We start from the raw sequence: 57,671 nt of genomic DNA on the forward strand, positions 1-57,671 counted from the left end.
ACGAACAGCTTGGATTCGAAATCGAGCCCCGGCGACAGGCCGAGAAAGGCGTGGGTCGGCCGCGCGAAACAATAGACGCAGCCATGCTCGCAGCCACGATACGGATTGATCGAGCGATCGAAGCCGATGTCGGGCGAATCGTTGCGGGTGATCACCTTGCGCGAGGTGTCGGTCGCGACCGTCGTCTTGAACGGCGGCAGGTCTTCGAGGCTCTGCCAGCCGTCATCGAAGACAACACGGGCCTCCGCCTCGTAGCGGCCGCTCGCATTGGATTGTGCACCCCGGCCGCGGCGCCGGCCCCGTTCAATGGCGACCGCGAGTTCGGGAAAGTCCTCAGGACCTGAGGAAGGCGCGCCCACCGGCTCGGAGGGCACCGGGACCGGTGGGCGCTTGAGGGCATGTGAAGATGCTCGGCTCATGACCAAGACATAGCACAAAATAAGAACATAACAAGAATAAAATAGAACGAAGATACAGGCGCGGGTCTGAGCCTGCGCAAGGCCAGCCATCACATTCCCGTTCTATGCTCGGGCCGCGCTGGAACGGGATGGTGCTGCGTTACTCTGATGTACGCTCCCGCAGGCGCGAAGCGGAAGGCAAGCGAGGTCCTATGCAGATCAGTTCTCACCAGCCCACCTACCCGGCCGACGATCTCGATCTGCTCGACCGCTACTGGCGCGCCGCCAATTACCTGTCGGTCGGGCAGATCTATCTGCTGGACAACCCTCTGCTGCGCGAGCCGCTGAAGCCGGAGCACATCAAGCCCCGCCTGCTCGGCCATTGGGGCACGACGCCGGGGCTGAACTTCATCTACGCCCACGTCAACCGCGCCATCGCCGCGCAGGATCTCGACGTCATTTATGTCTGCGGCCCCGGCCATGGCGGCCCGGGCATGGTCGCCAACACCTATCTCGAGGGCTCCTACAGCGAGATCTATCCGGACATCACCCGCGACGTGGATGGACTGCGAAAGTTGTTCCGGCAGTTCTCCTTCCCCGGCGGCATTCCGAGCCACGCGGCGCCGGAGACGCCGGGCTCGATCCATGAGGGCGGCGAGCTCGGCTACGCACTGGTGCACGCCTATGGCGCGGCATTCGACAATCCCGACCTGATCGTCGCCTGCGTGGTCGGCGACGGCGAGGCCGAGACCGGCCCGCTCGCCGCGTCCTGGCATTCGAACAAATTCCTGAACCCAGCGCATGACGGCGCGGTGCTGCCGATCCTGCATCTCAACGGCTACAAGATCGCCAACCCCACCGTGCTCGGCCGCATGGGCGATGCCGAGCTGAAGTGCCTGTTCGAGGGCTATGGCTACGCACCGCTGTTCGTTGAAGGCGACGAGCCCAAGGCGATGCACCGGCAGATGGCGGACGCGCTCGACGTCGCGCTCGCGAGCATCCGCTCGATCCAGCAGAACGCGCGCCAGCCGGATGCGGTGCTGCAACGCCCGCGCTGGCCGATGATCATCCTGCGCAGTCCGAAGGGCTGGACCGGCCCCAAGGAGGTCGACGGCCTCAAGGTCGAAGGGTTTTGGCGCGCGCATCAGGTGCCGATCGCAAATCCGCGCGGGAAGCCGGAGCACCTCGCTTTGCTCGAAGCCTGGATGAAGAGCTATCGGCCGGAGACTCTGTTCGACGCGCAAGGCCGGCTCGTGCCGGAGCTGCAGGCTTTGGCGCCACGGGGAACGCGGCGCATGGGCGCCAATCCGCACGCCAATGGCGGGCTCTTGAAGCGCGAGCTGAAGCTGCCGGACTATCACGCCTTCGCAGTCGAGGTGCGCTCCCCCGGCGAGACCATCGCGGAAGCGACGCGCGAGCTCGGCAAGTTCCTGCGCGAGGTGATCACGCTGAACGCAGACACCAGGAACTTCCGCATCATGGGCCCGGACGAGACCGCATCCAACCGGCTCGATGCGGTGTTCGACGTCACCGAGCGCGTCTGGATGGAAGGCATCGAACCCTATGACGTGCATCTCGCCCATGACGGCCGCGTCATGGAGGTGCTGAGCGAGCATCTCTGCCAGGGCTGGCTCGAAGGCTATCTGCTCACCGGCCGCCACGGCCTCTTCTCCTGCTACGAGGCCTTCATCCACATCGTGGATTCGATGTTCAACCAGCACGCCAAATGGCTGAAGGTGTCGCGCCATCTGCCATGGCGGCGGCCGATCGCCTCGCTGAACTATCTGCTCACCTCACATGTCTGGCGGCAGGACCATAACGGCTTCAGCCATCAGGATCCCGGCTTCGTCGATCTCGTCGCCAACAAGAAGGCCGACATCGTCCGCATCTACTTCCCCCCCGATGCCAACACGCTGCTGTGGATCGCCGATCATTGCCTGCGCACCTACGATCGCATCAACGTCATCGTCGCCGGCAAGCAGCCCTCGCCGCAATTCCTGTCGATGAAGGAGGCCGCCGTGCATTGCGACGCCGGCATCGGAATCTGGCCATGGGCCGGCACAGGGCCCGCCGACGCCGAGCCTGATGTGGTGATGGCCTGCGCCGGCGACATCCCGACATTGGAGACGCTCGCCGCCGTCAACCTGCTGCGCAAGGCGCTGCCCGATTTGAAGATCCGCGTCGTCAACGTCGTCGATCTCATGACCCTGCAGCCCGACACCGAGCATCCGCATGGCCTCAGCGATCGCGATTTCGACAGCCTGTTCACGACCGACAAGCCGGTGATCTTCGCCTATCACGGTTATCCGCATCTCATCCATCGCCTCACCTACAGCCGCACCAACCATGCCGGCATGCATGTGCGCGGCTTCATCGAGGAAGGCACCACGACGACGCCGTTCGACATGGTCGTGCTCAACGAGCTCGATCGTTTTCATCTCGCCATCGAGGCGATCGAGCGCGTGCCCGGCCTCGCCGTCTCGGCGGCGCATGTGAAGCAGCGCTTCCGCGATGCGCTGATCGAGCACGCCCGCTACGTCCGGGCGCATGGCGAGGACATGCCGGAAATCCGCGATTGGGTCTGGCCAAACAGCGCGGGCGGCACGACGCCGGCCCAGGCCGGCGACTAAGGCCAGCGACTGAACTAGCCGAGCGCGAGCCACAGCCACGCCGCATCCTGAAATAGCAGCCGTTCGGGCGTTGCGCGAACGGGCGCCGCCGGCAGCCTGCTGCAAAATTCTGCAGTGCGGCGGGCTGATTCAGTTATGACAAGATGATAACAAGAGAACCGGAGGTACTGCCAACGAAGATGCCAGGTTCATGCTGAGCGTGATCATTCCGACCGAGGGGGTCGAGCAGACCGCCGTGGCCACGCTGTCGGCGCTGGTGCCGGGCGCCGCGGCCGGCGTCGTCACGGAGGTGTTGCTGATCGACCGCTCGTCCGATTCCAGCGTGATCGAGCGGGTCGCCGATGTCGCCGGCTGCCACTTCATGAAGTTCGAGGGCTCGCATGCCGCAGCGCTGGCGGCCGGCGCCGCACAGGCCCGCGCGCCCTGGCTGATGTTCCTGCCCGCAGGCGCCGTGCTCGATCCCGGCTGGATCGACGAGACCATGCAGTTCGTCCAGAGCGTCGGCGCCGCGGGACGTCCGCTCGCCGGCGTTTTCCGCTACGCCCGCTCGCCCTATGCAGCCGTCAGCCTGCGCGACCGCCTGCGCTCCGTCGCCCGCGCCCTGATCGGGCCGCTCGGAGACCAGGGCCTGCTGATCGCCCGGGAGCACTACCGCCAGGTCGGCGGCTACCGGCCGGACGTCAAACGCGCGGAGACGCGGCTGCTGCGCCAGCTCGGCCGCTCCTCCCGCACCATGCTGCGCAGCCGGATCGTGATGGTCTGAGCGACGCCGATACTTGCCAAAGTCAATCATTTGGTTGACAATGGCAAATATCGGAGGTGCTCATGAATCCTTCTCGATCAGACAGCCAACTCGTTGACGCAGAGGTCGCGGACCAGCAGGTCGCCGCCGTTCGCGCCTTCAACCGCTTCTACACCCGCAAGCTCGGCGCGCTCGACCAGCATTTGCTGGACAGCCCGTTCTCGCTCGCCGAGGCGCGCGTGCTCTACGAGCTGGCGCAGCACGAGGCGATCTCGGCCAAGGAGATCGGCCTCTCGCTCGGCCTCGACGCCGGCTATCTCAGCCGCATCGTGCAGAGCTTCGACGAGAAGAGCCTCATCAGCCGCACCCCGTTGCCCTCGGATCGCCGTCAGCAGCAGCTCGGCCTGACCGCAAAGGGGCGGCAGGCCTACGCCCGGCTCGATCGCAGCTCGCAGAAGGAAATCGCGGCGATGCTGGCTCCCCTCGCGCCGGCCCTGCGCGACCGGCTGGTCGGCGCCATGGCGACGATCGAAGGCGCGCTGGAGCCGCAACGGCCGCAGCGCTCCCCCGTGCTGCTGCGCAGTCACCGCCCTGGTGACATCGGCTGGGTCGTCGCCCGCCACGGCGCAGTCTACGCCGAGGAGTACGGTTGGAACGCCACGTTCGAGGCGCTGGTCGCCGAGATCGGCGCGCAGTTCATCCGCAATTACGATTCCACCCGCGAGCATTGCTGGATCGCGGAATTCGCCGGCGAACCGGTCGGCTCGATCTTCCTGGTCAATGGCGGCAACGGCGTCGCCAAGCTGCGGCTGCTGCTGGTCGAGAAGAAGGCGCGCGGGCTTGGCGTCGGGCGCGCCCTGACCGAGCAATGCATCCGCTTTGCGCGCGAAACGAACTATACGACGGTCGAGCTGTGGACGCAGAGCATCCTCACCGCGGCGCGCGACATCTATGCCCGCGCCGGCTTCCGCAAGATCGCCGAGGAGCCGCACGCGATGTTCGGCGTGCCGCTGACTGGGGAGACATGGCGGCTGGAGCTGTAGCGCTGCTCGTCGCCGTAGCAACCGCCGGTGGGGCGAACTCTCCTCCACAACACGCTGAGCCCGACGATTGCGAAGTTCCCGCGCGCCGCTAGTATGCCGCGAAATTGGAGCGGGTCTCAGCAGTGATGGATTTGATGGTGCGATCGAGGTTTGCGACGCTTGTTGCGTTGGCCGTCGTGTTTGGCGTCGGGGCTGGAATGGCGGCTCACGCCGCGCCGCAGGAAGAGGCGACTCAGCAACAAGCGCCCAAGCAAAAAGCGTCCAAGCGACAAGCGCACAAGGGACAGGCGATCAAGGAACAAGCGATCAAGGGACCGGCAACGGTCGAGATCACACGGACGACCGACCTGCTCTTCATGGGCGTGAATGCCACGGTCGAGATCAACGGCGCCAAGATGGCGAGCCTTGGCCGTGGCGAGAGCTACAGCGGCCAGCTCACATCAGGCGAAACGACGATCACCGTCTCGGCCTGGTCCTCGCCGGGCTCGTCGAACATTCGTTTCAATGCCGAGCCCGGCAAAACCTACCGAATGCTCGTCGGCCCGCGCGGCAATCATTTTGGGGCCGCCATGGTCGGAGGTCTCCTCGGCGCTGCGATCGAAGGCGGCGGCGCGTTCGAGATCGTGCCGGCGAAGTGAGCCGGCTGAACGCCTCCGCTATTCCTCAAATCAGGCCGTCGCGCCTTGCGCCTTCGGCCGGCGCAGATGCTCGTCGAGCCGCGGCATGATCTCGACGAAGTTGCAGGGCCGCGTGCGGTAGTCGAGCTGGGCTGCGAGGATGCCGTCCCAGCCGTCGCGGCATGCGCCCGGCGAGCCCGGCAGGCAGAAGATGTAGGTCGCGCCGGCGACGCCCGCCGTGGCGCGGCTCTGGATCGTCGACGTTCCGATCTTGGCATGGCTCAGCAGGTGGAAGGCGATCGAGAAGCCGTCCATCCGCTTCTCGAACAGCGGCTCGATCGCCTCCGGCGTGACGTCACGGCCAGTGAAGCCGGTGCCGCCGGTGGTGATGATGACATCGACGCCGGGGTCGGCGATCCATCCTTTCACCACGGCGCGGATCTTCTCGACATCGTCGGTGACGATGTCGCGCGCAGCGAGCTTGTGGCCGGCCGCGGTCAGGCGATCGCTCAAGGTATTGCCCGACTTGTCGTCGGCGAGCGCGCGCGTGTCGGACACCGTCAGCACGGCGATGTTGAGGGGAATGAAGCTCTTGCTCTCGTCGATCGCCATCGTGACTCGCCCTCCCTAGAGCTGCGCGTTCGCGGCGAACGTGTTGCAGGCCTGGACTGTGCCCTGCTGATAGCCGATCATGAACCAGCGCTTGCGCTGCGCCGCCGAGCCGTGGGTGAACGAGTCCGGCACCACCCGACCCGTAGCCTTGCGCTGCAAGGTGTCGTCGCCGATGGCGGACGCCGTGGTCAGCGCCGCATCGATATCGCCATCCTCAAGGAAGCCCGGCCGCTTCTTCGCCTCACGATTGACCCAGACACCCGAGAGGCAGTCCGCCTGCAACTCGACCTTGACCTGCAGCGCGTTGGCCTCGGCCTTGTTGTCGGCCTGCTGCTGCATGCGCGTCACCCGCGGCAGGATGCCGAGCAGGTTCTGGACGTGGTGCCCGGCCTCATGCGCGATGATGTAGGCCGCGGTGAACTTGCAGGCGTTGCCCTGGCAGCCGCGGAAGCGTGTCTCGACCTCGCGGAAGAAGTTGGTATCGAGGAAGATCTGCCGGTCCGGCGGACAATAGAACGGCCCCATCGCCGACTGCGCCATGCCGCAGCGGCCGCCATTGGTGCTGTTGCGAAACAGCACGATCTTCGGTCCGGTGTAATTCTGGCCGCTCGATTGGAAGATCTCGCTCCAGCGGTCGTCGATCTCGCCGAGCACGCCGGCGATCATGTCGCCCATCTCGTCCTTCGGCGCGCCGGTCTTGCCCGGCGAGCGCCGATCGGCCTGATAGCTCGGCGAGCTGCCATGGCTCACCATCTCGGCGCCGCCGATCAGGATGCGCGGGTCGATGCCGAAGGCGTAGCCGATCAGGCCGAGCACGATGATGGTGCCGATGCCGAGCCCGCCGCCGCCGATCGGCAGACCCATACCGCCGCCCATCCCGCCGCCGCTGTCGTCGCGACGGTCATCGATGTCGTCGCTGCGACGGAAATCATCGTAACGCATGGCGGCCTTTCCTCACTGTGCTTGCGCGGCTCTGCGCGAAAATCCCAACGCGGCAAACAGGTAAAATTTCCACTGTGTTAATCAATATCCCGCCCGGCAAGTTTTGCCTAGCTCTGCCAAATAAACTGGCGCACGCGCCGCACCGCGACGGGCGCCGCTCATACGCAAGACAGCGAAAAGCCATTCGCGATCGACACGTTGCGGAGAGACGACCGCGCACCGATCAATGCCTCCTCATCGTCGGTGCGCGTGATGAACATGGTTGCAGAGATACGAAAAATTTTCCCGGTTAAGTCCATTTTTACTTTGCCAGGTCAATGTGTGGGCAGTCGGTTGTTAGGTCCCGCGTCGCCGACAGCGTCGCCTGAGTCAGAGTTCTTGAGTCATGGTAGAGTCGCGTCGCGGGGCGTCTGCAAAGGCGCCCCGCACTAAATTTCAGCCCCTTGAAGAGCACCGAATCATCGTCGGCGACTGCGTCGCCGAGATGTCGAAACTGCCGGCCGCATCCGTCGACCTGGTGTTTGCGGACCCGCCATACAATCTGCAGCTCAAGGGCGAGCTCAAGCGTCCCGACGAATCGCAGGTCGATGCCGTCAATGACGATTGGGACAAGTTCTCCTCGTTCGCCGCCTATGACGACTTCACCCGCGCCTGGCTGCTCGCCGCGCGCCGCGCGATGAAGCCGAGCGCGACGATCTGGGTGATCGGCTCCTATCACAACATCTTCCGCGTCGGCGCGATGATGCAGGATCTCGGCTTCTGGATCCTCAACGACATCGTGTGGCGCAAGTCGAACCCGATGCCGAATTTCCGCGGCCGCCGCTTCACCAACGCGCACGAGACCATGATCTGGGCCGCGCGCGACGAGAAGGCGAAGGGCTACACGTTCAATTACGAAGCGCTGAAGGCGTCCAACGAGGACGTGCAGGCACGCTCGGACTGGCTGATTCCGCTGTGCACCGGCGAGGAGCGGCTGAAGGACGGCGACGGCAAGAAGGTTCATCCGACGCAGAAGCCGGAAGGCCTGCTCGCCCGCGTGCTGCTGTCATCCTCGAAGCCCGGCGATCTGGTGATCGATCCGTTCAACGGCACCGGCACCACCGGGGCCGTGGCAAAGCGCCTCGGCCGCCGCTACATCGGCTTCGAGCGCGACAAGGTCTATGCGGAAGCGGCCGAACGCCGCATCGCGGCGGTCGAGCCTCTGCCAGAAGCGACGCTGGCGCCGTTCATGACCGCGCGCGAAGCGCCGCGGGTGGCGTTCTCCGAATTGATCGAGCGCGGCATGATCGCGCCCGGCGCCAAGCTCGTCGATTCCAAGCGCCGCTACGGCGCGCTGGTGCGCGCCGACGGGGCGATCATGCTGGGTGACAAGGTCGGCTCGATCCACCGCATCGGCGCCGTCGCGCAAGGCCTGCCGGCCTGCAATGGCTGGACGTTCTGGCACGTCGAGACGAAGGGCGGCCTCAGGCTGATCGACGAGCTGCGCGCCGAGGTCCGCTCCGAGATGAGCGCCGCCTGAGGCTCACGACCTCTGGCGCCCCTGTCCGGAATAGCGCGCCAGGAGGTCTTCGACCTCGTACTGCTCGTCATAGCGCGCGTCGTCGCGCGGCACGACCGAGACCTGCGCCATGCGCTGCGGCTCGCGGCGCGGAAGCCCCGGGTGGAAACTGTCCACCGCCGGCAGATGCATGCGGTCGAGCTCCGGCTCAGCCGGCCAACGCGACACGCGGCGCGCCGCCACGGGCTCGAGACGCAGCTGCCGCTTGGCCCGCGCGCGCGCGAGCAGGACGCTGGTCGAGAACCCCGCAACCGCAACAGCCCCGAGGAAAGCGAACAGGCGCGTGCGCGCTGCTTCGTCATTGATCCCGGTGACCGACATCGTCGGAGCTGCTTCGGCCACCGTCTGCGAGGTCGTGATCGGCGCAGTGGTGTCGGCCGTCGCGGCATCGCTCGTCGCTGCTGCAACGGTATAGGACGACGATCGCGGCGCAGGCACGGGCTGCGCCTGCAGCGTGTCGGATGAATCGGGCCAGCGCGTCGCGACAGCCGAATCGGCCGGCGCCGCAGCGCTCGTCTCGGCCACTGGCGCCGAGTTCATCGGCGCAGGAGCCGCCGCGGTGGAGGGCGCCGGAGCGGGCGCAGGCGCAGCGGGAAATGCAGCGACCGGCGGGAACACGCCGGAGGGACGCGTCGCTACGCTCGGCCCCGACGCCGTCGGCTTGATCTCGTCGCCGGCCTGATTCGCCGAGGACTGGATTTCGGCGCGCGCATCGGCCGCAGATGACGACAGCGCCGTGCGATCCCGATGCGAGGCCAATTTCCGCGTGGTGAGCGAGGCGCCCTGCGCCGCGCGATCGTCCTCGCGAAGATACCAGCACTGCTTCTTCGTCGTGCGATCGACGCGATAGAACCAATGCTTTCCAGCCGGAGTCTCCCCAGGCTTTGCAAGGCATTCGTCAGCAGCCGATGCCGGTTGAAACTCGACTGTCACCGCCGCCGCTCCCACCAGCACGACAGCAGCAACACACGGCAACACATTCGCCGTTCGATTCGTCATCAGTCCTCCGACGATTCAACGCGCCCCCGTTGCGCCGTTTCGGCGATGACTTCGTTCGGAATAAGGCTGCGGAGGTTCCATTTGTCGAAACAATGTTAGAACGGCGGTGTCGTTTGGATGCGTTCTAATTTTTTCGGGCTGTTTTGTCGCAGCAACAGCGGGAATACGGCGCGATGTGACCGCTCATCGCGCGTTGGAGCCAACGCGACAACACGCGGATGTGAGACGGACCGCACAGGAAAAATCATGCATGCCACTCACCGCAAGCGGTTCGCGCAAGCATTCGCCACGCACGAACGCCGACGATGACATCGAGCATCTTCAACTTCTGTCCTGCGCGAAGAGAACGCTCCGCGCAGAGGTTGACAGCGAAGGCAACGAACGCAATCGATTGCGTATCAGCTTCGTCTCGCGACGCGCGCGATGACTCAGCGCGACCGACAGATCCCGCCCTTGCTCTCGCCCGTCTCCTCGACCACGACGCAGGAATGGCCGGGATCGCCGTCGGGATAGGGCGTGCCCTTCATGACCAGGAACGTCACCGAATGCGCGCCATACAGCCCGGCAGGAAAACGGATCTTGCTGCGCACGATGTATTCGCCGCTGCGGTTCTCGGTGAGCGCGCCTGACGCGAGCAGTTGCACGATTCCGGCCTGCGACGGCAGCACCTCATAGGGCACAGCGGGCACGGAGCTCACCACCGTCTTCGGGTCGATCTCCATCACGCCGCCGGGAAAAAATCGCATCATTTCGTCGCGGGCGCGGCTCGGGCCCATCTGGATGGTGGCGTTGCCGCCGCTGCCGATGATCGTCAGCGAGCCCTCGCGCTTGCGGATGACCAGCGACCCGTCACGCTCATCGCGCGTCGTCTCGATCTTGCCTGATGGCGCCGAAAAGACGCTGACGGAATATCTCGCGGCGAGCACGTCCGGCGCCTTGCCGGTCATGCGGCGGACGGCGCCTGCACTCACCAGCGAGCCACTCGACGGTGCCTCCGAGAAATAGCTGAGACAGTTGGTTCGCTTGAGGAAGCTGACCCGCTCGCCCGGCACGCCGGTCACGCCCGCGAGCGGTGCCGCTTGTGGATCGGAGCCGCCGGCACCGGTCTGCATGCTGCTCACCACGATCCGCTCGATCCGCTCGACCGCGCCGGAGACCTGCCAGATCGTGGCACGATACGTCGAAACGACGAGGTAGAGCGGCTCGTTGCCCGGCTCGATGACGATGCGGCCGGTGCGCACTTCGACGTCCTGCGACTTGAGCGTGACGTTCGACAACGCCTCCGCCTCGTAGCCGCTGAACAGCATCACCTTGGCGTTGTCGGAGGCGGCCGGCAGCTCGCAACCAGCCTTTTCAGCCTCTTCCTTCTTCGCAGCGGTCGCGCGAACCAGGCTCTGGCTGTAGTCGGTCGCCTCCTGCTGCGAGATCGTGCCGTTGCCGTCGGTATCGACCTTGCGGAACAGTGCTTCGCCGGCGCTGAGATAGTCCTGCAGCATCACCTCGTCCTTGCCCGCGGCATCGAGCACCTGGCGAACGCGAGCGCTCTGGCCGCCGCTCGGCCGTTGTCCCGCAGCCGACTTCGCGGCCTCCGCGATTGAGATCTTGCCATCCTTGTCGGCGTCGAACGCCATCAGCCGCTGAACGGTGCTGTCGATCTGCTTGTCCGGAGAATAGCTGGAATTGATTTTCTGCGACTGCGCCAGCTGAAACCTCAGCTCATAGCGCATCAGCCTCCGGATCTCGTCCTCGGTGACGAAGCCGTCACCATCGACATCATAGCGCATCACGCCTTGCACGGCCTGAATTCGCGCCTGAGCCGCTTCCATGGTGGCATGCAGCTCGACGTCACGCGCGCTGAGCCGGCCGTCGCCGTCGGCATCGAGCTGCGCGAATTCGCTGCGCTGCTGTTCCTGGACATTCTCCAGCGTCGCGCCGGCCTGGATGCGCGCCTGCCACAGCTGCGCTGACCAGGACGTCACGCGCTCGGATCGCGCGGGCGCGGTTACGGCCATCATCATGGCTGCGATCGTGCTGGTCATGAGCGCCGACCGAAGCGTCACTCTCTTCTGCTGACGAGACATGCGTCCTCCCCACTGGCTGCATCGCCTCCTCTAGCGCAGATCGTGAAAACTTCGGACAACACCTCCCATCAATCGTGCGCCAGCGTAAATCCGATCACGCGGCTAAGATGAAATTCGCAGCCGCTGCGGTAATGATCGATTTACCGATCGGGATCATCGCGACCGGCGGCGGCCAGCTTCAGCATCTTCGACAGCGCCTTCTCGACCAGCTCGCGCGTATACGGCTTCTGGATCACCGGCGCCGCGGCGAGCTCGGCCGGGATCGGCGCGCGCTCGCCATAGCCGGTGGCGAACATGAAGGGCACGCCGAGCTCCTTCAACCTGTGCCCGACCGGCAGGCTGCTCTCCGCGCCGAGATTGATGTCGAGCAGCGCGAAGCTCGGCACCGCGCGCTCGATCGACTTCAGCGCCTGATTGACCGAGGCTGCCGTGTCGATGTGACGCGCGCCGAGTTCCAGCAGGATCACTTCGGCGCCCATCGCGATGATCAGATTGTCCTCGACGATCAGCACCGTGCCGGACAGGCGTGGCGCATCGTCGTCCTTGACCTGATGCCGCGAAGGCGCGCCTGCCAGCGCTGGCACCATCTGGACGAAATTGGCGGGGATCACGAAGCGCGCCTGCACGCCGAGTAGGTCGAAGCGGATCTCGGCGTCGCCCTTGAGATCGAACGGTACCGAGCGCTCGATGATCGTGGTGCCGAAGCCGCGCCGCGACGGCGGCTGCACCGGCGGCCCGCCGCTCTCCTTCCAGTCGATCACCAGGCTCGATCCGGGATCGAGCCGCCACAGCACCTGGACCTGTCCCGTCGAGTCGGCGAGCGCTCCGTACTTCGCCGAGTTGGTCATCATCTCGTGCACGACGAGCGCGAGCGTCGCGAACGCCTTGGGATCGAGCGCGACATCGGGCCCTTCCATGCGCACGCGCCCCGCCCGCGAGCCGAGATAGGCGCCGGCCTCCGATTCGAGCAGGTGGCGCAGCGCCACCGGCGCCCAATTGAGATTGGTGATCTGGTCATGCGCCCGCGCCAACGCCTGGATGCGGCCGCCGAGCACGGAGACGAACTCCTCCACCGACGTCGCGGTGTCCTTGCTCTGCGCGACAAGGCCGCGCACCAGGCTCAGGATGTTGCGGACGCGGTGATTGAGCTCGGCGATCATCAGCTCCTGCCGCTCCTGCGCGCCGCGGCGCTCGCGCGCGGCAAGCTCCGACAATTGCAGGATCACCTCCAGCAGCGTGACACGCAGGCTCTCGGCAATGCGCAGGTCGGCCGCGGTCCACGGCTTCGACTGGCCGGCGACCGTCTGCTGCCAAAGCTCGAAGCTCTTGCGCGGCGTCAGCCGAGCGCCGAGCGGACCTTCGGCATAGACCTTGTTGGGATCGCCGGCCCAATTGACCGAGCGCAGCACCTCGCGGCGGAAGAAGATCAGGCAGTCGCGCGGCGTGCGCGAGATCGGGATCGCGAGGAAGCCGGCGGCGCGATCGCGGAACGCCTCGCCGGACGCATACACTTTGGCGATCTCCGCGCTGGCGCAGATGCGGCCGGGCGAGGTGCGGTTGATGAAACCGATGAGGTCCTGCACCTCCTCCTCGGTCGGCGTCTCGCCGTCGAGCGTGATCTCGTCGTCGGACCACACCGCAAGCCCGTCGCATTCGATCATCTGCTTGTAGTCTGCGACGAACTCCAGGATGGCGCGCTTGCTGTGCGCCTGCGCAGCGGCGCGCTCGATCAGCCGCTCCTGGATCTGGTGCGCGCGGCTTTCATAGGCGACGTCGGTCTCGCGCTCCCGAGCCTCCAGCAGCCAGGAATACATCTGGCCGAACAGCTCGGCCGCGGTGCGCTTCTCGAACGACAGGTGGCGCGGCGAATAATGATGGCAGGCGAACAGGCCCCATAGCTTGCCGTCGCGCAGGATGGAGACCGACATCGAGGCGCCGACGCCCATGTTGCGCAGATATTCGATGTGAACCGGCGAGACCGCGCGCAGCACGCTCATCGACAGGTCGAGCAGCCCGGCATTATGCGCCGGTGTCGACATCAGCGGCGACGGCGTGGCGTTGATGTCGGCAATGATGCGCAGCCAGTTGCGCTGATAGAGCTGACGCGCCTGGCGCGGAATATCGGAGGCGGGATAGTGCAGGCCGAGGAAGGGCTCGAGGCCCGAGCCCGCGGTCTCCGCGATGACCTCGCCCGATCCATCCGGATGGAAGCGGTAGACCATCACGCGATCGAAGCCGGTCAACAGCTTGAGCTGTCGCGCCGCCTCTTGCGCCAGATCCGTCATGCCCGTCGTCTTGCGGATGCGGCCGAGCATCAGCCGCACCAGCTCGCCCGAATTGACGCCGGGCTCGATCAGGCTGGGCTCGGCCTCGACGACGAGGTAAGCGCCGGAAAAGTGGATGGCGAGATCGAACAGCCGGCCGTGGCCTTGCAGGTCGACGCCGAACACGCGCTCGACGGCATCCGGGCCACTGAGATAGTCGACGCGGGCGCGGATCACCGCAGCGGCGCTCTCGCTTAGGACAGCCGCGAGCGGCTTGTGCAGCAGCCAGGCGATGTCGCCGCCGAGAAACTCCGGCGCATTCTCCGAGGCCATGCAGATGGTGAAGTCCGACACCAGCGCCAGCAGGAAGCCGAACGGCTGGACGTGGCCCGGCACATGGATCGGCTCGCGATCGCAATTGGTGAGGTTGACCGGCTCGTTCATGCTGCTGCCATCGCGGTCGCGAAGATCGCGAACGCAGCCTGCGCACTCGCAATCATTCGTTCTTGCACGTCCGGCGTCATGGGCTCGCATTCGAGCTGCGCCAGATAGCTGCGCCACAGCCCTTCACCCGCGCCATGCCGCAGATAGCGCGTCGCGTGTCTCACCCGCGGATCATCCGATGCGGTGACCACGCGCAGCAGATAGGCCGCTCCCAGCCGCGATCCTTCCAGGACATAAAGGGTGCCGAACACCGCCGCGCGGTCGACGATCGGAAGCGAAAGTTCCAGCGGCGCGGCATGGCCGCGGAGCGCGGCGAGATCCGCCCGGATCGCTTCGCTACGCCGGCGCTGCGGCCAGGCTTCGATCACAGCGGCGACGCCGGCCTGCTCCAGCGCCTGCTCGAGCGGCAGAAGCGCGGCGGCGCTCGACGCCAGGAAGCGGCGATAATGCGCTGTCGTCGTGAGGTCGTACTGGCCGAGGCGCTCGTCGAGGGCGTGATGAGCCGCTGAGGTCGCGGCTTTCAGCCTGTCGCGGATCCCGGTGGTGGCGGTGTGAAACGAGTCATCGGAAATGGCAGCCAGCGACATCAAGGGGCCCAGAAAAAAGGAGATCGGCCGCAGGCGCGCCACGGTGTCATAAAACGCGGACCAACCGCGTCAGTTCCGACACCGCGGCTGCTTTTTTCGCCGAGTCCTATCCTGGATCAACCAAGGGCGCTCCGACGTCGATCAGGCCAGCTCGGCCATTGCCTTCTTCACCGCCGGTCGTTCGGACATGCGCTTGAAGTGATCAGCGACCTTCGGGAAGGCGTTGATGTCGACGCCGTCGCCTTCGAGCCATTGCGCGATGGTGAACAGATAGGGATCACAGATCGTGTAGTGCTCGCCCATCACCCACGGGCCGCGCAGCATCTTCTGCTCGATCAGCGAAAAGCAGGCGCTCATCGTCTCCGGCACCTTTCGCTTCATGTCCGCGAAGGACGACTCCTCATTCGCCCAGCGATGGCCGCGCATCTTGTGTGCGTGGGCGATGTGCACCGTCGAGCAGAGATAGGAGGTGAAGGACTGCACCTCGGCGAAGGCGAAGGCATCCTCGAGCGGTGCCAGCCGTGCCTCCGGGAAGCGCTGCGCGATATAGGCGAGCATCGCGGGCGTCTCGGTCAGGATGCCCTGCTCCGTCACCAGCGCCGGCACGCGGCCTTTCGGATTGATCGCGAGATACTCCGGGCTGTTCTGCTGGTTGGTCTTGAAGCTGAGCTTCTCGACCGCGTAAGCAGCGCCGGCTTCGGCGAGAGCGATGTGTGAGGCGAGCGCGCAGGTGCCTGGCGCGACATAGAGCTTGAGCATGGTGACCCCCGACGAGATGAGCCGCGACCCTAGCGGCGCAGGGCTCGGCGGTCCATCCCACCGTCGAAGGAACAGACCTGCGCGACCGGCATGCCCTCGCGAGAACGGCGGGCGGTCACCTCCAGATCAGATCGGCGCCACATCCATCGTGTGCACCGCCGTCGGGAAATAGCGGAAGCCGTCGCCGGCCTTGCCGATGTGCCCGATGCCCGGCCACGGGAAGTGATAGCCGAGGATCCGAGTCCGGTTGGTGGCGAGCATGTCGAGCACGCGGACGCGGGTCTTGGCGGCCTGCTTCGGATCGGTGTCGTAGGCGAACTCGATCAGCGGCTTCTCGATCAGCAGCACCGGGTGATGCGAGATGTCGCCGATGTAGCAGAGCTGATCCTTGTCGGACTGGATAAGAAAAATCGTGTGCCCCACCGTATGGCCCGGCGTGAACATCGCCTGCACGCCCGGCAGGAACTCCTGGCCGTCCTTGAAGAAGGTGATGCGGTCCTTGACCGGCATGAGGTTGCGGACCGCCTGCTCGTAGAATGCCTTGTAATTGGGCCCGACCTTGGCCTCGTCGGTCCAGTAGGTGAAGTCGGCCTCGGAGATGAACAGCTCGGCGTTCGGGAAGCTCGGCTTGCCGTCGGGGCCGATCACGCCGCCGCAATGATCGATATGCGCATGCGTCATGACCAGCGCATCGACATCCCCAGCCTCGATGCCGGCCTGCTTCAAGGTCATCAGCATCTTGCCTGTGGTGTCGCCGAACAGTTTCGAGACGCCCATGCCGTTATCGAAAATGATGATCTTGTCGCCGGTGTTGAGCACCAGGATGTTCTGCTCTAGCTTCGCCGCGCCCGTTGGCAGGAAGTTGTTGGTCAGCATCGAATCGAGATCCCCGGGCGAGATGCCGAGGAAGGCTGCGTGGGGATCGCCGAGCGGCAGCACACCGTCCGAGATGATGGTCGCCTCGGCCGAGCCGAGCTTGAAGCGGAAGAACGTCGGCGCCTGCGTGTTCAGGAACGGACCCTTGGCCAGGACGGGAGAGCTGGCGATTCCCGTCAATCCGTAGAGGCCCGCGGCTGCGCCGACACCCAGCAGCGAACGACGTGAGACAACAGCGTCCGTCATGCGTCCCTCCCCTCATATGATCTTGTTCTGGCGAAGCTCGTGTTGGTCCGAGCCCGCTGTCGACATCGTCGTTGCTGCGCAACCGTCTACTTGCGCTGCACATCAAGGATGCAAAGAAAAGCAGCACAATCTCAGATTATCTACATCCGCGTTCTCGCGGCAATGAAAAAGATTCGACGTGCGGTCACGAAACAGACATGCAGACGCGACGATCCCGGATCGGCGGGGCGCATCGAGAAAAGTTCCGATAACTAAAATCTACTTGCGTATTATCAGAAAGCGTGCTTACCTCGCGGCCATCCCGCCTCAAGCCGAGGGGCGTTGCGCGCGATCGTCACGACACGCGAGGCGGGGATGCGGTGGCCGCGAGAGATCGCAGCGTCCTCAGTAATGAGGGCGCCGACGAGCGATCTGTCGCGGACGTGAAGTCGCAGCGTCCTGACACCCCGAAGCTGGTGTTCCCCGTGGCATGCGCGAGCATCGTCGCGGCATGGTGGCCAACAAGCCGGCGCACCAGGGAGACTGCGTATAAGCGTGAAGACCATCGCGCGGGGAATGCCGGGTGTTCTCGGCTGAACCTGTGGTGACTGCCGCCTGCTTTTCTTGCTGCAGGCGGGCCATGGGTGCGGCCAGCATCCGGCATTCCCTGCGCCCTCTGCGCGTTTGCGAGGGACGAGCTGACGCAAAGCCTCGGGCATGATGTGCCGCGGGAACGCGCAGCCATGTCGCTCCTCATGTTAGCCTGCAATGCCCTGCTGTTTGAAAAGTGAATCGATCGCCCTTTGTCGTCGTGAGCAAGACTCGTAGGGTGGGCAAAGCGGCCGCCGCAGGCGGCAGCGTGCCCACCGTCTCGCGGGAGACTCGCGATCGCAACGGTGGGCACGACGCGGGACACAGCCCTCCAGACTCAACCGCAGCGTGGCGCGCCTTTGCCCACCCTACTCCAGCCGACCGACGACTTGAGTGTTGCCACGGCCTACAGCAGGGTCGCGCGGATTTAGGACTGGTGCCAGGCTTGTTTCCGCGCTATCACGTCGGTGCTGCGCTGATGCGCACCGTAAGCGTCTCACGTCAGGCAACGCATTCAACGGATCGGCTCGATCCGGAGGAATGCATGATGCGTTGCCCGTGATCGACCGACGAATTCAAGACCTGCAATCATGACATCATCTGATCGACCGCGCTCGCGCGGAAAACTGCCGGCGCGCTATGCGGCCGTCATCATGCCGCTGACACTCTCGCTGCTGATGACGTTCGTCGTGTCCGCGATCTCGACGCTGAAAAGTCTCGGGCCGACGCCGGCGTTCATTGCGACCTGGCCTGCGGCGTGGGCCATCTCCTGGGTGGTCGCGTTCCCCACCCTGCTTGCGGTGCTGCCGCTGGTGCGGCGGATCGTGGCGCTCGTGGTGGAGGCGCCCAGGCCGAACTAAGCGGAAGCGGGTCACTGACATGCGGCTCCGGTGTCCGCCTCACCCTCCGCCGTCATCCCGGACAAGCCGCGGCGCGCGACAGCGCGTCGTGGCGCCGATCCGGGATCCATACGCCGCGGCGGTCCTGATGGGCAAAAGGCCAACGGCCACCGCGCCTCAAACCGCTCCCTGGGGGTATGGGTCCCGGCTCGAGGCCGGGACGACGGTGGAGGTTGTGGCGCCGTAGGGTGGGCAAAGCGGCCGCCGGAGGCGGCGGCGTGCCCACCGTCTGGCGGCGGACTCGGTGTCGAAATGGTGGGCACGGCGCGGGTCACAGTTCGCCTGACTCAAGAGCAGCGGGGCGCGCCTTTGCCCACCCTACAGACTACAAACTACACGCCAGTGCTGACTTACTCCCCCAGCCCGTGCGCGACGACCTTGCGCATCACGTTGGGCAGCGCCTCGCCGTCGAGCGTCGCGATCGGGACCCAGCGCATGCCGTCCGGTGCGCAGGTGCGGGCCAAGACCTTCGCGGTGTAGACTACGAGCTCCAGCGGGAAATGCGTGAAGACATGGGTGACGACGCCGAGCTTGCGGTGCCAGCGTTTCACGCCCGAAAGCTCCGGAGCCTGCGCCAGCGCATCCGCATCGTCCTGACCGGCAAGCCATTCCGAGCCGGGCACCTCGGTCATGCCGCCAAGCAGGCCTTTGGCGGGACGCGAGCGGACCAGCAGTTCGTCACCGCGGACAACGACGAACGCCGCACCGCGACGGAGCGTGCCGGTCTTCTTGGCGGCCTTGCGCGGGAACGTCTCCTGGTCGCCGTGCTGGCGCGCCGCGCAATCCTCGTTCAGCGGGCACAGCGAGCACGCCGGCTTCTTCGGGGTGCAGATGGTGGCGCCGAGGTCCATCAGCGCCTGGGCGCTGTCGCCGGCGCGGGACGGGCCGAGCAAGGTCGCAGCGAGCGCCTGGATCTGCGGCTTGGCCTGCGGCAGCGCCTCCTCGATCCGAAACAGCCGCGACGTGACGCGCTCGATGTTGCCGTCGACCGGCATGGTCCGGCGATCGAACGCGATCGCAGCGATTGCTGCTGCCGTGTACGGGCCGATGCCGGGCAGCTTGCGCAGCCCCTCCTCGGTGTCCGGGAAGACGCCGCCGTGTTCCTGCAGCACAGTCACCGCGCAGGCGTGCAGGTTGCGCGCCCGCGAGTAGTAGCCGAGCCCGGCCCACATCCGCAGCACATCCTCGAGATCGGCGCTGCCGAGCGCCGACACATCCGGCCAGCGCGCCAGGAATTTCTCGAAATACGGCCCGACCGCCTTCACCGTCGTCTGCTGCAGCATGATCTCCGACAGCCACACCCGATACGGATCGGAGCGCTGTCCGGCCGGCGCCCGCCACGGCAGCCGCCGCCGGTGGCGGTCGTACCACGCGAGCAGTTGCGCCGGGCGCTCGGCAGAGCCGGCGTCGGGCTGGTGATTTCGAGAAGCCTTGGGATTAGCCACGTCTCTTCAATAGAGCGGAAACAAAGGTTGGACCAGCGCACCGGCTCGGAAGTCCCCAGATCAAGCAGCGTCAGACAGAATGTCCTCGCCTTCTATGACGCTGCGCGTTATAATCCGTCATGATCCAGAGCTTCGCGGATCGGGAAACGGAGCTGATATGGACCGGCCGGCGGAGCCGAAGATTGCCGTCGGACATTCAGGATGTCGCACTTCGCAAACTTCGTCTTCTGAATCAGGCCCGGGTTCTTGACGATCTCCGGGTGCCGCCCGGGAACCGGCTCGAGGCTTTGAGGGCTGACCGCGCCGGGCAACATTCGATCAGGATCAACGATCAATGGCGAATTTGCTTCGTCTGGGAGGATAGAGGACCTGCGCATGTCGAAATCGTCGACTACCACCGCTAGAAGCAACCTGCTGCACAATCCCCATCCCGGGGAAATCCTGCTGGAGGAGTTCCTCAAGCCGATGGGACTGAGCCAAAATGCGCTGGCCCGCGCCGTTCATGTACCGCCGCGCCGGATCAACGAGATCGTGCTCGGCAAGCGCGACATCACCGCGGACACCGACCTGCGCCTCGCCCGCTATTTTCGTGTCTCCGAAGGCTTCTTCCTCGGTCTTCAGATGGACTATGACCTCATGCAGCGGCGGCGCGAGATTGCCCCCGACCTGAAAGCGATCCGTCCGCGCGCCGCGTGACGGCAGCGAGAAAGCATCATGGCAAAGCCCGGCCGCCTCACCGCAAAGCCTCTCTCGCTGATGATGGGCGATGTGCTGACGGCTGCCTATGCCAAGCAGGGGTTTGCCGCGCGCGAGCTTGTGACGCGCTGGCCGGAGATCGCCGGGCGCGAGATCGCCGAGCACGCCCAGCCCCTGAAGATGCAATGGCCGCGACCGGTCGAGGGCCAGCCGCAGGAGCCGGCGACCTTGATCCTGCGCGTCGAGGGGCCGATGGCGCTGGAGATCCAGCATTCGTCTGACGTGATCCTGGAGCGGGTCAACCGCTTCTTCGGCTGGCATGCGGTGGGCAAGCTGGCGCTGCGGCAGGGGCCGCTGACCCGGCCGCCGGTGAAGCGCCGCCCGGCGCCGCCCGATCCGAAGAAGGTGGCCAAGGTGGCTTCGACCCTGACGGCGATCGAGGACGACGCGCTGCGCGATGCGCTGGCGCGGCTGGGCGCCGCCATCAAGCGAAATTGACGTTCGCCGTTTGATCCCTGCTTGAGCCCCGGCATTGCCTCGGACGGGGTTTCAAGCTAGCGAAAAGCCAAGTTATTGAGTGTTTCAGGCGCGAGATGCGCCCATTCCGGAGCAGAGCCTTGATCATCACCCGCCGCGCCTTCACCGCCGCCCTGTCGCTGACCGGCCTCGCCGCGCTGGCCGGCTTCTCCCCGCTGCGGCTGATCTCGGAGGCCATGGCGCAGAGCGCCGCCGATGTCGCCAAGCCGCAGTCGCTGCCGGACATGGGGATCGGCCCGGCGGACGCCGCCGTGACCATCGTGGAATACGCCTCGATGACCTGCCCGCATTGCGCGGCGTTCAACGCGACCGTGTTCCCGAAGCTGAAGGCCGAATACGTCGATACCGGCAAGATCCGCTACATCTTCCGCGAGTTCCCGCTGGACATCAAAGCCGCAGCCGGCTCGATGCTGACCCGCTGCATCGCCAAGGACGACGCGCAGAAGTATTTTGCCGTCACCGACATGCTGTTCCGTTCGCAGAACGACTGGGTGGTCAAGAACACCACCGAGACCCTGACGCGGATCGGCAAGCAGGCCGGCCTCAGCCAGCAGCAGGTCGAGGCCTGCCTGAAAGACCAGGCGCTGCTCGACAAGATCGCCGCCGATCAGAAATACGCCAGCGACGTTCTCAAAGTGGATTCGACGCCGACCTTCTTCATCAACGGCGAGAAGATCAAAGGCGAATCCTCGATCGAGGAGTTTCAGAAGCGCATCAACCCGCTTCTGAAGAGCTGATCCGAATCACTGAGTCAAACGAGACACAGTGCGGCCCCTTCGTGGGGCCGCTTCTGTTTGGTGGGCTGATTCGATCGAGAAAGCCTTGGAAAAGCGGGGCGAGCGGGTTGCCCTCAAGGACCGGCCTCGCCATTGTCCCGCCCTCAGAATGGGGCGCTAGAGGCGACTCAAGTCACTTTGACTTTGCCATCCATGGTATTGTCGGGGCTGTGAGATTCGTTTCCCGCCAACAGAGAATCTGTGCATGAAACTCACGCGTCTTCGTCTCCACGGTTTCAAGACGTTCGTCGAACCGACTGACTTCGTGATCGAACCCGGCCTCACCGGCGTCGTCGGTCCGAACGGCTGCGGCAAGTCGAATCTGGTCGAGGCGCTGCGCTGGGCGATGGGTGAGACCTCGCACAAATCGCTGCGCGCCGCCGACATGGACGCGGTGATCTTCTCCGGCTCGAACACGCGTCCGTCGCGCAACCACGCCGAAGTGGTGATGACGATCGACAACAGCGATCGCACCGCGCCGGCTGCCGTGAACGACCGCGACATTCTCGAAATCTCACGCCGCATCGAGCGCGAGGCCGGCTCGGTCTATCGCATCAACGGCCGCGACGTGCGCGCCCGCGACGTGCAGATCCTGTTCGCCGACGCCGCCACCGGCGCGCGCTCGCCGGCCCTGGTCCACCAGGGCAAGATCGGCGAGATCATTCAGGCCAAGCCCGAGCAGCGCCGCCGCGTGCTGGAAGACGCCGCCGGCGTCGCCGGCCTGCATGCGCGCCGCCACGAGGCCGAGCTGCGGCTGAAGGCGGCCGAGACGAATCTGCTGCGCGTCGAGGACGTCATCGGCCAGCTCTCCGGCCAGATGGAAGGCCTGCGCAAGCAGGCGCGCCAGGCGATCCGCTACCGCGAGGTCGCGGCCAAGGTGCGCAAGGCGGAAGCCACGCTCTATCACCTGCGCTGGATGGGCGCGCATGCCGACCTCAACGACGCCGCGCATACGCACGACGTCGCCGTGCGCGAAATGGCCGAGCGGACCCGCGAGCAGGCCGAATCAGCCCGCATCCAGGCGATCCGCTCGTCGCATCTGCCGGCGCTGCGCGAGGCCGAGGCCCGTGCGGCTGCGACGATGCAGCGGCTGAAGAATGCCCGCGACCTGCTCGACCGCGAGGAGGTGCGCGCCAAGGAGCGTGCCGGCGAGCTCGACCGCCGCCTGATGCAGCTCACCGCCGACGTCGCGCGTGAGCAGCAGCAGAACCAGGATGCGCAGGTCGCGCTGCAGCGTCTGGAGACCGAAGACGCGGAGCTGAAGGAAGAGATCAAGGCGCGCGTCGAGATGCGCAGCGGCGTCGACGAGCGTGTCGCCGAGGCCGAGGCGCTTCTGACCGAGACCGAGCGCCAGTTCACCGAGCTGACGACGCAGCTCGCCGATCTCACCGCCCGCCGCAACCAGCTCGAAGCCAACGTCCGCAGCCATCGCGAGCGTCTCGCCCGCCTCGACCAGGACATCGCCAATGTCCGGGCCGATGAGGAGCGGCTGGCGCAGGAGACCGCGCATCTCGGCGATCTCGATACGCTCGCCGCCGCGCTCGAAGCGGCTGAAGAGGCTGAGGCGCAGGCCGAAGCGGCCGTGCAGACCAACGAGGCCGCGCAAGCCTCCGCGCGGCAGAAGCTCGAAGCCTCGCGCGCTCCGCTGGCGGAAGCCGAGAAGCGCGCGCAGCGGCTGGAGACCGAGGCGCGCACCATCTCCAAGATGGTCAACAGCGAGACCAAGAATCTGTGGCCGCCGATCATCGACGGCGTCACCGTTGCCAAGGGGTATGAGAAGGCGCTCGGCGCCGTGCTCGGCGACGATCTCGATGCGCCGGTTGATGCCTCCGCGCCGATGCACTGGACGGTCGCCGGCGCCGAGGTCACCGACCCCGCGCTGCCCGATGGCGTCGAGCCGTTGGCTGCGTATGTGCAGGCGCCGCCGGAGCTGTCGCGCCGCCTCGCCCAGATCGGCGTGGTGTCGCGCGACCGCGGCGCGCAGCTGGTGTCGCAGTTGCGCACCGGCCAGCGGCTGGTGTCGCCGGAAGGCGACGTCTGGCGCTGGGACGGCTTCATCGCCGCGGCACACGCGCCGACCGGCGCGGCACGGCGTCTGGCCGAGCGCGCCCGCCTGATCGACATCGAGGCCGAGCTGGAGCAGGCGCGCATCGATGCCGCCGGCAAGCGCCAGGTGCTGGAGAGCGCCGAGGCCGAGGTGAAGGCCGCGACGTCAGCCGAGAGCGCCGCGCGCGAAGCCTGGCGCGCCGCGCAGCGCGAGGTCAACTCGGCGCGCGAGCGCCATGCCAATGCCGAGCGCGAGATCAACCGCCATTCGGCGCGCAAGTCGGCGCTGGTCGAGGCGTCCACGCGTCTGGCCCATGATCGCGCCGAGATCGCCGAGCTGCACGAGAATGCGCTGGAAGCGATCGAGGGGCTGCCGGCGACCACCGAAGCCGACGGCCGGCTGGCCGCCGTGCGCGCCGAGATCGAGACCAAGCGCCGTGCTGCAGCCCAAGTGCGCGCCGAGGCCCAGGCGCTGGCCCGCGAAGCCGAGCTGGCCGATCGCCGCGTGCAGGCGATCATCAACGAGCGCAACGACTGGTTCAACCGCATCCGCGGCGCCGGCTCGCAGATCGCCACCATCGAGGCGCGCATCGCCGAGGTGAGGGACGAGCGCGCCGAGCTCGACAACGCGCCGGAAATCTTCGCCGAGAAGCGCAGCGCGCTGATCGACGAGCTCGCGATCGCCGAGGAGGAGCGCCAGGTCGCCGCCGACGCGCTGGCCGAAGCCGAGACCGCGATGGGCGACACCGACCGCGCCGCCAAGGCCTCGCTGGAAGCGCTGTCGAAGTCGCGCGAGGCCGCCGCCCGCGCCGAGGAGCGGCTGGAAAGCGCCAAGCGCCGCGTCGCCGATGTCGAGCGCGAGATCCACGACATGCTCGAATGCGAGCCGAACGCGGTCGCCGCGATGGCCGAGATCGGCCCGGACACTCAGCTGCCGCCGCTGCACGAGATCGAGGACAGTCTGGAGAAGCTGCGCCGCGACCGCGAGCGCCTCGGTGCCGTCAACCTCCGCGCCGAGGAAGAGCTCACCGAGGTCGAGGGCTCGCACACCGCGCTGACCACCGAGCGCGACGATCTGGTCGAAGCCATCAAGCGGCTGCGCCAGGGCATTCAGAGCCTCAACAAGGAGGCGCGCGAGCGTCTGCAGTCCTCGTTCGAGACCGTCAACGACCACTTCAAGCGGCTGTTCACCGAGCTGTTCGGCGGCGGCGAGGCGGCGCTGCACCTGATCGAGAGCGACGATCCGCTCGAAGCCGGCCTCGAGATCATCGCCAAGCCGCCGGGCAAGAAGCCGCAGACGCTGTCGCTCTTGTCGGGCGGCGAGCAGGCGCTGACGGCGATGGCGCTGATCTTCGCGGTGTTCTTGACCAACCCCTCGCCGATCTGCGTGCTGGACGAGGTCGACGCGCCGCTCGACGACCACAACGTCGAACGCTTCTGCAACCTGCTGCATGAGATGAAGGGCTCGACCGAGACCCGCTTCATCATCATCACCCACAACCCGATCACCATGGCGCGCATGAACCGGCTGTTCGGCGTCACCATGGCCGAGCGCGGCGTGTCGCAGCTCGTCTCGGTCGCGCTCGACGAGGCCGTGAAGATCCTCGACCAGCAGGTGGCGTGATCTTGCTCCCTCATTCCGGACCGCCGCTCGCGCGGCGCCCGGACTGATTTATGGAGAGAACCATGATCTCTCCCGATGTTCCCGCCGCTCTCAAGGCCGCGCTCGAAGCCAGGCTGCACGGCCTGTCGCGGCAGGATGCAGCAGCCCGCGCCACGCGCATCTCCGACACTTACCGCAGCGGTGGCAATTCCGGAGCGATCACGACCGACGCCGACGCGATCGCCTATGCCACCGTGCGGATGCCGGCGACTTATGCTGCCGTGGCTGCGAGCCTGAATGCTCTGGTGCAGGCCAGCCCGAACTTCGCTCCGTCCTCTCTGCTCGATGTCGGTGCGGGGCCGGGAACAGCCAGCTTCGCTGCCGCCGCAGCGTTCTCCTCTCTGACATCGTTCACCGCCATCGATGCGAACCCTGCCTTGCGCACCCTGGCGCTCTCGTTGGCCGAGGATGGGCTGCACAGCCACGATCTGACCTACGCGCTGGGCGCTGCACGCGCCCTGCTCGATCGTGCCGAGCGCGCTGACCTCGTCATCGCGAGCTACGTCATCAATGAGCTGAGCGACGTGGAGCGTACGGCGGTCGTCGCCCTGCTGTGGGAAAAGACAAACCAAACGCTGCTGATCGTCGAACCCGGCACGCCCGCAGGCTACCAGCGCATCATCGCCGCACGCGACCAGCTCATTGCGGCCGGCGCTCACGTCGCGGCGCCCTGCCCACACGCGGCGGCGTGTCCGCTGATCGCCTCGGACTGGTGCCACTTCGTCCAGCGGCTGGCACGGTCGCGGGCGCACCGCGAGCTCAAGGGCGCGGATGTGCCGTTCGAGGATGAGAAGTTCAGCTTCATCGCCCTCACCCGCCAGCCCGCCCCGCATCGCCCGGAGGCGCGCGTCCTGGCGCCAACGGCGGTGACCAAGATCGGCGTCACGGCCAAGCTTTGCGAGGCTGATGGCGCGGCGAGAACCGTCAGCATCCCCCGCCGCAACAAGCCGGCTTTCGCCGCCGCGCGGCGTTGGGATTGGGGCGACGGCGTGGAGCTGCCGCCCCGTCCATAGATAGCAATGCGGCCCGGCATGGTTAACATCGGGTCGAACTTGTCTCTCATTTTCGCGACTTCGCGAAACCCGAGAAAAACCCGCGTTTGCTACGGTGAGCTGCAACGGGCGCTGAAGGCGCTGCTCACAAGGGAACGCGTGTCGATGTTCAGGACGATGACGATCGCTGCAATTCTGATGGCTTCGGCAGGAACAGCCTTTGCCGGCGGGCACGGCGGTGAGTCGTCGGCCCCGCCGCCCCCCAAGCAGGAAGGTCCGCCAGCGAAGGCCGTCATCGGCAAGAACGGCGCGGTCCTCACGGATCCCAAGGGCATGACACTGTACTATACCGAACGCGACAACACCGGTCGCCAGTCGACCTGCGACGGCGCCTGTGCCGAGAAGCGGCCGCCGCTGATGGCGCCTGACAATGCGGTCGCGACCGGCGATTTCACCGTCATCACCCGCAGCGACGGCAAGAAGATGTGGGCCTATCGCTACCGCCCGCTCTACACCTCGCAAGCCGACACCTCCCCCGGGGATATCAAGGGCAACGATCCCGACCAAAAATGGCGGGTCGCCCGCCCCTATTGAGCCGGAATCGCTGACATCAGGTCGAACGCCGGGACGGCAGCCGAACGAGGCGCTTGGGCCGACGGTGCTTGAACGGGCAGCCCACCTGCCGCGACAAATGCACGCCGGTTCACCCCAGGACCGGCGGCGTCGCCATGTGTTGGCCGTCTCGTTCTCCTGCCCTCTCCCTCGGAGCCCGTCATGTCCGGCTGGATCGTCCTCGGCATCCTCGTCATTCTCGTGCTGTTCGCCTTTGGCGCCTACAACCGGCTGGTGGCCCTCAGCCAGCGCGTCGGGCAGGCCTTTGCCGACATCGATGTCCAGCTCAAGCTGCGCCACGACCTGATTCCGAACCTGGTCGAGACCGTGAAAGGCTACGCCGCGCATGAGCGCGGCACGCTGGATGAGGTCATCAAGGCGCGCAATGCCGCCCTTTCGGCCCAGGGGCCTGCACAGGTCTCCGCGGCCGAGGGCCAGCTCACCGGCGCGCTCGGGCGGCTGATCGCGCTGTCCGAGGCCTATCCCGACCTCAAGGCCAACGCCAACTTCCAGCAGCTCGCCGGCGAGCTGTCCGACATCGAGAACAAGATCGCCGCCAGCCGCCGGTTCTTCAACAACGCCGTCCAGGAATACAATACCGGCATCCAGCAGCTGCCCGCGGCGCTGTTCGCCGGCACCTTCGGCTTCACCCGCAAGGAATTCTTCGATCTCGGCACCAGCCGGACCGAGGTCGAGGCCGCCCCGAGCGTCAAGTTCTGAGCCCGCGCCCTCGCTGCTGAAGGGCCCGACGCCATGGCCGCCTACGGTCTCTACACCCACATCGCATCGAACAAGACCCGTTCGATGCTGCTGCTCGGCGGCCTGTTCCTGCTGATCTACGTGCTGGTGTTCGCCGGCGCGCTGATCGCGGAGGTCATGATCAACAGCAATGGCAGCGTCGCCTATTACATGAACGCGGCCACCCGCGACCTGATCAAGGCACTTCCCTGGGCCACGATCGGCGCGGCCGCCTGGATCGTGATCGCCTATTTCTTCCACCAGAAGATGATCGACGCCGTGACCGGCGGCGCCGCGGTGACCCGTCAGGAGCAGCCGCGGCTGTACAATCTGCTCGAAAACCTCTGCATCTCGCGCGGCATCACGATGCCGCAGCTGAAGATCATGGACAGCCCGGCGCTGAACGCGTTCGCCACCGGTCTCAATCCACGGCAATATTCGGTCACCGTCACCACCGGCCTGCTCGCGGCGCTGGACGACCAGGAGATCGAGGCGGTGCTGGGTCACGAGCTGACCCATATCCGCAACGGCGACGTCCAGTTGATGGTCGTGGCCGTCATCATCGCCGGCGTCGTCGGCTTCTTCGGCGAATTGTTCTTCCGCCTGTTCACCAACATGAGCTGGGGCGGCGGCTGGGGCCGATCCTCGTCGTCGTCCTCCTCGTCTTCGTCCGATTCCGACCGCAAGGGCTCCGGCGGCGGCGCCATCATCGTCGTGATCGTCGCGGTGGTGCTGATCGTGCTGGCCTGGCTGCTCTCCCAGGTGGTGAAGCTGGCGCTGTCGCGGACCCGCGAGTATCTGGCGGATGCCGGCGCCGTCGAGTTGACCAAGAACCCGGACGCCATGATCAGCGCGCTGCGCAAGATCGAGGGTCGCGGCGAGCTGCCCGGGGCGACCAGCGCGGTGATGGAATTGTGCGTCGACAATCCTCGCGAGGGCTTTGCCGATCTGTTCGCCACCCACCCCTCGGTCGATTCTCGGGTCCAGGCGCTGATCAAGTTCGCCGGCGGCCATGATCCCGGCCCGCTGGCGCTGCCCTCCGATGAGGCACCGGCCGATGATCCCGCTGCTGAAACTGCGGACGAGACAGCGCCCCCGCCGCTGCCGCCGGCCGGCCCTTGGACCCATGCCGCCGGCCCGACCGCCTCGCCCGGCGCGGCCGCCGACGGTGGGCCGTGGAGCACGCCCGCCGCGGGTCCATGGGGCCGGCACTAGGTTCTGGCGTCCTGCCTCGATTCGAGGTGCCGCCTCATCCAGTGGACAATCGACTTGCCAGTCGTTGTCAGCTGTTTCCGAGGGAAGCGGACGCTTCGGGCCGATTCCTTCGGATTGCCCGGGCCTGTTGCAGCAAAGGCGCAAATTTCCCCTGTGCCGTGCTGCAATGAATTTGAATTCTTCAGCGTTTCTGCCATGTTCGCGCCCAAAGCAGAATGCAATGCGCCGGCCATCTGGCCGGCCTCAGGGCTGAAGGACTTTCCATGGCGAAACCGGCAGTGGTTGTGGTGGGCGCGGACAAGGGCGGGGTCGGCAAGACCACGGTGTCGCGGACGTTGCTCGATTATTTCAGCGCCAACAACGTCCCCACCCGGGCGTTCGACACCGAGCATCCGCGCGGCACGCTGAAGCGCTTCCACCCGGAGATCACCGAGATCGTCGACATGAATTCGACGCCGGACCAGATGAAGATCTTCGACACCCTGAGCGCGGTGGCCCCCTCGGTGACCGTGATCGACGTCCGCGCCGGCCTGATGTCCCCCACCCTGGCTGCGCTGCGCGACATTGGCTTCCTCGACGCCGCGCGCTCCGGCCAGATCACCTTCGCGGTGTTCCACATCCTGGGCTCCTCGATCGCCTCGCTGGACGAGATCGCCGAGACGGCGAGCTACATGATCGGCGCGAAATATTTCCTGGTGAAGAACTTCATCAACAACACCAGCTTCTTCGAGTGGGACCAGTCGACCTACAATTCCTACTTCCACCGCATTAAGGATGCGACCGAGCTGACCATCCCCAAGCTGAACGAAATGGCGTTCGAGCAGGTCGAGGTCGCCTCGGTGCCGTTCCTGAAATTCGTCGCCAACAAGGGTCCGCGCGACGAGGCCGCCAACTACTCCTTCGTGCTGCGCGGCTATGTCCGGCATTGGCTCGCCAATGTCTGGAGCGAGTACGACCGCATCAAGCTCACCGACATCGTCGGCTCGAGCAAGCCGGCGGCGCCGCGGCCCGCCGGGGAAAAATAGCGGCTCCGTGAATGATGGGGCTTTATCGCAAGCGCGTTTGACCTGATATAGGTCGGATGCCCGCGACGCCCGTCTACATCGTCTGCTCGCCCCGGCCGCAGTCCGGGAAGACGCTGCTTGCGCGGGTCTTAAGCGAGTTCCTGCTGCTCCAGAACGGCCAGGTGCTCGCCTTCGACGTGACCCTGCGCGAGCCGTCGCTGCTCGACTTCCTGCCGCAGATCACGGAAACCGCGACCATCGAGGACACCTACGGCAAGATCCAATTGATGGATCGGGTGATCCTCAACGACGGCATCCCCAAGGTGATCGACCTCGGCTACTACTCGTTCGACGAGTTCTTCAAAATGTCCGAACAGATCGGCTTTTTGAAGGAGGCCGCACGGCGGAACGTGGTTCCGATCGTGCTGTACTGCGCCGAGGGCGACCGCGTCTCGATGCGTTCCTATGACGCCCTCCGGCGGCAGATCCCGAAGAACCAGCTGATCGTGGTCGAGAACGACCACGTGCTGCGCGAGGAGCTGCCCCAGCTCTACAGCCGCAGCAGGCACCTGAAGATCGCCGCGCTGCCCGCGTTCCTGAAAACGTATATCGAGCGTTACTCGTTCTCCTTCACCGGCTATCTGCGGCAGGAACGCGATTCCTCGACCGAGCTCTATCAATGGATCCGGCGCAACTATTATGCGTTCCGCGAGATCGAGCTGGAGCTGGTGATGCAGCGCTCCTGACGCGGCGCGCCAGTGACCCTCGCGCTCAGTGCCCCTCGAACGAGATCAGCGTGCGCACGGGCACGTCGAGCGCGCGCAGCTTGGCAGCGCCGCCGAGATCCGGCAGGTCGATGATGAAGCACGCCGCCACCACGGTGGCGCCGATCTGCCGCAGCAGCTTCACCGCGCCCTCGGCCGTACCGCCGGTGGCGATGAGGTCGTCGACCAGGATCACCCGCTCGCCGGGCTGCACCGCGTCGACATGCATTTCCATCTCGTCGGTGCCGTATTCCAGCGCGTAGGACATGCTGACCGTCTTGTGCGGCAGCTTGCCCTTCTTGCGGATCGGCACGAAGCCGGCCGAGAGCTGATGCGCCACCGCGCCGCCGAGGATGAAGCCGCGTGCCTCGATGCCCGCGACCTTGTCCATCTTCGACCCGGCCCACGGATGCACCAGCTCGTCGACCGCGCGGCGGAACGCGCGCGCGTCCGCGAGCAGGGTCGTGATGTCCCGGAACAGGATGCCGGGCTTGGGGTAGTCCGGAATGGTGCGGACCGTATTCTTGATGTCCAGATCGAACGTCATCGTGCTCTCATCCACTCTATATGTTTGCCGTCATTGCGAGCGAAGCGACGCAATCCAGGGGCCGCGAGAGAAGAACTGGATTGCTTCGTCGCTGCGCTCCTCGCAATGACGGCAGTGATCAACTCCCCGGCTGATTGAGCCGGAACGCATTCTCCACGATCCTCAAACCCACGGCATCGCCGAGCGACATCAGCGATTCCGGGTGGAACTGCACGCCGCCGACCGGCAGCGTCTTGTGCTCGATCGCCATCGCCACGCCGTCCTCGGTCGCCGCGGTCACCGTCAGCACCTCGGGCATGCTGTCGCGCTCGACGAACAGAGAGTGATAGCGGCCGATGACGATCTCGTTCGGCAGTCCCTGCATCAGCCGCCCGCCACGCACCTGCACGCGGGACGGCCGGCCATGCGCGGGCTGCGCGAGCTGGCCGAGCTGGCCGCCGAAATATTCGCCCATCGCCTGCACGCCGAGGCACACGCCGAAGATCGGCAGCTTCTTTTCGAGCGCCGCGTCGATGGTGGTGGAGATCTTGAAGTCCTCAGGACGACCCGGCCCCGGCGACAGCACGATCAGATCCCAGCTGCGCTCGGCCAGCATCTTCAGCGCATGGATGTAACGCACGACGGTGACGTTGGCGCCGACCTGGCGGAAATAGTCGGCCAGCATGTGCACGAACGAGTCGTCGTGGTCGATCAGCAGCACGTTCTTGCCGGATCCGGTGGCATCCGGCGCCGTCGACGACAGCGGCTTCGGCGGATCACCGCGTAGCGCCTGGAACAGCGCCGCCGCCTTGACCTGGCATTCCTTGTCCTCGGCCGCCGGATCGGAGTCGAACAAACAGGTGGCGCCGACGCGGACCTCGGCGAGGCCGTCCTTCATGCGGATGGTGCGGATGGTCAGCCCGGTGTTGATCGAGCCGTCGAAATTCACCGCGCCGATCGCGCCGGCATACCAGCGCCGCGGCGAGCGCTCATTGTCCTCGACGAACTGCATCGCCCACAGTTTTGGCGCGCCGGTCACGGTGACCGCCCAGGCATGGGTCAGGAACGCGTCGAGCGCGTCGAAGCCCGGCCGCAGCATGCCCTCGACGTGGTCGACGGTGTGGAATAGTTTCGAGTAGGTCTCGATCTGCCGGCGCGCCAAGACCTTGATCGTGCCGGGCACGCAGATCCGCGCCTTGTCGTTGCGATCGACGTCGGTGCACATGTTGAGCTCGAACTCGTCCTTCTCCGAATTCAGGAGCTGGCGGATCTGCTCGGCGTCGCCGATCGCGTCGCGACCGCGCGCGATGGTGCCGGAGATCGGACAGGTCTCGACGCGGCGGCCATCGGAGCGCACGAACATCTCCGGCGAGGCCGAGACGAGGAATTCGCCGTCGCCGAGATTCATCAGCGCGCCATAGGGCGACGGGTTGATGCGGCACAGCCGCTGGAACACTTCCGCCGGCGAGCGCTCGCAGGGCTCGGCGAACAGCTGGCCGGGCACCGCCTCGAACAGGTCACCGCGGGCAAACGCCGCGCGGGCCTTCTCGACCGTCGCCTGATACTCGCCGGGCGCGTGGTCGGCAAAGCCCTGGCGCGGCTCCTTCAGGTAGATGCTGGCGTCGGTGTCGCGCGGCAGGCCGGACGTCGACTGGCCGTTCCAGGAAAAATCGTAGGACAGCACGACGCCGCGGCCGGTGGCCCGGTCGTAGGCCAGCAGGCGATCCGGAATGTAGAGCACGATGTCGCGCTGGTCCTTCTCGCGCGGACGCTTCTGTTCGAGGTCCTCGATCTGGAACACGAGGTCATAGGCGAAGGCGCCGAACAGGCCGAGCAGCGGGTCGTCATTGGCGGAGAGCGCCGCGATCATCGCGCGTACCAGCGACATCACGCTGGCGCGCCGCGTGCGCTGGTCCTCCTCGACCGGGGCCGGGCCGCGGACGATGTGGCCGGCCAGCCGCGCCGGCGAGGCATCGGTGATGACGACGCATGGCTCGCGCAGGGTGTCCTTCAGGAACGCGATCAGCACCTCGCCGCGGCGATTCAGCGCCTGCAGGGTGAAATCGGTCCCCTTGGTCTCCAGCACCAGCGGCGGATCGGCGAAGCCGAGGTCGAAGCTCTCGTAGCGGCCGGGCACGGTGGTGCCCGAGGACAGCACCACGCCGCGGCGGCGGTCGAGCAGGTCAATCAGGTCGTCCAGCCGGCTGGCGCCGCCGGAAAACTGCTCGACGGCGCGCGTGATCGCGAGACCGCTCGATGTGCGGTACTCACTGCGGGCCGGAAGGGCGAAAACGGTCCTGTTCATGGGGTCCTCTTGGGCGTCCTCTTACGGAATTTGCCGAGGAAACGCCACACAGGACCAACCGGAAGCCGCCGCTGCGTGGCGGCCCCTCTGCGATCTCATGTCAAACAAATCGCACCGGCCACCTTTTACAAGGTGCGCCACCAGAGACGGGCTGGGCGGACAACGGTGCTCATGGGGCGGAAATGACCACGAGGGACGGCCGCGGTCAAGGGCGGCGGGGACACAGGTGGAAGTCGCGGTGGGATGTGCCTGCGGATCAAGGGAGCCTCTACAAGTTCGCTGCCCGATACAGCGCCCTCGCCCCTTGTGGGAGGGCATGCGGCCCATCTGCGAACGCGGTTGGGTGAGGGGTCTCTCTCTCTCTGCGAGTGGCGCTTGCGGAGGCATACCCCTCACCCAACCGCATTTGCCGCTCTGTCCTACATGCCCTCTCCCACAAGGGGCGAGGGCGCAATAACGACCAGCGGCGAGCCGAGGGCGGAGACCGGAAGCTGGGATGGCGACCGAAAAGGCTCCCGCGCGGAAGCCTTCTCTTCGCTTAACATCCAACACGCAAATCCTATGCCGCGCGCAATTGCCCAAGGAAGCGATCGAGCTCGTTCTTCAGCCGGCTGCTCTCCTGCGACAGTGATTGCGCCGAACTCAGCACTTGGCTCGACGCCGCGCCAGTCTCCCCTGCCCCGCGGTTGACCTCGGTGATGTTGGAGGCCACCTGCGTGGTGCCCTGCGCGGCCTGGTCGACGTTGCGGGCGATCTCCTGGGTGGCGGCGCCCTGCTGCTCGATGGCGGCGGCGATCGCGGCTGAGATTTCGGCGATGCGGTTGATGGTGCCGCCGATCTCCTTGATCGTCATCACCGACGTCTGCGTCGCGCCCTGCATCGCCATGATCTGTGCGCTGATCTCGCCCGTGGCGCTTGCGGTCTGAGCCGCGAGCGCCTTCACCTCCTGCGCGACGACGGCGAAGCCGCGGCCGGCATCGCCGGCGCGGGCCGCCTCGATGGTCGCGTTCAGCGCCAGCAGATTGGTCTGGCCGGCAATGTCGGTGATCAGCTTGACGACGTCGCCGATGCGGCTGGCGGCCTCCGACAGCTCGCTGATCTGGCCGTCGGTCTTCTCGGCGTGCTTCACCGCCTCGTCGGCGATGCGCGAGGCCTCTTGGACCTGGCGGGCGATCTCGCCGACCGAGGTCGACATCTCCGTGGTGGCCGACGCGACGCTCTGCACATTGGCCGAGGCCTGCTCCGAGGCGACGGCCACCGTCGAGGACAGCGACTGCGTGGTGTCGGCGGTACGGCTCAGGCTGGTCGCGGCCACTTCGAGATCCGATGACGCCGTCGAGACGGTGCGGACGATATCCCCCACCGCGGCCTCGAAGCTCGACGCCAGCTTCTGCATGTCGGACTTGCGCCGCTGCTCGGCCTCCTGCTTCTGCTGCGCCGCCTGCGCCTCGATCTCCCGCGCGCGCACCAGGGTCTCGCGCAGCTCGAGCGAGGATTTTGCCAGCAGGCCGATCTCATCGCTGCGTCCGGTCTGCGTCAGCGTCACGCTGAAATCGTTCCGCGCCATGCGGACGATGGCGTCGGTGACCTCGGCCATGGGGCGGCTGATCGACGAGGTCGACACCAGGAACGAGATGACGAGTGCAACGACGAGGCCGGCGATGGTCGCGGCGGTCGCGACGAAAATCGTCTGCTGCGTCTCGCCGGAAAGAGTGTCGGACAGCCGCGCCGAGCTCTTCTGCAAGACTTCCGTCAGCTGCCGTTGCGTGGCCAACGCACTGAGCATCGTCGGCTCACAGGTCTTCTTCAAGGCAACCCCAGCAGCGAAGGTGCCAGCTTCGCTGGTCGTCGAGCCCGCCTGGTCGATCGCGGGCGCGCAGCGCTCGAACGCCGACCTTACCACGGACTGCGTCGACGAGACCTGGGGCGCGATATCGGGAACAAGCCGCGCGATCTCGTCCAGCTGCTCGAGATAGAGCTTCTGGTTGTCGCGCAGCTCCTTCATGACGGCCGCATTGCCGGCGTCGGTGGACTCGAAGGCAAGACTATAGGCGTTGGCAAGCACCGCCATCAGCACGCGGCCGGATCGCGAGCTGAGAACAGCGGCCTTGTCCTCGTGGTCGATCAATGCGCTGTAGTGATCGTCGATCGACTTCATCGACCGGCCCGAATAGGCGACGCTGCCGAGGCTCACGACACCAAGCAGCAGCAGCAAGACGATGATCTTTGATCTGATCTTGAGATTGTTCATTGCAAATTCCTGATGGCGACGCGTACGCAATCGATCCAGCAGCGTTGGCCGCGACTGGATCAATCAGACGCGCCGTTGCGCCCGAGCTCTTGAGGGGTATGGAGAAGGCTTTGCCATCATAGAGGCGCAAGCGGCCCCTCGAGCAAAAGCGTGACCGCAACGCAATCAACTTCGCCTTAAAGCTTTCTGAAGTTGCTGCCCGTGGCAATCACGGGGTTACGTGATTCACGCGCAGGCACCGTATGACTACGGCGCCGGCTTCGTTAGTCCGAGTTCCCTGAACTTCAGCTCCGTCGCAACGACAGCGTTCTCATACACCTCCCCGCGCTCGACGAAGTAGTTGAAGTAACCGGCCGGCGTTTCCGGCTGGATCTCGACGAGCTCGACGCTCTTGTATTTCGGATCGGTGATGACGCCGGCCGCGATCAGATCGTTGATGCGCTTGAGCGCATCGACCTCCGCCTTGTAGCCGACGGAGAACCACATTTCGGTGGTCCAGTCCTGCACCTCGAACCAGTTGGCGGGCGCCTCGCCCTGCCATCCCGCAGCGAGTGGGCGGACGGCGAAGATGCGGTCGAAGCCGTGCAACTCGGAGACGATGCAGGCGCGGTGATAGGCGCCGTCCATCTGACCGTCGGGCAATTTGGTGAATCCATACAGCGACAGCCACAACGCGGCCTTGATCGCCTCCGGCGTGATCGGACGGATGGCGCGCTCGGCAAGTACATCGGACGCGTAGCGCAGGTCGCGCTTCGCGGCGGAGTGCCGCGCCTTGACGGCATGAGCGTTGCGGATCGATTTCTCCGACGGCAGCAGCGCCCGCGCGGCGTCGTTGCCGTAGAGAATGCCGGCGCCGGTTTCGGGATCATAGGTGTTGAACACGACGCCGATCGACGTGCCGTTCAGCGTCTCGGCGGCCTGCATGAGGTCGGCCTCGCTGCGCACCGGGACATATTGCTGCGCCGGCAGCAGCCGGTCGGCGAGCACGTTGAACGGGCCGTCGCGCCAGTCCGGCCAGGAGACGAACCGCGCCAGCGCCTCGGCATAGGCCGGGCGGAACACGCCGGGATAGCCGAACACCAGGGTGCGCAGCTGCGAGCTCGGATCACGGACGCGGTCGGAGGAGATCAGCTGGTCACGCAGGTCGCGGCCCTGCAGCCAGGCGGTCAGCACCAGGATCTGGCCGGAGGTCGCGGTCACCAGATCCGGCGTGACGCCCCAGGCGCGCGCGGTGTCGAGGAAGCCGGCGCCATGGGCGTTCAGGCCGCCCAGCCCGGCCAGCGCAAAGGCTACACGCATGCTGTCTCCCCTCGCTGATATCGGACGAAATGCTACCTCAGATTGTTTCTGCAATGCAACGAGATCGAGCTCGATCGTTCGAATGACGAACCAGCTCTCGCTTGGCGAACCCTCCGCCCTCGCCGACTCGCCAAAAATCAACGGTGATTCGCGGGCATAGGGTCATGTGGGCCAGTGCCAGAACTGCACCCGCCGGCTGTGACCGCCGTCACAACCTCATGTTGCGCGCGTGCACCATACTTTACTCGCCTACCAGCGGTTGTCTTGGGCATAAAAAGTTACATAACTTCGCCCGGCACGGGAGCAACACTGTTGTCTATCTGCAATAGTGTTGGCAATGATTGGTTAACCATATTGAATTACCTTGGTTAACATGGCTCGCGGCAAACAGCCTTCCGTGTCGCATGCGCTCCCGAAGCAGCAGTCGCTGCTCGATTGCTTCCTCGAAGCGCAGGCGAAGAGGACGAAGCGTCGACGGCGCTCCTCCGACGGGGCGGCCAGCGCCGGTCTCCTGAATCTTACTGAAGACACGCCGGCCGACGATGAGGCTGGTCCGACATCCGCCGGGATCAAGACCGCCGGCGCAATCTGACGGCGCGCGACCGCGGCCGCGCGCCGTCCCCGCCTATCCCAGATGCTTGTGGAAGAACGCCGTGGCGCGGCCCCAGGCGAGTTCGGCGGCGGTGCGATCGTGCACGGTCATGCGCTGCTCGTTCACGAAGGCATGCTCGGCATCGTAGCGATACAGCTCGAGCGATTTGCCGGCCGCCTTCATCGCGGCCTCGAAGCCGTCGACCAGCGCCGGCGTGCACCAATCGTCCTTGTTGGCGAAATGCGCCTGCAGCGGGATCTTGACGTCGGCGGGCTTGGCGGCCTGCTCCGGCGGAATGCCGTAGAACACCACGCCTGCGGAGAGCTCGTCGATCTTGGTCGCGCCGATGATCGTCACCGCGCCGCCAAGGCAGAAGCCGGTGAGGCCGACCTTGGCGCTGTTGCGGGCGAGATATTGCGCGGCGCCGCGCACGGTCTGCGTGGTCGCGTCCATGAAGTCGAGCGAGTTCATCTCGCGGCCGGCGGCGTCAGTGTCGTGATACGGCACCACGGTGCCCTTGTAGAGATCGGGCGCCAGTGCGTTGAAACCCGCCAGCGCAAAGCGATCGGCCATGCCCTTGATCTGGTCCTGCAGGCCCCACCATTCCTGGATCACGACGACGCCGGGCGCGTCGGCCTTCGCCGCCTTGGCGAGATAGCCCTTGGCCTCCTGGCCGTCGGGGCGCTTGAAGCTGATGAGAGTGCCCATGTGGTCCTCCGTCGTTTCTGATTGGGAATTGAGAATGCGGTTTAGCGCAAATCGCGTGACCGTGCGACAACAGGCGATCGGCTTCGCTCGAACGTGAGCGCGCTCATAGCGGCACGGCGCGCCGCGCGAACAGGATCACGGACATGCCTAACAGGCAGATCAGCGCGCCGGCGAGGTCCCAGAGATCCGGGCGGTGGCCTTCGACCAGCCAGCCCCACACTAGCGCGGCGGCGATGTAGATGCCGCCATAGGCGGCATAGGCGCGGCCGGCGAGCGGGCTGTCGGCGACGGTGAGCAGCGCGGCAAAGCCGGCGAGCGAGACGAGGCCGGGCAGCAGCCAGAGCGGCGAGTGGCCGAGGCGCAGCCAGCTCCAGAATGCGAAGCAGCCGGCGATCTCGAGCACGGCAGCGCCGGCGAAGGCGAGGAGTGAGGGCATGGGATGGGCTCCATCTTGTTACGAGTGAGCCGCGGACACGGCCCCCCGATGCGCCGTCCCTCGGATCTCCTGCTGGGCACCCGTCCGGCGGCTTGCTCGGTGCACCTCGCCCCGCTTGCGGGGAGAGGTCGGATTGCATCGAAGATGCAATCCGGGAGAGGGGGTACAGGTCTATCCGCGTACATCTCGCGCGCGTCTGCCCGTGATTTATAGGTCTTCACCAACACTGCCCGTGCGGCTGCCCCTCACCCCGACCCTCTCCCCGTGAAGAACGGGGAGAGGGAGCGCAGCGCGCCGTGCGGCGAGCGATCGAGTTCAATCGTCAGCCAACAAAAAAGCCCCCGGCGGGGGCTTTTTCAACCTCATGCTGTGATCTCACCGCTCAGTGGGCGGCGGCCCAGACGCGCTTCTTGGTGAAGTACATCAGGCCGGCGAAGATGATCAGGAAGATGAAGACCTGATAGCCGAGGCGCTTGCGGGCTTCCATGTGCGGCTCCGCGGTCCACATCAGGAAGGTCGCCACGTCGTGGGCATACTGCGCGACGGTGGTCGGCGAGCCGTCGTCGAAGGTCACCTGGCCGTCGGACAGCGGCTTCGGCATCTTGATGGCGTTACCGGGGAAGTACTTGTTGTAGTACGAGCCCTCCGGGATCGTCACGCCGTGCGGCGGGTTGTCCTCGTAGCCCTGCAGCAGCGCGTTGACGTAGTTCGGACCCTGCTCCTGGAACTGGGTGAAGAAGTCGATCAGGAACCAGGGGAAGCCGCGCTTGTAGGAGCGCGCCTTGGCGATCAGCGACAGGTCCGGCGGAGCCGCGCCGCCATTGGATGCGCGTGCCGCCTGCTCGTTCGGGAACGGCGCCGGGAAGTAGTCGGCCGGGCGGCCCGGGCGCTCGAACATGTCGCCAGCGTCGTTCGGGCCGTCCTTGATCTTGTACTCGGCGGCGAAGGCGGCAGCCTGGGCCGTCGAGTAGCCGGGGCCGCCGGGCTCGGCGAGGTTGCGGAACGCCACGTAGTTCAGCGAGTGGCAGTTCGAGCAGACTTCCTTGTAGATCTTCAGGCCGCGCTGCACGGCACCGCGATCGAACTTGCCGAACGGGCCGGCAAACGACCACTTCACCGACGGCGGGGTCTCGGTGCCCTCGTTGGCACGGGCCTCACCCATGCTGCCGGCCAAGAGCGACACGGCGGCGACGAGCGCGATCACCGTCGAGACCATCAGCGCGGCGCGGCCCGACTTGGCCAGCACGTCGTCGGCGATCGAGTTCGGCAGCGGACGCGGCTTCTCGATGCGGGCAAGCAGTGGCAGCACGATCAGGAAGTAGGCGAAGTACAGCACGGTCAGGATACGGCCGAGCACGACATAGACGCCCTCCGGCGGCTGCGCGCCGAGATAACCGAGGCCGACGCAGACGACGAAGAAGATCCAGAAGAACTGCTTGCCGAGCGGACGGTACTTGTTCGAGCGGGTCTTGGCCGAGTCGAGCCAGGGCAGGAACACCAGCACGATGATCGCCGCGAACATCGCGATGACGCCGGCCAGCTTGTTCGGCACCGAGCGCAGGATCGCGTAGAACGGCAGGTAGTACCATTCCGGCACGATGTGCGCGGGCGTCACGGCCGGGTTGGCCGGGATGTAGTTGTCGGCGTCGCCGAGATAGTTCGGCATGTAGAAGATGAACCAGGAATAGAAGATCAGGAAGCAGGTGACGCCGAAGAAGTCCTTGATCGTCGCATACGGCGTGAACGGCACCATGTCCTTCTCGGTCTTCGGCTCGACGCCGGCCGGGTTGTTCTGACCGGCGACGTGCAGCGCCCAGACGTGCAGCACGACCACGCCGGCGATCAGGAACGGCAGCAGGTAATGCAGAGCGAAGAAGCGGTTCAGCGTGGGATTACCGACGGAGTAGCCGCCCCACAGCAGGGTCACGATGCTCTCGCCGAAATACGGCACGGCCGAGAACAAATTGGTGATGACGGTGGCGCCCCAGAAGCTCATCTGGCCCCACGGCAGCACGTAGCCCATGAAGCCGGTGGCCATCATCAGGAGATAGATGATGACGCCGAGGATCCAGAGCACCTCGCGCGGCGCCTTGTATGACCCGTAATAGAGGCCACGGAACATATGGATGTAGACGGCGAGGAAGAACATCGACGCGCCGCAGGCGTGCATGTTGCGCAGCAGCCAGCCGTAGTTCACGTCGCGGACGATCAGCTCGACCGACTTGAAGGCGAGGTCGGCGTGCGGCGTGTAGTGCATCGCCAGGATGACGCCGGTGATGATCTGGACGCCGAGCATCAGCGACAGGATGGCGCCGAAGGTCCACCAGTAGTTCAGGTTCCGCGGCGTCGGATAGGCAACGAAGGACGAGTGGACCAGGCCGATGATGGGGAGTCGTTGCTCGAACCACTTCAAGGCGGGGTGGCTCGGCTGGTAGCTAGATGGTCCACTCATGATGCGTTCCTGAAAGAATTATCTTGCACGATCGAGCTTGAGCTTGCGGACGAAACGTCCGCTCAGCCGATCTGGATCTTGGTGTCGGAAACGAACTGATAGGGCGGGACGGGCAGGTTCAGCGGCGCCGGTCCCTGGCGGACGCGGCCCGAGGCATCGTACTGCGAGCCGTGGCAGGGGCAGAAGAAGCCGTCGTAATTGCCTTCATGGGCGATCGGGATACAGCCGAGATGGGTGCAGATGCCGATCACGACCAGCCACTGCTCGTGGCCGTCCTTGGTGCGGGACTGGTCGGTCGCGGGATCCGGCAGGCTCGACACCGGGACCGCGCGGACCTCCTCGACCTGCTTCTTGGTGCGATGGGAGATGTAGATCGGCTTGCCGCGCCAGAACACCTTGATGTCCTGCCCCTCGGCGACCGGGGTGAGGTCGACCTCGATCGGCGCGCCGGCCGCGATGGTCGAGGCATCGGGGTTCATCTGGGAGATGAAGGGCCACAGGGCGGCCACGCCACCGACCGCTGCGGTCGCGCCCGTGGCGACGAAGAGAAAATCCCGGCGTGTCGGATGATCCGCAGTAGACGCTGTCACGATTCCAACCCTTTCTTTCGTTGCAGCCGGCGCAACGCCCCGCTCGACGTGTCAGATCTCGTACGTTGGAGATCACGTGACCGGGAGATGCCTGCCGGCGCCCGCGTCCCCCGCGGCGGCAGAAAACGGCTCGCGCTACCGCCCCGGTAGGAACAAGCCGTCCAGAATCGTTCTATTGGCACCCTTGCGATACGAGCGCAAGCCCGCTATCGGCCCCGCAGCACGCCATGCACCAATTCCCGCTTGGGAAGCGGACTTTCAGCCTCATCCTTAAGACCTATTCGCATGCAGATCGCGCTCTATCAGCCCGACATTCCGCAGAACACCGGAACGATTCTGCGCCTCTGCGCATGTCTCGGACTCGCCGCCCATATTATCGAGCCGGCCGGCTTTCCGGTGTCCGACCGGCAGTTCCGGCGCGCCGGCATGGACTATCTCGAGCAGCTCGACTGGCGGCGGCACGATTCCTGGAGCGCGTTCGAGGCGTGGCGGGCCGCGGCCGGCCATCGCCTGCTGCTGCTGACGACCAAAGGCGCAACCTCCTATCTAGATGTCAGCTATCGCCCGGACGACGTCCTGCTGCTCGGGCGCGAGAGCGTCGGCGTGCCCACGACGGTGGCAGAGGCAGCCGATGCGCGGCTGCGCATTCCGCTCAAGCCTGGCATGCGCTCGCTGAACGTCGCGATGGCGGCCGCGATGGCCGCCGGCGAGGCGCTACGCCAAGTTGGACATTTCGTCCAATTGCAATCTGCCGAAGGAGCGCGCGAGTGAGCTACGCGGTGAAAGAGATATTCATGACCCTGCAGGGCGAAGGTGCCCAGGCGGGGCGTGCCGCCGTATTCTGCCGCTTCGCCGGCTGCAATTTGTGGAGCGGCCGCGAGGCCGATCGCGCCAGCGCGACGTGCCGGTTCTGTGACACCGACTTCGTCGGCACCGACGGCACGCTCGGCGGACGGTATGACAGCGCCGCTGATCTGGCTGATGCCATCGCCGGGCAATGGACAGGCGGTGCGGCCGACCGCTATACGATCCTCACCGGCGGCGAGCCGCTGCTGCAGGTCGATGCCGACCTGATCGCGGCCCTCCACGCCCTGGGCTTTGCCGTGGGCATCGAGACCAACGGCACGCTCATTCCGCCTGACGGCATCGACTGGATCTGCGTCAGCCCCAAGGCCGGCGCCGAGCTGAAGCTGCGGCAGGGCCATGAGCTGAAGCTGGTCTATCCGCAGGCCGGCGCCGAGCCGGACAAGTTCGAAGGGCTCGCCTTCGAGCGCTTCTCGCTGCAGCCGATGGACGGGCCGGAGGCGGCCGCGAACACGGCGCGGGCCATTGACTATTGCCAGCATCATCCGCGATGGCGGCTCAGCCTGCAGACGCACAAGATGATCGGCATCAGATAGGGATTGTTGACGAAGCGATGTGGGAATTGACCAAATCGTTCACCTTCGAGGCCGCGCATGCGCTGTCGCATACGACGCTCGGCGAGGTGAGCCAGGAAATCCACGGCCACTCCTTCCGCGCCGAGGTCACGGTGCGCGGCATGCCGGACCCGAAGACGGGCATGGTGGTGGATTTCGGCGTGCTGACGCAGCGCCTGAGCGAGATCCAGGCCACGCTCGACCACAAGTTCCTGAACAAGATCGAGGCGATCGGGCTGCCGACCTTGGAGAACCTCTGCCGCTTCATCTATGAGCGCGTCCGCTCGATCGGCCACGTCACCAAGGTCAGCGTCCACCGCGACAGCTGCCGCGAGACCTGCACCTATTTCGGTCCGCAGGACTGAACGATTGTGGTAGTAGCCGAGTGTAGCGGCTTCGGCGGTCTCACCCTCCCCTGGAGGGGGAGGGTCGATCGCGAATGAAATGAGCGATCGGGGTGGGGTGATGCCGGAGACGACGGCCACCATCACCCCACCCCGTCTCCCATTCGCTCCGCTCATGTGAGCCGACCCTCCCCCTCCAGGGGAGGGTGAAGAAGAACGAGCCGGGGGAGACCGCCATGACCACTGCCGCCATCGAGGATCGCAAGGCCCGCGCCCGTGCCTGGTTCGAGAGCCTGCGGGACCAGATCTGCGCGGCGTTCGAGCGGCTCGAGGACGAGGCGCCGGCCGAGCTCTACCCGCGCACCCCCGCCCGCTTCGTGCGCACGCCGTGGGAGCGCACCGACCACAGCGGCGGGCATGGCGGCGGCGGCGTCATGAGCATGATGCACGGCCGGCTGTTCGAGAAGGTCGGCGTGCACTGCTCGACCGTGCATGGCGAGTTCGCGCCGGAATTCCGCAACCAGATCCCTGGCGCCTCCGAGGACCCGCGGTTCTGGGCGTCCGGCATCTCGCTGATCGCGCATCTGTGGTCGCCGCACGTGCCGGCGGTGCACATGAACACCCGCTTCGTCGTCACCACCAAGGCCTGGTTCGGCGGCGGCGCTGACCTCACCCCCGTGCTCGATCGCCGGCGCAACCAGGAGGACCCGGATACGGTGGCCTTCCACGCCGCGATGAAGAGCGCCTGCGATGCGCATGCGGCCGTGGCGTCGTATGACAAATACAAGAAGTGGTGCGACGAGTACTTCTACCTGCCCCACCGCAAGGAGCCGCGCGGCATCGGCGGCATCTTCTACGACCACCATGATTCCGGCGACTGGGACGCCGACCTCGCCTTCACGCAGGACGTCGGCCGCGCCTTCCTCAAAGTCTACCCGGAGCTGGTCCGGCGCAATTTCAGCGCACCGTGGACCGAAGCCGATCGCGAGGAGCAGCTGATCCGGCGCGGCCGCTATGTCGAATTCAACCTGCTTTATGACCGCGGCACCACATTTGGGCTGAAAACCGGTGGCAATGTGGAGTCCATATTGTCGTCGATGCCGCCTGAAGTGAAATGGCCGTGAAACTCGGATTGTTTGACCGCGTAGATTGATCATGACCGCCGCCCTGCCCCGCGCCATGCTGATCGACATGGATGACACCATCCTGTCGGCCTATGGCCGACCCGAGATCGCCTGGAACATCGTCGCCACCGAGTTCGCGGATGAACTCGCGCCGCATACGCCCCACGCGGTGGCCGCCGCGATCCTGGCGTCGGCCCGCAGCTTCTGGTCGGTCGCCGGCGCGGAGTGGCGGATGAAGCTGATCCAGGCGCGCCAGGAGGTAGTGAAGGGCGGCTTCGCGGCGCTCACCGACCCCGCCTTGCCGACGGAGCTCGCGATCCGCATCGCCGACCGCTTCACCCGTTATCGCGACGAGCAGATGTTCGTCTTCCCCGGCGCCCATGAGGCGATCGACGAATTCAAGGCCCGCGGCGTCAAGCTCGCACTGGTCACCAATGGCGAGGCCGGCCAGCAGCGCGCCAAGATCGAGCGCTTCGCGCTGGCGCATCGCTTCGACCACATCCAGATCGAGGGCGAGCACGGCTTCGGCAAGCCCGAGGAGCGCGCCTATCTCCATGCGATGGACAAGCTCGGCGTCGGTCCTGAGGACACCTGGATGATCGGCGACAATCTGGAATGGGAGATCGTCGCGCCGCAACGGCTCGGCATCTATGCGATCTGGATCGACGTTCATGGCGACGGCCTGCCAGAAGGCTCCGACATCAAGCCGGACCGCATCATCCGCTCGCTGACCGAGCTCGTGCCGGGGTGACGCGGCGTTAGCACGTCGTTCACCTCTGCGGCACACGCGCTCTTAACCAGGCGCAACGTTCACGGCCGCACCCGGCGCCCTCCGGAACTCCCGTAACTGAATCGAAATTCGCCCAAGCGTCTCATCGGCGCGGGGCTTGGAGGGGAGTAGGCGCCGATCCGGGCGCGCCGCTTCGACCGATCGCAAGCCGTCGGGTGCAGCGTCGGTGTCATGGCTCTCAATCTGCCGCAGATCTCCTTGAGCGTGTCGATCAAGAACTCGCTCCTGACCTCGGTCTTCCTGCTGCTGGCGATCCTCGGCGGCGTGTCGGTCATGGCCACGATGCGGCTGTCGGCGCTGCAGGACGCGGTCGAGGCGATCAATCGTGACCGTCTGCCGAAGATCCACGCGCTCGGCGATCTCAATGTCAGCATCGCCCATGCCCATCTGGTCGCCATCCGCGCCGCGCTGTCGACGGCACCGGAGCCGCGCGCCGAAGCCGAAGGCGAGCTCAAGCGTCGCATCGTCGAGGTGCAGGCGAAGATCGCGAGCTTCAGGGAGACGATCGGTTCTGATGCGCCGATGAAGATGGCGTTCGACCAGTTCGTCCACAAATGGGACCTGTATCTGAAGCAGCAGGCGGTGATGCTCGAGCCGGAGGTCGGCGCCAACCGCGAGCGGCTGGAGCATGTCGTCAACGTCCAGGCGCCGCCGATCTTCCAGGCCGTGGTTGACGCGATCGGCCATAGCCTCAAGCTCGCCGATCACCGGGCAGACAGCGCGATCGAGAGCGCTACGCTGGACGCGCAGCTGTTCCGGATCGTGCTGTGGTCGGTCAACGGCGTCAGCGTCCTGATCGGGCTCGCGACGCTGCTGTTCGTCATCCATGACGTGTCGATGCCGATCTTCCGCATCACCCGCAGCATGGAGGCGATTGCCAAGGGCGAGTTGCAGACCGAAATCCCCTATGCCGACCACACCAACGAGCTCGGCCTGATGGCGCGGGCGCTGGCGGTGTTCCGCAAGAGCCTCGTCGAGAACGAGCGGCTCAATGCAGCGACGCGCACGCTCTCAGAGCTCAGCGAATGGCTGCAATCGGCCAAGTCCGAGCCCGAGCTCTACCAGATGATCTCGACGGTGCTCGGCGGGCTGATGCCCGAGTGCACCGGCGCGCTCTACATCTACGCCGACAGCCGCGACGTGCTGGAAGTCGCCGCCGAATGGAACGGCACTTCGACGACCCGCTCGCTGCATCCGGACGATTGCTGGAGCCTGCGCCGCGGCCACGTCTACATCCACGGCACCAACGAGGTCGAATTCCGCTGCGATCACGTCCATGGCGACGTCGACGAGAACTATTGCTGCATCCCGATCCTCGCCCATGGCGAGACCGTCGGCCTGCTGCATGTCGAGTACAATCATCAGGGCGAGGAGACCGAAGCCGAGGCGAAGGCGCGCTTCGCCGACCGCGCCCGGCTTGGGCTTGCCTGCGCCGAGCATCTGTCGATCGCCATCGCCAACATCAAGCTGCGCGAGGGCCTGAGGGATCAGTCGCTGCGCGATGCGCTGACCGGGCTCAACAACCGCCGCTGCCTGATCGAGACCGCACGCCGCCAATTGCTGCGCGCGTCGCGCAGCCGCACGCCGGTCAGCATCGTCACGCTGGACATCGATCACTTCAAGTCGTTCAACGACAATCACGGCCACGAGGCCGGCGACACGGTGCTGCGCCATGTCGGCGAGATCCTGAAGACCGGCTTCAGCGGCGACGACCTGCCCTGCCGCCTCGGCGGCGAGGAGTTCGTCGTGGTCATGCCGAACTGCGGGATCGAGGAAGCCGCGCTGCGGGCGGAGGAGCTGCGCGCCCGGGTCGAGGCGCTCAACATCAGCTATGGCGACGGCATGCTGCCGCGGGTCACGGTTTCGGTCGGCGTTGCCGCCTATCCGGAAGCGGGCATGGACCTGACCGAGATCCTGCGCGTCGCCGACGGCGCCCTGTACCGCGCCAAGCAGAAGGGCCGCAACCGGGTCGAGCTCGCCTCAGGCGGCATGGTGCCGCCGATCGACGAGGTGACGGACCGCGCGGTGGCCGCGCTCGATGCGATCGTGGCGCGCGCCGAGACCCGGCCGATCGCGACTTCACCTTCGCCGTCCACTCCGAGCGCGGTGCGATCGAACTGACGTGCCTGGGACGCCCGGCTGAGCAGGACGGTCAGCGCCGGCGCCGCGCCGGTCCGAACGATCAACATGAGCAGGCAGCTCCGAAGCTCGCGCGCCGACCGTGGATCACACCCCGAGATTGTGTTATCCGTCAGCCACGCTTGACCGAGCGAAGGCTTGCTGATGACCTCACACGAGACCTCCGCCGACATCCCGGCCGCCATGCCCGGACGACCCGAGGCGGTCTCGGGCGCCGGTGCGCAGACGGCGACAGCGCCACCGGGCTTCTGGGCGCGCTTCCTGGACTGGAATCAGAAGCTGTCGGTGGTCAAGAACCTGACCTTCATCACGATCGCCACCGGCTTTCTTGGTGGCTATTTCCAGTATCTCAGCGCCTATGACGCGAAGGTCAGTGCGCTCGCCGAGGCCGACATGAAGGCGGCGACCGAGACCTTCGTGACGATCTCCAACGCCTATGCCGAAGCGCAGATGCTGCAGGAGCTGATCTTCTATAATTTTGCGGCGGCCACGGCCGCCGGTGTCGATCCCGGCGACAAGGCGCTGACGACGAAAGCGGCCAACGAGACGTTCGCGCCCTACACCAAGGCGCGGATGGCGCTGCGCCAGAACAGCAGCATCTTCGCGCACAAGGCGGAGATCTATATCGACTGGGCCAGCGACCGCGGCCGCGATCCCGATGCGCCGCGGGTGCTGGATCAGGATCCGCTCAACGAAGCGCTGCTCGGCACCTATGATTTCGACTGCGACGCCGAGGCCAACATGCCGCGGCTCGGAGTGACGGGTCCCGCCCTCGACGAGGCCGACCCGTGCAGGGCGGATGCGCCGCCAGCACAGCCGGCTCAGCGCATCAATCTCTGCGCCAGGCGCGAGCCCGGGCGGCGGCCGGTCACGATCGACTGGCAGAGCGCCAAGCACCATTTGCTGACGATGCATTTCTGCTTCGAGCAGTCGCACCGCCAGATCTCGACCGCGCGGGTCTGGGCCTCCAGCAACACGGTCGGCGATGACCGAGTGAAGGCGTTCAGAAACGATGAGGCGCGCTACCGCGCGGCGCTCGACAAGCAGGTGGTGCGGCTGAATGCGTTCATGAGGCTCACCATGGCGCGGCTGGAGAGCATTCGGGTGAAATACCGTCCGTCAGGCTTCCTCTGCCATCTGCCGCTGCTGCGCGACGCCGTCGGCCTGTTCAGCCGGGAGTGCACGCCGGTTCGCGTCAGCTGATGAGGACGCCGCGCGGGTTCGGTGCGGCTATGCGGCCGGAAGCAGGTGTCGCACGGCCGAGGCGATCATCACGCCGCCGCCGGTGATCATGGCGGCATCGAGGATCGCGGCATGGATATGCACCGGCATGCGCGCGACGAAGGCCTTGGCGAGGAAGGCGCCGGGCACCGCGACCCCGCCGATCAGCAGCGCGAAGGCGAGCACCTGCGCCGTGACGACGCCGGCGAGGCCGAATACCGAGATCTTGATGACGCCGGTCGCGACCGAGATCATCGCGTCGGTGGCGATGACCGCGGCGCCTTCGAGGCCCGCGGCCATCAGCAGCGACAGCAGGATGACGCCGGAGCCGGAGGTGCCGCCGACGAGCACGCCATAGCCGACCGCACCAGCCGCGAGCCCGCCATTGCCGATCCGGACGTTGCGCTTACGCAGGATGCGTCGCAGCGGGACGCTCATGATCAGCATCGTGCCGATGACGAAGGCCGCGCCGGCATTGGTCAGCCGGGTGTAGCCGTAGGCGCCGAGCGCGGTGGTGAGCGCTGCCGCAGCGATGACGATCCCGGCGCGGGTGCGATCGATCTGGCTGAGATACGCGCCGACCCGGCTGAGATTGGTGAGGATGGCGGAGATCGCGATGATCGGCACCACCGGCTCGGCGCCGACCATCGGCACCAGCACCAGCGGCATCAAGGCGCCGGTGCCGTAGCCGGCGAGACCACCGATGATGGAAGCGAATAAAGCGACGGACGCGACGAGCAGGAGCTGAAGCAGCGAGATATCGGCAAAGCCTGCCAGAAAATTCATGACCATCCGTCGCGGTTGACGCGCGCCGCCGCCTGATCGGCGATCGCGGTCAGCGATGACCCGCTGCGCTCACGCGGCGCCGACGAGCCATCCTCTGCGAGAGCCAGCTCATGGCCGAGATGCGGTTCCGCCGCAACCCCAGGCGCAAGGAATCGCGTGCATCAGGCGATCACGTCGGCGCGATGACCCCCCCGCTGCAACAACGCCGCGCAATGCGCGAAAGACCACTGAGGACACGCGCAACGGCCGATCGCTCAGCGCTCGGTGTAATCCCATGCGGTGTGCTCGCCGGACCAGATCTTATCGGGATCATAGATCCGCTCGCGACGCCGGGGCTTGAAGTCGCTCAGGCGAACGACCTCTCCCCGCGCTCGAACGGCGGCCTCGACGTCGGACGACGCGTCGGAATGCCAAACGCGCTGGCTGCGGATGATCTCGGGCTTGCTCAAGCGGACGCTCCTGACACCCGAAAATGTTATGTTATAACGTATCAAAAATCAAGTCGGCGGGAGATTCTCCGCCCAGCCACCACCTGACGGGCCCCGACTGCGGCAGGCGGAATTCAGGATCGTCCGTCGCGGTTGACGCGCGCTGCCGCTTGGTCGGCGATCGCGTTCAGCGACGCCTCGTCGAGCGGAAAGTCGGCCGCAAGCCAGGCATCCTCGGCCAGCGTCAGCACGTGGCCGAGCAGCGGCCCCTCTGCCACCCCGCGCGCGATGAAATCGGCCGCCTTGAGCGGCAGCTTCGGCGGCGTGAACCGCTGCGGCAACAGCGCGCGTTCGCGCCAGCGTGGATCATCGCGATCGCGCCCGGCGCGCGCCCAGCCGAGCAGCAGGCGGTCGCGATAGACGGTCTCGCCGAGACGATACAGCAGCCGCCGCACCCGGGCCTCGTCGGCTGACGCAAAGCGCCACCAGCGATGGCCCATGCCGTCGAGCCCCTTGGTCTCGGCATTGGACAGCTTCAGGCGGCTGCCAAGGCGGCGCGCGTCCTCAGTGACGGCCACCGCGAGCGCAGCGAGACGGCGCACCGCGCTCGGCGGCAGTTCGAGCTCGCGCTCGATCTCGATAATCGCCGCGAACGGCCCGAGATAGGCAACGCCGCCGAGCAGCGATGTCAGCAAGCCACCCTCGGCCATCGCGGTGAGCGCGCCGACGGCGCCGTCCGTCACCACAAGCTTCAGCATCTCCATGCGCACCCGCTCGGCCGACAACGTCGCGAGCCCGCTGCGTCCGACGATGCAGGCAAGATAACCGTCGCGATCGGGGTCACCGTGACCGAACGCCGCATGGATGCGGAAGAAGCGCAGGATGCGCAGATAATCTTCGGCGATGCGCTGGGCGGGATCGCCGATGAAGCGCACGCGGCGTTGTGCAATGTCGGCGAGGCCGCCGACATGATCATGCACGACGCCATCGGGGCCGACGGACAGCGCGTTGATGGTGAAGTCGCGGCGATGCGCATCGCCGACCCAGTCGCGACCGAACTCGACCTTGGCCTTGCGGCCGAAGGTCTCGGTGTCCTCGCGCAGGGTCGTCACCTCGAACGGATGGCCGTCGAGCACCAGCGTCACCGTGCCGTGGTCGATGCCGGTCGGCACGCTCTTGATCGAGGCGGCCTTGGCGCGCCGGATCACCTCTGTCGGCAATGCCGTGGTGGCGATGTCGATGTCGCCGATGGGAATGCCGAGCAGCGCGTTGCGCACGGCGCCGCCGACCACGCGCGCCTCCTCGCCGTCGCAGTTGAGCAGTGCGAGCACCCGCGCGGCCGCCCCCGACGAGAGCCAGGGCGCATGCAGCACTCGCCCGCCGATCACTGCTCGCTCCCCGGAACGAGCCTGCCATCCTCGACGTGAGCCGGCACATAGGTCGAACGCGGCGGCGCGCCGGAGAACGCGACAACCAGGAGCAGACTTGCAATTACCAACACCAGCGCCGCCACCGTCAATTTTGCAACCAGATGAAGCGGCCAGTGGGCGGGCACCAACAACCCCGATCTGGTCGCGAGCAAGAACAGCACATAGACAGCAAAAGGAATGAGGAAAATTCCGATTTCCGTCAACACGGCTCGGATCATGACAGATAGATCCGTTCGTACAACACCCGAAGAATGCCCGCGGTCGCGCCCCAGATGTAGCGTTCGGCGAACGGCATCGCGTAATACGAGCGCTCCATGCCACGAAATTCCTTGGAATGCAGCTGGTGATTGGCGGGATCCATCAGGAACGCCAGCGGCACCTCGAAGGCATCGTCGACCTCGCCCTCGTTGATCTTGAGCGTGAAACCCGGACGCACCCGCGCCACGGTCGGCAGAATGCGAAAACCGAATGCGGTGCCGTAGACGTCGAGATAGCCGATCGGATCGACGAAGCTGCGATCGAGCCCGACCTCTTCCTCCGCCTCGCGCAACGCGGCATCGAGCGGCGAGGCGTCGGTGACGTCGATCTTGCCGCCCGGAAAGGCGATCTGGCCGGCATGGCTCGACAGGTTCGGCGAGCGCTGGGTCAGCAGCACGGTGGGTTCGGGATGATCGACCACGGGGATCAGCACCGCCGCAGGCCGGATCGGCTGCTCGCGGGCGATGATCTCGAGCATCCGGTCGGTGCCGGAATCGCCGCTGGTCGGAATCACGTCGGGATCGAGCAGCGCCTGCGGAACGTCGAAGCGCAGCCGCTCGCGGCCACGCGCGAAGAATTCGGCCGAACTCGCCCCGACCGTCCTGGTCCTCACCACCATGGGCTCGTTCAAAGCGCCGCCCTCACCTCTTCTGCGTTGGCCATGGGGAAGAACGCACCTGACGACTCCACCCCGAACATGACCTCGCCATCGATCACCCGCTCCTCACCCATGTCAACAAGCTCATAGTAGAGCGCCCGCGTCACCTTGGCCCAGAGATCGGCGCGGACATGCAGATACGGCGTCAGGCCGCCGCTCTCGCCCGGCTCGAAGCGCAGCCGGTGCTCGGCATCGCAGGACACCCAATCGTCGACATTGGTGCGGAAGTTGAGGCGCACGCCCTGCCCGTCACGCTCCTTCCGCATTTCTACGGCCATGAACGGGACATCATCGACGCGAATGCCGACCTTCTCGACCGGCGTGACCAGGAAATAGCGGTCATTCTCGCGCTTCAGGATGGTCGAGAACAGCCGCACCAGCGCAGGACGGCCGATTGGCGTGCCCATGTAGTACCAGCTACCATCCCCGGCGATTCGCATATCGAGATCGCCGCAGAATGGCGGATTCCACAGATGCACCGGCGGCAGGCCTTTCCCGGATGTCCCGGCCTGCGTTGCGGCCGATGTCAGCCGATCGAGTCCGTTGTCGGTGCTCTGCCCTTGCTTCGCCATGGTTTGCCCTGAGTTTGCGTTCGCCTTGGCACGATTGGTGCAAGATTTTATCGCGCTCGTCTGTGCAAAAGTTCCAGGCGGCCGTGCACGTCATGTAAGGTCGCCATATCGTGATGCCGTCAATACCCCGGAATGCCGATAATATGGGGATAGTTTAACTCAACGAATACAGCGCCTTCGCATAGATTGGCAGCCGCGTCCTGACAAACTGGAGCAGAACGCTGGCAGACAAGTTGAAGATGCGGGGCAGAAGGAGCGACGGGAATGGCTGAGAACGCCGAGAAGCTCGAGGATGCGATCGTCCGATCGGCCGAACAGGTCTCCGGTCAGATCCGCGCAGCGAAGGAGGCGATCTCCGGCGTCATCTTCGGTCAGGACCGCGTGGTGGAAAACACGCTGGTGACGATCCTGTCCGGCGGCCACGCGCTGCTGATCGGCGTGCCAGGTCTCGCCAAGACCAAGCTGGTCGAAACGCTCGGCGTCACGCTCGGTCTCGACGCCAAGCGCGTGCAGTTCACGCCCGACCTGATGCCATCGGACATTCTTGGCGCCGAGGTGCTTGACGAGAGCACGGTCGGCAAGCGCTCGTTCCGCTTCATCGCCGGCCCGGTGTTCGCACAACTCCTGATGGCCGACGAGATCAACCGCGCCAGCCCGCGCACCCAGTCGGCGTTGCTGCAAGCCATGCAGGAGCAGCACATCACCGTTGCGGGCGCCCGGCACGATCTGCCGAAGCCCTTCCATGTACTCGCGACCCAGAACCCGCTGGAGCAGGAAGGCACCTATCCGCTCCCCGAAGCGCAGCTCGACCGTTTCCTGATGGAGATCGACGTCGACTATCCCGATCGCGACGCCGAGCGCCGCATCCTGTTCGAGACAACCGGCGCGCAGGAAAGCGCTGCGAAGGGTGCGATGACCGCGGATGCGCTGATCGCCGCGCAGCGGCTGGTGCGCCGGCTGCCGGTCGGCGATTCCGTCGTCGAGGCGATCCTGTCGCTGGTGCGCTCGGCGCGTCCCGGCCCGGAGGCCGGTGACGCTGGCAAGCTGATCGCCTGGGGCCCGGGCCCCCGCGCCAGCCAATCCTTGATGCTCGCGGTGCGCGCCCGCGCGCTGCTCGACGGCCGTCTCGCGCCGTCGATCGACGACGTGCTCGATCTCGCCGAGCCCGTGCTGAAGCACCGCATGGCGCTGACCTTCCCGGCCCGCGCGGAGGGCCGCACCATTCCGGACGTGATCCGGCAGTTGAAGAGCCGGATCGGTTGATGGCGACAGCACCGGGGCACGCCGACAAGGAGATACTCGCGATCCGGCGTGCCGATGGCGAAAGCCGGACGCTGGCATCCTCGCTGCCGCGCCTCGTGCTGGAAGCCCGACAGATTGCCGCCAACGTCATCCATGGCCTGCATGGACGGCGGCGCGCCGGCTCCGGCGAAAGCTTCTGGCAATATCGCCGCTTCGTCTCCGGTGAGCCCTCGCAACGCGTCGACTGGCGCCGCTCCGCGCGCGATGACCATTTGTATGTCCGCGAGCAGGAGTGGGAAGCCGCGCACACGGTGTGGATCTGGCCCGACCGCTCGCCCTCGATGGCGTTCGCCTCCAAGGGCGCGCGCGACAGCAAGCTGGAGCGCGCGTTAATCGTGACCTTTGCGCTGGCCGAGCTCTTGGTCGCCGGTGGCGAGCGCGTCGGCATTCCCGGCCTGCTCAATCCGACCGCGAGCCGCAACGTGATCGATCGCATCGCGCAGGCGATGTTGCATGACGAAGCTGCACGGCCGAGCCTGCCGCCATCCTTCGTGCCGTCGGCGCTCGCCGAGATCGTCGTGCTGTCGGATTTCTGGTCGCCGATCCCGGAGATCAGCACCATGCTCGCCGGCCTCTCTGCCTCAGGTGCACATGGCACGATGGTGCAGGTGGTCGATCCCGCGGAGGAGACCTTCCCCTATTCCGGGCGCGTCGAATTCGTCGAGCCCGAGGGCGGCGAGGTGATCACCGCCGGGCGCGCCGAGAGCTGGGCGCAGGACTACGTGGCGCGCGTCGCGCTGCATCGTGACCAGATCCGCGCCGAGACCGGCAAGCTCGGCTGGCTGTTCACGACGCACACCACCAGCCGTTCGGCGGCTGAGTTGCTGCTGTTTCTCCATGCCGGCATGACGACGAGCAAGGTTGGCGGAGGGCTGCGCGCATGATGGGTCTGCCGCTGTCGTTCGCCGAGCCGCTGCTGCTGACCGGACTGATCAGCCTGCCGGTGTTGTGGTGGCTGTTGCGGGTGATGCCGCCGCGGCCGCGGCGCATCGAGTTCCCGCCGACGCGGCTGTTGTTCGACATCACGCCGAAGGAAGAGACGCCGTCGCGTTCGCCGTGGTGGCTCACGTTGCTGCGCCTGATCGCGGCAGCGCTGGTGATCTTCGCGGCAGCCGGCCCGATCTGGAACCCGCGCACCGAGGCAGTCGGCAGCAAGGCGCCCTTGGTGCTGCTGCTCGACGACAGCTGGAGCGCGGCCGCGAGCTGGGACACCCGGATCAAGGCCGCGGACGAGATCATCGCCAATGCCGATGCTGACCGCCGTGGCGTCGCGCTGCTGCCGCTGTCGGAGCCCGCGCGCGATCTCACGCTGATGCCGGCCGGTGCGGCCCGCGTCGCGCTGCGCCAGATCGCGCCGAAGCCCTACACCACCGAGCGCGCCGATGCGCTGCCGCAGCTCGACCGCTTCCTCAAGGCCACCGGCGATGCCGAGATCCTGTGGTTCTCCGACGGCGTCGATCCCGGCCGCGGCAGCGAGTTCGTCACAGGTCTGGCCAAGACCATCGGCGATCGCAGCCTGACGGTGTTCGAAGGCGGCACGACCTCGACGCTGGCGCTGGCCGGCGCCGAGAACGCCGCCGCCAAGATGACGGTGAAGGTGCTGCGCGCCGACCTCTCCGTCCCCGGCGGCATTGTGCGCGCGCTCGATGCCAAGGGCTCGCCGCTCGGCGAGGCGCCGTTCAGCTTCACGGGCAATGCGCATGATGCCGAAGCGAGCTTCGATCTGCCGGTCGAGCTGCGCAACGACATCACGCGGTTGGAGATCGCGGGCGAGCGTTCGGCCGGGGCCGTGCAACTGCTCGACAAGCGCTGGCGCCGCCGCGCCGTCGGCATCGTCACGGGAGCGACCAGCGACACTGCACAGCCGCTGCTCGCGCCGACGTTCTATCTGACACGCGCGCTGTCGCCGTTTGCCGATCTCAGGCTCGGGGATCGCGGCGCGCCGCAGCAGGTCATCACGCAGTTCCTCGATCAGAAGGTGCCGATGATCGTGATGGCCGATGTCGGCACCTTGTCGCCGGAGCTGCGTGACCGTCTCAACGGCTGGATCGAGAATGGCGGCGTGCTGGTGCGCTTCGCCGGCCCGCGGCTGGCGCAGGGCGATGACGACCTCGTGCCCGTAAAACTGCGCCGCGGCGGCCGCACGCTGGGCGGCAGTCTCACCTGGGAGAAGCCGCAGCATCTCGCCGCCTTCGCCGCCGATGGCCCGTTCGCCGGCATCACCGTGCCGAAGGACGTCACCGTCAACCGCCAGGTCCTGGCCGAGCCCGATGCCGTGCTGGCGACCAAGAGCTGGGCCTCGCTCGAGGACGGCACGCCGCTGGTGACCGGCGAGCATCGCGGCAAGGGCCTTATCGCGCTATTCCATGTCAGCGCCGACATGCGCTGGTCGGATCTGCCGATGTCGGGCGCGATGGTCGAGATGCTCCGCCGCATCGTCGACATGTCCGGCTACACCTCGACGCCGGGGCCGGGTCCCGCCGGCGAGACCGCCAAGGCGACCTTGGCGCCGCTGCATATTCTCGACGGCTTCGGCGCCTTCGGACCGCCGCCTTCGACCGCCAAGCCGCTGCCGGCCGATTTCAACGACAGGGCCTCCCTGGATCATCCACCCGGCTTCTATGGCCCTGCCGACGGACCCACCGCCGTGAACACGCTCAGCCCCGCCGATCGCATCCTGCAGCTCGACACCTCGGCGCTGCGCGCCAAGCGCGCCAGCTACACCACCGCCGAGCCGCGCGATCTCCGCGGCATCCTGCTGTCGACCGCGCTGCTGCTGTTCCTGATCGATGCCGTCATCGTGGCGCTGCTCGGCGGCGCGCTGGCGTCGCTGATCCGGCGCCGCCGTCCGGCTACGGCGGTCATCGCTTTCGCGATGCTCGCAACGGCAGCCGTGCTGGCGATCGCGATGCCGACCAGCGCGCGCGCCGATGCGGCGAGCGATGACTTCGCGATGCGTGCGGTGTCGCAAACGCGGCTCGCTTACGTCGTCACCGGCAACGCCGACGTCGATTCCATCGTCAAGGCCGGCCTGACCGGGCTGACCTTGTTCCTGGCGCAGCGCACCGCGCTCGAAGCCGGCGATCCCGTCGGCGTCGATCCCGCGCATGACGAGCTCGCGTTCTTCCCGCTGATCTACTGGCCGATCGTGCCCGGCGCGCCGAAGCCGCCGCAGGACGCGATCAACAAGATCGACGCCTACATGAAGCAGGGCGGCACGGTGATCTTCGACACCCGCGATGCGGTCGAGGCGCCTCCGGGCGAGAACGGCGCGCAGCAGACGCCGG

General features: G+C 66.2%; 51 protein-coding genes (2 of these 51 cut by a window edge). 27 read left to right on the plus strand and 24 right to left on the minus strand.

The window, feature by feature from the left end:
- Window positions 1–419, minus strand: the 5' portion of a protein-coding gene (locus BRAD285_RS23650; protein WP_035646683.1) for a PA0069 family radical SAM protein. The gene continues 757 nt to the left of window position 1, outside the view; only the first 419 of its 1,176 coding nucleotides appear in the window; its start codon is at window positions 417–419; the stop codon falls past the left edge of the window.
- 191 nt (window positions 420–610) lie between these two features.
- On the opposite strand from BRAD285_RS23650, the gene BRAD285_RS23655 reads away from it, so the two are divergent.
- From BRAD285_RS23655 to BRAD285_RS23670, 4 genes are all read left to right on the plus strand, one after another.
- Entirely contained in the window at window positions 611–3,028 is a 2,418-nt protein-coding gene (locus tag BRAD285_RS23655) for a phosphoketolase (RefSeq protein ID WP_035646685.1), read from the plus strand.
- A 190-nt stretch (window positions 3,029–3,218) separates the two neighbouring features.
- On the plus strand, window positions 3,219–3,791 hold the full coding sequence (locus tag BRAD285_RS23660; RefSeq protein ID WP_006612404.1) for a glycosyltransferase: 573 nt from the start codon (window positions 3,219–3,221) through the stop codon (window positions 3,789–3,791).
- 62 nt (window positions 3,792–3,853) lie between these two features.
- A complete protein-coding gene (locus tag BRAD285_RS23665) occupies window positions 3,854–4,813 on the plus strand; it encodes a helix-turn-helix domain-containing GNAT family N-acetyltransferase (protein WP_035646688.1) in 960 nt (319 codons plus the stop codon).
- Window positions 4,814–5,010: 197 nt separating this feature from the next.
- The gene (locus BRAD285_RS23670) at window positions 5,011–5,451 is read left to right on the plus strand and encodes a hypothetical protein (RefSeq protein ID WP_244422219.1); all 441 of its coding nucleotides are present in this window, start codon (window positions 5,011–5,013) and stop codon (window positions 5,449–5,451) included.
- 30 nt (window positions 5,452–5,481) lie between these two features.
- Here BRAD285_RS23670 and moaB read toward each other — a convergent pair whose 3' ends face one another.
- Both moaB and BRAD285_RS23680 read right to left on the minus strand, forming a co-directional pair.
- On the minus strand, window positions 5,482–6,042 hold the full coding sequence (gene moaB, locus BRAD285_RS23675; protein WP_006612407.1) for a molybdenum cofactor biosynthesis protein B: 561 nt from the start codon (window positions 6,040–6,042) through the stop codon (window positions 5,482–5,484).
- A 15-nt stretch (window positions 6,043–6,057) separates the two neighbouring features.
- Window positions 6,058–6,984: a neutral zinc metallopeptidase gene (locus BRAD285_RS23680; RefSeq protein ID WP_035646691.1), complete on the minus strand. Its 927-nt coding sequence runs from the start codon at window positions 6,982–6,984 to the stop codon at window positions 6,058–6,060.
- Window positions 6,985–7,369: 385 nt separating this feature from the next.
- Here BRAD285_RS23680 and BRAD285_RS23685 point away from each other — a divergent pair, with 385 nt between their 5' ends.
- Window positions 7,370–8,503, plus strand: coding sequence for a site-specific DNA-methyltransferase (locus tag BRAD285_RS23685; protein ID WP_006612409.1), 1,134 nt, complete (start codon window positions 7,370–7,372; stop codon window positions 8,501–8,503).
- 3 nt (window positions 8,504–8,506) lie between these two features.
- On the opposite strand, the gene BRAD285_RS23690 is transcribed toward BRAD285_RS23685, so the two are convergent.
- The 6 genes from BRAD285_RS23690 to BRAD285_RS23715 form a co-directional block, all read right to left on the minus strand.
- On the minus strand, window positions 8,507–9,541 hold the full coding sequence (locus tag BRAD285_RS23690) for a hypothetical protein (protein ID WP_006612410.1): 1,035 nt from the start codon (window positions 9,539–9,541) through the stop codon (window positions 8,507–8,509).
- Between the two features lie 428 nt (window positions 9,542–9,969).
- On the minus strand, window positions 9,970–11,580 hold the full coding sequence (locus tag BRAD285_RS23695; RefSeq protein WP_035646696.1) for an EF-hand domain-containing protein: 1,611 nt from the start codon (window positions 11,578–11,580) through the stop codon (window positions 9,970–9,972).
- A 182-nt stretch (window positions 11,581–11,762) separates the two neighbouring features.
- Window positions 11,763–14,330, minus strand: coding sequence for an HWE histidine kinase domain-containing protein (locus BRAD285_RS23700; protein WP_006612412.1), 2,568 nt, complete (start codon window positions 14,328–14,330; stop codon window positions 11,763–11,765).
- Window positions 14,327–14,917, minus strand: coding sequence for a biliverdin-producing heme oxygenase (locus BRAD285_RS23705; RefSeq protein ID WP_006612413.1), 591 nt, complete (start codon window positions 14,915–14,917; stop codon window positions 14,327–14,329). The genes BRAD285_RS23700 and BRAD285_RS23705 overlap by 4 nt, the downstream gene beginning before the upstream one ends.
- A gap of 141 nt (window positions 14,918–15,058) precedes the next feature.
- Window positions 15,059–15,676, minus strand: a complete 618-nt coding sequence (locus BRAD285_RS23710) for a glutathione S-transferase family protein (RefSeq protein WP_087877666.1) — start codon at window positions 15,674–15,676, stop codon at window positions 15,059–15,061.
- 126 nt (window positions 15,677–15,802) lie between these two features.
- On the minus strand, window positions 15,803–16,798 hold the full coding sequence (locus BRAD285_RS23715; protein ID WP_006612415.1) for an MBL fold metallo-hydrolase: 996 nt from the start codon (window positions 16,796–16,798) through the stop codon (window positions 15,803–15,805).
- A gap of 1,160 nt (window positions 16,799–17,958) precedes the next feature.
- On the opposite strand from BRAD285_RS23715, the gene BRAD285_RS23725 reads away from it, so the two are divergent.
- On the plus strand, window positions 17,959–18,228 hold the full coding sequence (locus BRAD285_RS23725; protein ID WP_006612418.1) for a DUF2798 domain-containing protein: 270 nt from the start codon (window positions 17,959–17,961) through the stop codon (window positions 18,226–18,228).
- 389 nt (window positions 18,229–18,617) lie between these two features.
- Here the strand turns inward: BRAD285_RS23725 and mutY are convergent, their stop codons facing one another.
- Window positions 18,618–19,712, minus strand: coding sequence for an A/G-specific adenine glycosylase (gene mutY, locus BRAD285_RS23730; protein ID WP_006612419.1), 1,095 nt, complete (start codon window positions 19,710–19,712; stop codon window positions 18,618–18,620).
- 119 nt (window positions 19,713–19,831) lie between these two features.
- On the opposite strand from mutY, the gene BRAD285_RS23735 reads away from it, so the two are divergent.
- From BRAD285_RS23735 to BRAD285_RS23785, 11 genes are all read left to right on the plus strand, one after another.
- Window positions 19,832–20,116, plus strand: a complete 285-nt coding sequence (locus tag BRAD285_RS23735) for a type II toxin-antitoxin system RelE/ParE family toxin (protein ID WP_083846399.1) — start codon at window positions 19,832–19,834, stop codon at window positions 20,114–20,116.
- Complete coding sequence (locus BRAD285_RS23740) at window positions 20,088–20,408, plus strand: HigA family addiction module antitoxin (protein WP_006612421.1); 321 nt, start codon at window positions 20,088–20,090, stop codon at window positions 20,406–20,408. The genes BRAD285_RS23735 and BRAD285_RS23740 overlap by 29 nt, the downstream gene beginning before the upstream one ends.
- Before the next feature lie 18 nt (window positions 20,409–20,426).
- Complete coding sequence (locus BRAD285_RS23745) at window positions 20,427–20,906, plus strand: DUF721 domain-containing protein (protein WP_006612422.1); 480 nt, start codon at window positions 20,427–20,429, stop codon at window positions 20,904–20,906.
- A gap of 119 nt (window positions 20,907–21,025) precedes the next feature.
- Window positions 21,026–21,682: a DsbA family protein gene (locus BRAD285_RS23750; protein WP_035646699.1), complete on the plus strand. Its 657-nt coding sequence runs from the start codon at window positions 21,026–21,028 to the stop codon at window positions 21,680–21,682.
- Window positions 21,683–21,926: 244 nt separating this feature from the next.
- Window positions 21,927–25,391, plus strand: coding sequence for a chromosome segregation protein SMC (smc, locus tag BRAD285_RS23755; protein ID WP_006612424.1), 3,465 nt, complete (start codon window positions 21,927–21,929; stop codon window positions 25,389–25,391).
- 62 nt (window positions 25,392–25,453) lie between these two features.
- Window positions 25,454–26,443: a small ribosomal subunit Rsm22 family protein gene (locus BRAD285_RS23760; RefSeq protein ID WP_035646702.1), complete on the plus strand. Its 990-nt coding sequence runs from the start codon at window positions 25,454–25,456 to the stop codon at window positions 26,441–26,443.
- Window positions 26,444–26,620: 177 nt separating this feature from the next.
- Window positions 26,621–27,016, plus strand: a complete 396-nt coding sequence (locus BRAD285_RS23765) for a hypothetical protein (RefSeq protein WP_006612426.1) — start codon at window positions 26,621–26,623, stop codon at window positions 27,014–27,016.
- A 180-nt stretch (window positions 27,017–27,196) separates the two neighbouring features.
- Complete coding sequence (locus BRAD285_RS23770) at window positions 27,197–27,754, plus strand: LemA family protein (RefSeq protein ID WP_006612427.1); 558 nt, start codon at window positions 27,197–27,199, stop codon at window positions 27,752–27,754.
- Between the two features lie 33 nt (window positions 27,755–27,787).
- The gene (locus BRAD285_RS23775; protein ID WP_006612428.1) at window positions 27,788–28,987 is read left to right on the plus strand and encodes a M48 family metallopeptidase; all 1,200 of its coding nucleotides are present in this window, start codon (window positions 27,788–27,790) and stop codon (window positions 28,985–28,987) included.
- Window positions 28,988–29,250: 263 nt separating this feature from the next.
- Window positions 29,251–30,012 (plus strand): hypothetical protein, encoded by a 762-nt coding sequence (locus tag BRAD285_RS23780; protein ID WP_035646707.1) that lies wholly within the window; start codon window positions 29,251–29,253, stop codon window positions 30,010–30,012.
- 56 nt (window positions 30,013–30,068) lie between these two features.
- Window positions 30,069–30,737 (plus strand): hypothetical protein, encoded by a 669-nt coding sequence (locus BRAD285_RS23785; protein WP_006612430.1) that lies wholly within the window; start codon window positions 30,069–30,071, stop codon window positions 30,735–30,737.
- Window positions 30,738–30,762: 25 nt separating this feature from the next.
- On the opposite strand, the gene BRAD285_RS23790 is transcribed toward BRAD285_RS23785, so the two are convergent.
- The 8 genes from BRAD285_RS23790 to petA all read right to left on the minus strand — a co-directional run bounded on the left by BRAD285_RS23790 (window position 30,763) and on the right by petA (window position 41,917).
- Complete coding sequence (locus tag BRAD285_RS23790) at window positions 30,763–31,302, minus strand: adenine phosphoribosyltransferase (protein WP_035646710.1); 540 nt, start codon at window positions 31,300–31,302, stop codon at window positions 30,763–30,765.
- Between the two features lie 118 nt (window positions 31,303–31,420).
- Window positions 31,421–33,586: an anthranilate synthase component I gene (locus BRAD285_RS23795; RefSeq protein ID WP_006612432.1), complete on the minus strand. Its 2,166-nt coding sequence runs from the start codon at window positions 33,584–33,586 to the stop codon at window positions 31,421–31,423.
- Window positions 33,587–34,145: 559 nt separating this feature from the next.
- Window positions 34,146–35,837 (minus strand): methyl-accepting chemotaxis protein, encoded by a 1,692-nt coding sequence (locus tag BRAD285_RS23800; RefSeq protein ID WP_006612433.1) that lies wholly within the window; start codon window positions 35,835–35,837, stop codon window positions 34,146–34,148.
- Between the two features lie 246 nt (window positions 35,838–36,083).
- Entirely contained in the window at window positions 36,084–37,136 is a 1,053-nt protein-coding gene (locus BRAD285_RS23805; RefSeq protein ID WP_006612434.1) for a hypothetical protein, read from the minus strand.
- Between the two features lie 625 nt (window positions 37,137–37,761).
- Window positions 37,762–38,436: a dienelactone hydrolase family protein gene (locus tag BRAD285_RS23815; protein WP_006612435.1), complete on the minus strand. Its 675-nt coding sequence runs from the start codon at window positions 38,434–38,436 to the stop codon at window positions 37,762–37,764.
- Between the two features lie 103 nt (window positions 38,437–38,539).
- Complete coding sequence (locus tag BRAD285_RS23820) at window positions 38,540–38,872, minus strand: YnfA family protein (protein ID WP_006612436.1); 333 nt, start codon at window positions 38,870–38,872, stop codon at window positions 38,540–38,542.
- Between the two features lie 382 nt (window positions 38,873–39,254).
- Window positions 39,255–41,324 carry a cytochrome c1 gene (locus tag BRAD285_RS23830; protein WP_006612437.1) on the minus strand — a complete coding sequence of 690 codons (2,070 nt, stop codon included), beginning with the start codon at window positions 41,322–41,324 and terminating at the stop codon, window positions 39,255–39,257.
- 62 nt (window positions 41,325–41,386) lie between these two features.
- A complete protein-coding gene (gene petA, locus BRAD285_RS23835) occupies window positions 41,387–41,917 on the minus strand; it encodes a ubiquinol-cytochrome c reductase iron-sulfur subunit (protein ID WP_085962816.1) in 531 nt (176 codons plus the stop codon).
- Between the two features lie 282 nt (window positions 41,918–42,199).
- Here petA and BRAD285_RS23840 point away from each other — a divergent pair, with 282 nt between their 5' ends.
- From BRAD285_RS23840 to BRAD285_RS23870, 7 genes are all read left to right on the plus strand, one after another.
- The gene (locus tag BRAD285_RS23840; protein WP_006612439.1) at window positions 42,200–42,685 is read left to right on the plus strand and encodes a tRNA (cytidine(34)-2'-O)-methyltransferase; all 486 of its coding nucleotides are present in this window, start codon (window positions 42,200–42,202) and stop codon (window positions 42,683–42,685) included.
- A complete protein-coding gene (gene queE / locus BRAD285_RS23845) occupies window positions 42,682–43,314 on the plus strand; it encodes a 7-carboxy-7-deazaguanine synthase (RefSeq protein WP_006612440.1) in 633 nt (210 codons plus the stop codon). The genes BRAD285_RS23840 and queE overlap by 4 nt, the downstream gene beginning before the upstream one ends.
- Before the next feature lie 17 nt (window positions 43,315–43,331).
- Window positions 43,332–43,697, plus strand: a complete 366-nt coding sequence (locus tag BRAD285_RS23850) for a 6-carboxytetrahydropterin synthase (protein WP_006612441.1) — start codon at window positions 43,332–43,334, stop codon at window positions 43,695–43,697.
- 215 nt (window positions 43,698–43,912) lie between these two features.
- On the plus strand, window positions 43,913–44,800 hold the full coding sequence (gene hemF / locus BRAD285_RS23855; RefSeq protein WP_006612442.1) for an oxygen-dependent coproporphyrinogen oxidase: 888 nt from the start codon (window positions 43,913–43,915) through the stop codon (window positions 44,798–44,800).
- Between the two features lie 31 nt (window positions 44,801–44,831).
- Window positions 44,832–45,551 (plus strand): HAD family hydrolase, encoded by a 720-nt coding sequence (locus tag BRAD285_RS23860; protein ID WP_006612443.1) that lies wholly within the window; start codon window positions 44,832–44,834, stop codon window positions 45,549–45,551.
- A 210-nt stretch (window positions 45,552–45,761) separates the two neighbouring features.
- Window positions 45,762–47,711 carry a diguanylate cyclase gene (locus BRAD285_RS23865; RefSeq protein ID WP_006612444.1) on the plus strand — a complete coding sequence of 650 codons (1,950 nt, stop codon included), beginning with the start codon at window positions 45,762–45,764 and terminating at the stop codon, window positions 47,709–47,711.
- A gap of 162 nt (window positions 47,712–47,873) precedes the next feature.
- Window positions 47,874–48,932: a hypothetical protein gene (locus tag BRAD285_RS23870; protein WP_035646714.1), complete on the plus strand. Its 1,059-nt coding sequence runs from the start codon at window positions 47,874–47,876 to the stop codon at window positions 48,930–48,932.
- A 27-nt stretch (window positions 48,933–48,959) separates the two neighbouring features.
- On the opposite strand, the gene BRAD285_RS23875 is transcribed toward BRAD285_RS23870, so the two are convergent.
- The 6 genes from BRAD285_RS23875 to BRAD285_RS23900 form a co-directional block, all read right to left on the minus strand.
- Window positions 48,960–49,736, minus strand: coding sequence for a TSUP family transporter (locus tag BRAD285_RS23875; protein ID WP_006612446.1), 777 nt, complete (start codon window positions 49,734–49,736; stop codon window positions 48,960–48,962).
- Between the two features lie 254 nt (window positions 49,737–49,990).
- On the minus strand, window positions 49,991–50,185 hold the full coding sequence (locus tag BRAD285_RS23880; protein ID WP_035646716.1) for a hypothetical protein: 195 nt from the start codon (window positions 50,183–50,185) through the stop codon (window positions 49,991–49,993).
- Window positions 50,186–50,298: 113 nt separating this feature from the next.
- A complete protein-coding gene (locus BRAD285_RS23885; protein ID WP_006612448.1) occupies window positions 50,299–51,552 on the minus strand; it encodes a CCA tRNA nucleotidyltransferase in 1,254 nt (417 codons plus the stop codon).
- A complete protein-coding gene (locus tag BRAD285_RS23890; protein ID WP_006612449.1) occupies window positions 51,549–51,812 on the minus strand; it encodes a DUF6111 family protein in 264 nt (87 codons plus the stop codon). The genes BRAD285_RS23885 and BRAD285_RS23890 overlap by 4 nt, the downstream gene beginning before the upstream one ends.
- Window positions 51,809–52,471, minus strand: coding sequence for a CoA pyrophosphatase (locus tag BRAD285_RS23895; RefSeq protein WP_085962817.1), 663 nt, complete (start codon window positions 52,469–52,471; stop codon window positions 51,809–51,811). Before BRAD285_RS23895 ends, BRAD285_RS23890 begins: the two co-directional genes overlap by 4 nt.
- An 8-nt stretch (window positions 52,472–52,479) precedes the next feature.
- A complete protein-coding gene (locus BRAD285_RS23900) occupies window positions 52,480–53,082 on the minus strand; it encodes a DUF1285 domain-containing protein (protein WP_006612451.1) in 603 nt (200 codons plus the stop codon).
- Window positions 53,083–53,346: 264 nt separating this feature from the next.
- On the opposite strand from BRAD285_RS23900, the gene BRAD285_RS23905 reads away from it, so the two are divergent.
- The 3 genes in view from BRAD285_RS23905 to BRAD285_RS23915 are tightly spaced (each overlapping or abutting the next) and all read left to right on the plus strand, a layout consistent with a single transcriptional unit that may run on beyond the window.
- Entirely contained in the window at window positions 53,347–54,345 is a 999-nt protein-coding gene (locus BRAD285_RS23905) for a MoxR family ATPase (RefSeq protein ID WP_006612452.1), read from the plus strand.
- Window positions 54,345–55,268 carry a DUF58 domain-containing protein gene (locus BRAD285_RS23910; protein ID WP_006612453.1) on the plus strand — a complete coding sequence of 308 codons (924 nt, stop codon included), beginning with the start codon at window positions 54,345–54,347 and terminating at the stop codon, window positions 55,266–55,268. Before BRAD285_RS23905 ends, BRAD285_RS23910 begins: the two co-directional genes overlap by 1 nt.
- Window positions 55,265–57,671 carry the 5' portion of a DUF4159 domain-containing protein gene (locus tag BRAD285_RS23915; RefSeq protein WP_006612454.1) on the plus strand. Its footprint extends 416 nt past the window's final position, so 2,407 of the gene's 2,823 nt are visible here — the first part of the coding sequence; it begins with the start codon at window positions 55,265–55,267; its stop codon lies beyond the right edge, outside the window. The genes BRAD285_RS23910 and BRAD285_RS23915 overlap by 4 nt, the downstream gene beginning before the upstream one ends.

Source organism: Bradyrhizobium sp. ORS 285, assembly GCF_900176205.1.
Taxonomy (GTDB): domain Bacteria; phylum Pseudomonadota; class Alphaproteobacteria; order Rhizobiales; family Xanthobacteraceae; genus Bradyrhizobium.

Bases quoted from the DNA above. Each gene is read 5' to 3' on its own strand.
- BRAD285_RS23655 (WP_035646685.1), top strand. From the start codon at position 611: ATGCAGATCAGTTCTCACCAGCCCACCTACCCGGCCGACGATCTCGAT.
- BRAD285_RS23660 (WP_006612404.1), top strand. From the start codon at position 3,219: ATGCTGAGCGTGATCATTCCGACCGAGGGGGTCGAGCAGACCGCCGTG.
- BRAD285_RS23665 (WP_035646688.1), top strand. From the start codon at position 3,854: ATGAATCCTTCTCGATCAGACAGCCAACTCGTTGACGCAGAGGTCGCG.
- BRAD285_RS23670 (WP_244422219.1), top strand. From the start codon at position 5,011: ATGGCGGCTCACGCCGCGCCGCAGGAAGAGGCGACTCAGCAACAAGCG.
- moaB (WP_006612407.1), bottom strand. From the start codon at position 6,042: ATGGCGATCGACGAGAGCAAGAGCTTCATTCCCCTCAACATCGCCGTG.
- BRAD285_RS23680 (WP_035646691.1), bottom strand. From the start codon at position 6,984: ATGCGTTACGATGATTTCCGTCGCAGCGACGACATCGATGACCGTCGC.
- BRAD285_RS23685 (WP_006612409.1), top strand. From the start codon at position 7,370: ATGGTAGAGTCGCGTCGCGGGGCGTCTGCAAAGGCGCCCCGCACTAAA.
- BRAD285_RS23690 (WP_006612410.1), bottom strand. From the start codon at position 9,541: ATGACGAATCGAACGGCGAATGTGTTGCCGTGTGTTGCTGCTGTCGTG.
- BRAD285_RS23695 (WP_035646696.1), bottom strand. From the start codon at position 11,580: ATGACCAGCACGATCGCAGCCATGATGATGGCCGTAACCGCGCCCGCG.
- BRAD285_RS23700 (WP_006612412.1), bottom strand. From the start codon at position 14,330: ATGAACGAGCCGGTCAACCTCACCAATTGCGATCGCGAGCCGATCCAT.
- BRAD285_RS23705 (WP_006612413.1), bottom strand. From the start codon at position 14,917: ATGTCGCTGGCTGCCATTTCCGATGACTCGTTTCACACCGCCACCACC.
- BRAD285_RS23710 (WP_087877666.1), bottom strand. From the start codon at position 15,676: ATGCTCAAGCTCTATGTCGCGCCAGGCACCTGCGCGCTCGCCTCACAC.
- BRAD285_RS23715 (WP_006612415.1), bottom strand. From the start codon at position 16,798: ATGACGGACGCTGTTGTCTCACGTCGTTCGCTGCTGGGTGTCGGCGCA.
- BRAD285_RS23725 (WP_006612418.1), top strand. From the start codon at position 17,959: ATGACATCATCTGATCGACCGCGCTCGCGCGGAAAACTGCCGGCGCGC.
- BRAD285_RS23735 (WP_083846399.1), top strand. From the start codon at position 19,832: ATGATCCAGAGCTTCGCGGATCGGGAAACGGAGCTGATATGGACCGGC.
- BRAD285_RS23740 (WP_006612421.1), top strand. From the start codon at position 20,088: ATGTCGAAATCGTCGACTACCACCGCTAGAAGCAACCTGCTGCACAAT.
- BRAD285_RS23745 (WP_006612422.1), top strand. From the start codon at position 20,427: ATGGCAAAGCCCGGCCGCCTCACCGCAAAGCCTCTCTCGCTGATGATG.
- smc (WP_006612424.1), top strand. From the start codon at position 21,927: ATGAAACTCACGCGTCTTCGTCTCCACGGTTTCAAGACGTTCGTCGAA.
- BRAD285_RS23760 (WP_035646702.1), top strand. From the start codon at position 25,454: ATGATCTCTCCCGATGTTCCCGCCGCTCTCAAGGCCGCGCTCGAAGCC.
- BRAD285_RS23765 (WP_006612426.1), top strand. From the start codon at position 26,621: ATGGCTTCGGCAGGAACAGCCTTTGCCGGCGGGCACGGCGGTGAGTCG.
- BRAD285_RS23770 (WP_006612427.1), top strand. From the start codon at position 27,197: ATGTCCGGCTGGATCGTCCTCGGCATCCTCGTCATTCTCGTGCTGTTC.
- BRAD285_RS23775 (WP_006612428.1), top strand. From the start codon at position 27,788: ATGGCCGCCTACGGTCTCTACACCCACATCGCATCGAACAAGACCCGT.
- BRAD285_RS23780 (WP_035646707.1), top strand. From the start codon at position 29,251: ATGGCGAAACCGGCAGTGGTTGTGGTGGGCGCGGACAAGGGCGGGGTC.
- BRAD285_RS23785 (WP_006612430.1), top strand. From the start codon at position 30,069: ATGCCCGCGACGCCCGTCTACATCGTCTGCTCGCCCCGGCCGCAGTCC.
- BRAD285_RS23790 (WP_035646710.1), bottom strand. From the start codon at position 31,302: ATGACGTTCGATCTGGACATCAAGAATACGGTCCGCACCATTCCGGAC.
- BRAD285_RS23795 (WP_006612432.1), bottom strand. From the start codon at position 33,586: ATGAACAGGACCGTTTTCGCCCTTCCGGCCCGCAGTGAGTACCGCACA.
- BRAD285_RS23800 (WP_006612433.1), bottom strand. From the start codon at position 35,837: ATGAACAATCTCAAGATCAGATCAAAGATCATCGTCTTGCTGCTGCTG.
- BRAD285_RS23805 (WP_006612434.1), bottom strand. From the start codon at position 37,136: ATGCGTGTAGCCTTTGCGCTGGCCGGGCTGGGCGGCCTGAACGCCCAT.
- BRAD285_RS23815 (WP_006612435.1), bottom strand. From the start codon at position 38,436: ATGGGCACTCTCATCAGCTTCAAGCGCCCCGACGGCCAGGAGGCCAAG.
- BRAD285_RS23820 (WP_006612436.1), bottom strand. From the start codon at position 38,872: ATGCCCTCACTCCTCGCCTTCGCCGGCGCTGCCGTGCTCGAGATCGCC.
- BRAD285_RS23830 (WP_006612437.1), bottom strand. From the start codon at position 41,324: ATGAGTGGACCATCTAGCTACCAGCCGAGCCACCCCGCCTTGAAGTGG.
- BRAD285_RS23840 (WP_006612439.1), top strand. From the start codon at position 42,200: ATGCAGATCGCGCTCTATCAGCCCGACATTCCGCAGAACACCGGAACG.
- BRAD285_RS23850 (WP_006612441.1), top strand. From the start codon at position 43,332: ATGTGGGAATTGACCAAATCGTTCACCTTCGAGGCCGCGCATGCGCTG.
- hemF (WP_006612442.1), top strand. From the start codon at position 43,913: ATGACCACTGCCGCCATCGAGGATCGCAAGGCCCGCGCCCGTGCCTGG.
- BRAD285_RS23860 (WP_006612443.1), top strand. From the start codon at position 44,832: ATGACCGCCGCCCTGCCCCGCGCCATGCTGATCGACATGGATGACACC.
- BRAD285_RS23865 (WP_006612444.1), top strand. From the start codon at position 45,762: ATGGCTCTCAATCTGCCGCAGATCTCCTTGAGCGTGTCGATCAAGAAC.
- BRAD285_RS23870 (WP_035646714.1), top strand. From the start codon at position 47,874: ATGACCTCACACGAGACCTCCGCCGACATCCCGGCCGCCATGCCCGGA.
- BRAD285_RS23875 (WP_006612446.1), bottom strand. From the start codon at position 49,736: ATGAATTTTCTGGCAGGCTTTGCCGATATCTCGCTGCTTCAGCTCCTG.
- BRAD285_RS23890 (WP_006612449.1), bottom strand. From the start codon at position 51,812: ATGATCCGAGCCGTGTTGACGGAAATCGGAATTTTCCTCATTCCTTTT.
- BRAD285_RS23895 (WP_085962817.1), bottom strand. From the start codon at position 52,471: ATGGTGGTGAGGACCAGGACGGTCGGGGCGAGTTCGGCCGAATTCTTC.
- BRAD285_RS23900 (WP_006612451.1), bottom strand. From the start codon at position 53,082: ATGGCGAAGCAAGGGCAGAGCACCGACAACGGACTCGATCGGCTGACA.
- BRAD285_RS23905 (WP_006612452.1), top strand. From the start codon at position 53,347: ATGGCTGAGAACGCCGAGAAGCTCGAGGATGCGATCGTCCGATCGGCC.
- BRAD285_RS23910 (WP_006612453.1), top strand. From the start codon at position 54,345: ATGGCGACAGCACCGGGGCACGCCGACAAGGAGATACTCGCGATCCGG.